The organism is Pseudomonas sp. MWU16-30323 (assembly GCF_020515595.1).
In the GTDB taxonomy this organism is placed as follows: domain Bacteria; phylum Pseudomonadota; class Gammaproteobacteria; order Pseudomonadales; family Pseudomonadaceae; genus Aquipseudomonas; species Aquipseudomonas yamanorum.
Map to the genome: position 1 here is coordinate 112,816 of NZ_JAIWYM010000010.1, position 57,671 is coordinate 170,486.

Sequence of the window (57,671 nt, forward strand, 5' to 3'; positions counted from 1 at the left end):
ATTCCTGGCGGCCATTCTGGTAGGCGGCGCGGGCCTGGATCGCGATCAGGCGTTGCTGTTCAACGCGGGCGCTCTGGAGTTTTTTTTTCTCAGCGTCGAGTCGCTCCAGTTCCGACTCGCTCTTCTTTAGTTCTTTTTGCAGCTCCTGGACCTGCTTCTCCAGCTTGCCCATCTCGGTTTCCGTGCCGCGCAGGTCTTTCTGCACGCCGGACTTCTCTTCCTGGAGCTTGCCGAGCAGCTTCTTCAGTTCGGTAATGTCCTGACGCGTAGCGTCCAACTGTTGTTGGGTTTGTGCGCGCTCATCGGCAAATGCCGGTTGGAGCAGGCAGACAAGAGCAAGGGTAATCAAGGCGCGAAGCATAGAGGCGGGCGACACCAGGGAAAGGGACGGCCTAGTATGCCCGCCAAGCGCTGCAAAAAAAACGCCTCAAAGCCAACTGCTTTGAGGCGTTCGTCATAAAAAGCCGTTTCGGGCGATTTAATCGGGCGGTTTTGCTATTAAACCAATATCGAAGTGCCAGTCATCTCTTTCGGCTTCTCCAGCCCCATCAGCATCAACATGGTCGGTGCCACGTCGGCCAGTACGCCGCCGTCACGCACTTTCAGGTCGCGTTTGCCGACGTAGATGAACGGCACTGGCTCGGTGGTGTGGGCGGTGTGGGCCTGGCCGGTGGATTCGTCGGACATTTGCTCGCAGTTGCCGTGGTCAGCGGTGATCAGTGCTTCACCACCTACCTTGTCCAGGGCGTCGACGATGCGGCCTACGCACAGGTCCAGGCATTCAACGGCTTTTACCGCCGCTTCCAGGTTGCCGCTGTGGCCCACCATGTCGCCGTTGGCGTAGTTGACCACGATCACGTCGTAACGCTGGTGCTCGATGGCGTCGACGATCTTGTCCGTGACTTCCGGGGCACTCATTTCCGGCTGCAGGTCGTAGGTGGCGACTTTCGGCGACGGGATCAGGATGCGTTCTTCACCCGGGAACGGTTCTTCACGACCGCCGGAGAAGAAGAAGGTCACGTGGGCGTATTTCTCGGTTTCGGCAATGCGCAGTTGGGTCTTGCCGTTTTTCGCGAGGTAATCCCCCAGCACGTTTTCCAGGCTGCCCGGGGCGAATGCCGACGGGGCCGGGATGTTGGCGGCGTATTGGGTCAGCATCACGAATTCGACTTTCGGCTGGCGGGCGCGTTCGAAGTCCTTGAATCCGGCATCGACGAACACATGGCTCAGCTCGCGGGCACGGTCGGCGCGGAAGTTCATGAACACCACGGCGTCGCCATCCTCGACTTTTACCGGTTCACCGATGGTGGTGGCCTTGACGAATTCGTCACTCTCGCCACGGGCGTAGGCGGCTTCCAGGCCTTCCTGGGCAGTGGCGGCGTTGAATTCGGCCTGGCCGTCGACGATCAGGTTGTAGGCCTGGGCCACGCGGTCCCAACGGTTGTCACGGTCCATCGCGAAGTAACGGCCGACCAGGCTGGCGATGCGGCCTTTGCCGAGGGTCTTGAAGGTTTCGTCCAGCAGTTCGATGGAGGACTGGGCGCTTTTCGGCGGGGTGTCGCGGCCGTCGAGGAACGCGTGCAGGTAGATCTTCTCGGCGCCGCGCTTGAAGGCCAGTTCGGCCATGGCGATCAGGTGGTCCTGGTGGCTGTGGACGCCGCCGTCCGACAGCAGGCCCATGAAGTGCACGGCCTTTCCGGCCTTGACTGCCTTATCCACTGCCGCGCAGATAGTCGGGTTTTCAAAAAACTCGCCGTCGCGGATCGCTTTGGTCACGCGGGTGAAGTCTTGGTATACCACTCGTCCGGCGCCGAGGTTCATGTGGCCGACTTCCGAGTTGCCCATTTGGCCATCCGGCAGGCCAACATCCATGCCCGACCCGGAGATCAGGCCGTTCGGCACGGTAGCGCTCAGACGGTCCAGTACTGGCTTCCTGGCCGAGTACACAGCGTTGTCGTGGTGGCTTTCACTGTGTCCGAAGCCATCGAGAATTATCAGGACCAAAGGTTTAGGCGTAGTAGTCATAGATCCTCTCGCGGCGGTAATGAATGAAGGCAATTGAAAAGGGAGTGGCAGTTTAAAGCGAAGTTCCGACCACGTCACCGCTTTACGGGGGTTGGCCGACCATGACGGCTGTGTATACTTACCGCCATTTTAACGCCCTGGAACCTCCTTGATGGTTGATCACCTGATTGCATTTGCCACTACCCACTATTTGCTCGCTGGTGCGTTCGTCGTACTGCTGGCGCTGCTGATCGCTCACGAAATGAGCCGCGGTGGCCGCAGCCTCAGCACGTCCGAGCTGACCGCCCTGGTCAACAAGGATGAGGCCGTAGTGGTGGACATTCGTCCCGCCAAGGATTTCGCCGCCGGTCACATTGTCGGCGCGCTGAACATTCCCCAGGACAAGCTGATTTCGCGCCTGGCCGAGCTGGAAAAGCACAAGGCCAAGACCATCATCCTGGTCGACGCCCAGGGCCAGCACTCCGGCACTCACGCCCGCGAGATGCTGAAAACCGGTTTCAACGCCGCCAAACTGTCGGGTGGTATTTCCAGCTGGCGTGGCGATAACCTGCCGCTGGTGAAGTGATATGAGCCAGGTTGTCGTCTATTCCAGCGATTATTGCCCTTATTGCATGCGGGCCAAGGCCCTGCTTGAGAAAAAGGGCATTGCCTTCGAAGAGATCAAGGTTGATGGCAAGCCCCAGGTGCGCGCCGAGATGACCAAGAAAGCGGGACGCACGTCCGTGCCGCAGATCTGGATCGGTGACAAGCATGTCGGTGGATGCGATGACCTGTTCGCACTTGAGCGCGCCGGTAAACTGGATGCGCTGCTTCACGTCTGACTCCTAACCCCTAAAAGACCCCAAGATCACGAAGGATCTGCGATGACTGACCAACAGAACACCGAAGCGGCAGCAGAAGAGGCTCAAGGCCCACAATTTTCCCTGCAGCGTATTTACGTACGTGACTTGTCGTTCGAAGCGCCAAAGAGCCCGGCCATCTTCCGTCAGGAATGGACTCCGAGTGTTGCGCTGGACCTGAACACCCGTCAAAAGGCGCTGGAAGGTGACTTCCACGAAGTCGTGCTGACCCTGTCGGTCACCGTCAAGAACGGCGAAGAAGTGGCCTTCATTGCTGAAGTGCAACAGGCCGGTATCTTCCTGATCCAGGGCCTGGACGAAGCGTCCATGAGCCACACCCTGGGCGCGTTCTGCCCGAACATCCTGTTCCCGTATGCCCGTGAGACCCTGGACAGCCTGGTCACCCGTGGTTCGTTCCCGGCGCTGATGCTGGCTCCGGTGAACTTCGATGCCCTGTATGCGCAAGAGCTGCAGCGCATGCAACAGGAAGGTTCGCCAACGGTTCAGTAAGCTGTTCTGAGCAACGACGCCGATCCAATGTGGGAGCGGGCTTGCTCGCGAATGCGGTACTTCAGTCGATATCTTCGTTGACTGGCACTCCGCTTTCGCGAGCAAGCCCGCTCCCACATTCGTTATGCAGTGTTACTTGAACCCCAGTTGCCGCCAACCTTCGTAGACGGCGACGGCCACGGTGTTGGACAGGTTCAGGCTGCGGCAGCCTTCGCGCATCGGCAAGCGCAGGCGGTGGCCGTCGGGCAGGGCGTCGAGCACGTCTGCCGGCAGGCCCCGGCTTTCCGGGCCGAACAGGAAGGCGTCGCCTTCGGCAAAGCTGGCATCATGGAATGGCCGCGAGCCCTTGGTGGTAAACGCGAACAACCGTGGGTGATTCAGGCTTTCCAGGCAGCTGGCGAGGTCCGCGTGGCGTTGCAGGGTGGCGTACTCGTGGTAGTCCAGCCCGGCGCGGCGCAGGCGCTTGTCGTCCATGTCGAAACCCAAGGGCTCGATCAAATGCAGGTGGCAGCCACTGTTGGCGCACAGCCTGATAACGTTGCCGGTATTCGGCGGAATTTCTGGTTGAAAAAGGATGACGTGAAACATGCACGGCTCCGAAGGCAAAGATGCGCTGCATTCTACCCCTGAAGAAGATCCCAGACCGAAGCTATTGCCACGGGTTTTAGGTTCGTTGGCCATTGTCGGCTTGATGGTGGGCCTGATGATCGGCCGGCTGACCACGCCAGACCCGGTTGAGCTGCAGCAGGTGGAGCCTGCGGCCGATGGCCTGGTGGTGTGGTTCAACAGCGAGCCCAAGCTGCACGGCGAGCATATCGACGGCACGGTGGCGCTGCTGTTCGATGCGCTGGGCAAGGCTCAGGGCGGGCAACTGAAGGTCAATGACAAGGACGTGAACTGGCGTGTACGCAAAACCGATGGCGGCTTGCTGCTGAACCTGGTGGCGGCTCGGCCGTTGCGTGGGGAGTGGTCGGGAGAGAAGGCCGATGGACGCTGGCGGATGGAGATCCATCTCCAGGAGCAATAAAAGAGGGAATCCCCGGCCTGCCTGTACCAAGGTTCCCAAAACGGGCTGGGGCTATGGGCGCGTTGCCTCATAAGCCCCGGGTGTAAAGAAGGGAGTTCCCGGCCTGCCTGTACCAGGGCTCCCAAAACGGGGGTGAAGCCAAAGGCTTCGGTGTTAAAGAGGGAATCCCCGGCCTGCCTGTACCGAGGTTCCCGAAACGGCTGTGGGGCGCGACGCGATCCGCATCAAGCACCCCGGGTGTAAAGAGGGGATTCTCGGCCTGCCTGTACCAAGGTCCCCGAAACTGGGTAGTGACAGGGTTATTGCAGGGCGCGTGCCAGAATTGCGAAGTGGCGCCAAAAAAATTCTTCAGAAAGCGCAAAGCCCCGGAATACGGGGCTTTGGCTTTTTTGGATTTTAATATTTTCTTAACAAGGTGGGTGTTTCAAGCGTTGGATGTGTGCGCGATGCCGGTTCGTGGTGCATTGAAGCGGTGCACGGTCGTTAGTCTGGTACAAAACAAATGTGGGAGCTGGCTTGCCTGCGATGGCGCTGTGTCAGTCGATACATCCAGTGACTGACACAGCGCCATCGCGGGCAAGCCCGGCTCCCACATTAGCTCTTCAGTGGATCAGGGATTAGTGATCAGGCCTCATCACCTTCGTCATCATCCCCACCGTCGACCTTCATCCCCAGCTCCTTGATCTTGCGAGTCAGGGTATTGCGGCCCCAGCCCAGCAGCACGGCGGCGTCGCGACGACGCCCGGCGGTATGCTTGAGGGCGGTTTCGATCATGATCCGCTCGAAAGCCGGCACAGCGCTGTCCAGCAGGTTCGACTGGCCACGTGCCAGGGCCTGGTCGGCCCACTGGCGCAGCGCCTGCTCCCAGTTGGTCACCGGCGCCGAATCCTGCGGCAGGCTCAGCAGCTCAGGCGGCAGGTCGCTGATATGCACTTCACGACCCGAAGCCATCACCGTGATCCAGCGGCAGGTGTTCTCCAGCTGGCGTACGTTGCCCGGCCATGGCAGGTTCTTCAGGTATTCCTCGGTCTCGCTTTTCAGCAGCTTCGGCTCGACGGCCAGCTCCTGGGCGGCGCGGCTGAGGAAGTGACGGGCCAGGGTCGGGATGTCTTCGCGGCGGTCCGACATCCGTGGGATATGGATGCGGATCACGTTCAGGCGGTGGAACAAGTCTTCACGGAATTTCCCGGCATGCACCAGGGTTTCCAGGTTCTGGTGGGTCGCTGCGATGATGCGTACGTCGACCTTGACCGGCGTGTGCCCGCCTACGCGGTAAAACTCGCCGTCGGCCAGGACCCGCAGCAAGCGCGTCTGGGTGTCGGCCGGCATGTCGCCGATTTCATCGAGGAACAGCGTGCCGCCATCGGCCTGCTCAAAACGGCCACGGCGCAGGTTGGCCGCGCCGGTGAACGCGCCTTTTTCGTGGCCGAACAGTTCCGACTCCATCAGGTCCTTCGGAATCGCCGCCATGTTCAATGCGATGAACGGCGACGCCGCTCGTGGGCTGTGACGGTGCAGGGCGTGGGCCACCAGTTCTTTGCCGGTACCCGACTCGCCGTTGATCAGCACGGTGATGTTGGAGTGGCTCAAGCGCCCGATGGCGCGAAACACTTCCTGCATCGCCGGCGCTTCGCCGATGATTTCCGGGGTGCGGGTCAGGGCCGGTGGGGCTTCCTGGTTCTGCTGTTCCTGGGCGTGCTGGTTGGCGCGTTTTACCAGCGCCACCGCTTCGTCCACGTCGAACGGTTTTGGCAGGTATTCAAAGGCACCGCCCTGATAGGACGCGACAGCGCTGTCCAGGTCCGAGTGCGCGGTCATGATGATCACCGGCAAGCGCGGGTGCTGCTCGCGAATCCGCGCCAGCAAGTCCAGGCCACTGGCGCCGGGCATGCGGATGTCAGAGATGATCACGTCGGGCTGCTGGCGAGCCAGGCGGCTCATCACCCCGTCGGCGCTGTCGAAGCTCTGGGTGGTCATGCCTTCCTGTTGCAAGGCTTTCTCCAGGACCCAGCGGATAGAACGGTCGTCATCGACGATCCAGACAGTTTCACTACGGCTCATGTCGATGGGGCTCCTTGTTCCAGTGGCAGAAAGATCGAGAAGGTGGTGTGACCGGGATGGCTCTCACACTCAATCAAGCCCTGGTGCTGGCTGATGATGTTCTGGGTAATGGCCAAACCGAGCCCGGTACCGTCCGGGCGGCCGCTGACCATTGGGAAAAAGATGGTTTCCTGCAGTTCGGCAGGGATGCCCGGACCGTTGTCGATGATCTCGACCTTGGTCACCAGGCGATGGCGCACGTGGCCTATAGTGAACTGGCGCAGCGCGCGGGTGCGCAAGCTGATGCGGCCCAGGCGCAGTTCGTTCTGGCTGCTGATGGCCTGCATCGCGTTGCGCACGATATTGAGCACCGCCTGAATCATCTGCTCGCGGTCGATCAATACGTCGGGAATGCTCGGGTCGTAGTCGCGCACCAAGGTGATGCAGCCCTGGCTTTCGGCTTCCACCAGTTGGCAGACCCGCTCCAATACTTCGTGGACGTTGGTCATCGCCAGCGACGGCAGCTTGTTGGAGCCGAGCATGCGGTCTACCAGGTTACGCAGGCGGTCGGCTTCCTCGATGATGACGTTGGTGTAGTCCTTGAGGTTCTCGTCCGGCAGCTCGCGGGCCAGCAACTGTGCGGCGCCGCGAATCCCGCCCAGGGGGTTCTTGATCTCGTGGGCCAGGCCGCGCACCAGCATCTTGCTGGTTTCCTGCTTGGACAGTTGCGCCTCTTCCTTGGTGATGCGCAGAAGGCGATCCCGGGGATGCACCTCCAGCAGCAGCAACGTGGCACCGTGGCTCAGAATCGGCGTAACTGCGTAGTCGACGGTCAGGGTCTGGCCGGTGAGGGCGGTGAGCATCGCTTCGCGCTTGGTGAACGGGTGCGCCTGCTCCACGGCCTGGCGCAATGAGCTCAAGGCCTCGGCCGACTCAGTGAACAGCTCACTGATGAATTGCCCATGGCTGCGCTGTCCGCTGATGGCCAGCAGCATCTCCGCCGCCGGGTTCATGTACTCAAGGCGCAGTTCGTCATTGAGCAGAATGGTCGCGGTGGTCAGGTTGTCGAGTAGCAGGCGGTGCAGTGCGTCGCTGATGGTCATTAGGACCTCTTTTGGAGCAAGGCGCGGGCTTGAGGCACACGCTGATACAAGGAAAATGCAAAAACCAAACCAAAGCTCCGAAAAGAAGCGTTAAAGCCCTGAAATGGGAGGTTAAGGCGCGAAACTGTGGCGTTCTGCCAGCTTGGGCGGGAAGCTTCGAACCAAAATGGGTTGCGTAAGTGGGAAGGGTGCAGCGTATCGCACCAATATAGTGCGGTTTTGAAAAGTCTGTTCAGGAAGCTGGTGGCAACGACTGATTGGCTGGGGGGGGGGGCGGATCTAAAATGTGGGAGCGGGCTTGCTCGCGAAGGCGGCGTGTCAGTCATGCATATATCAACTGACACACCGCCTTCGCGAGCAAGCCCGCTCCCACATTTTGATGGGGTTCGCAATTTTAGATTTTATAGAGACACAGCTCGGCAGTGGCGCGGATCATTGCCAGTTGGTGCAGCGGGTCTTTGGCAGGCGCGTGATTGGCCTGGGCCAGCCATTGCGGGCATTGCGGGTTGGTGCGCTCCGGGGTGAAGTCCGCCAGCTGTTGCAGCAGGCGTTTTTGCAGCAGGTCCAGTTTTGGACGAATCTGGCCGACCAGATCCGGGCGTGGGTCATTGGGTGCCTTGCCTTGCAGCTGCCAATCGGACAGGTGGGCGTACTGCACCAATTTGTTCGCCTCGATCTGGGCCGAGAAAAACTGCTCGGCCTGGGCCGGTGCCAGTTTGTAGCTCGGTGCCTGGGCGACGACGCTGGCGATCACGTCCTGCTCCCGTGGCCGGTCTTCGACGGGCTTGTGGCTGTCCCATTTGCTCAGGGCCACCTGGTCGGCAATCGCCAGGCGCTCGGCGATGCTGTCGAGCAGAGGGGTGAGGGTGGGCGGCGCGGCGGATGCGCTGGCACTAATGGCCAGCAATATGAAGGCGAGTTTGAATTTCAAGGCAGAACCCTCTTCTGTAGGAGCGAGCTTGCTCGCGAAGGTCGCTAACGATAACGCGTAAATATTGAAGAAATGCGGTGCCTTTGGATTTTTCGCAGGCAAGCCCGCTCCCACAGGGTTTGGCGGGCAAAAAAAAAGACCTCCCGAAGGAGGCCCTTTTTCATCACGCCACGTTAAGCAGCGCTACCGGATCAGCAGCTGTAGTACAGCTCGTATTCCAGTGGGTGTACGAAGGTGCGGACCTTGATTTCTTCTTCGCTTTTCAGGGCGATGTAGGCATCGATAAAGTCGTCGCTGAACACGCCGCCTTTGGTCAGGAACGCACGGCCCTTGTCCAGCTCTTCCAGGGCTTCTTTCAGGCTGCCGCACACTTGTGGGATCTCTTTGGCCTCTTCAGGCGGCAGGTCGTACAAGTTTTTGTCGGCGGCGTCGCCAGGGTGGATCTTGTTCTGGATACCGTCCAGGCCGGCCATGACCAGGGCAGCGAAGGCCAGGTATGGGTTGGCGGCTGGATCCGGGAAACGGGCTTCGATACGGCGAGCGCGAGGGCTGGACACGTAAGGAATACGGATCGAGGCGGAGCGGTTGCGAGCCGAGTAGGCCAGCATCACTGGCGCTTCGAAACCTGGGACCAGACGCTTGTAGGAGTTGGTCGACGGGTTGGTGAAGCCGTTCAGGGCCTTACCGTGCTTGATGATACCGCCGATGAAGTACAGAGCGGTGTCGGACAGGCCGGCATAACCTTCGCCAGCGAAGGTGTTCTTGCCTTCTTTGGCGATGGACAGGTGAACGTGCATACCCGAACCGTTATCGCCGTACAGCGGCTTAGGCATGAAGGTAGCGGTACGGCCGTAGGCATCAGCCACGTTGTGTACGCAGTACTTCAGGGTCTGTACTTCGTCAGCCTTGGCAACCAGGGTGTTGAACTTCACACCGATTTCGTTCTGGCCGGCAGTCGCCACTTCGTGGTGGTGAACTTCGATGACCAGGCCCATTTCTTCCATAGCGTTGCACATGGAGGTACGGATTTCGTGGTCGTGGTCGAACGGAGGAACCGGGAAGTAGCCGCCTTTGATACCTGGACGGTGGCCTTTGTTGCCGCCTTCCACGTCCTGGTCGGACATCCACGAACCTTGTTCGGAGAAGATTTTGAACATGGAGCCAGAGATGTCGGACTTGAACTTGACCGAATCAAAGATGAAGAATTCTGGTTCCGGACCTACGAATACGGTGTCGCCGATACCGGTCGACTTCAGGTATTCCTCGGCACGCTTGGCGATCGCACGTGGGTCACGGTCGTAGCCTTGCATGGTCGAAGGCTCGATCACGTCGCAGACGATGATCAGCGTTGGGTCTTCGGTGAACGGGTCGAGTACGGCGGTGCTGTCGTCCGGCATCAGGATCATGTCGGAAGCTTCGATGCCTTTCCAGCCGGCAATGGAGGAACCGTCGAACATTTTGCCTTCTTCGAAGAAGGCGTCATCCAGCGCGTCGCGAGCCGGCATGGTCACGTGGTGCTGAGTGCCTTTTGTGTCCGTGAAGCGCAGATCAATCCATTTGACGTCATGATCTTTGATGAGTTGAACCGACTTCGACATAGTGTCCTCCGGGTGGCTTCGGGCTGGGGTAGTGGAGTAGCCCTTAGAATGTGGGTGATGCCGGCGCGAATACTCGACCAAGGCAACCTGCCTCACAAGAGAGCAAATTGCATGCCAGTGCCCCGACATGGGTTTTTTGCCACAAAAACGCCCCTATAAAGGTGCAATCCGCTGAAGCGGAAGAAAATGCGCACCGCAATGTAGCGTGAATTTTCATTTATGACCTGTTTTGGTGCGCGAAAGGTTCGATGCATATTAACTGGTTAAACCTTGAGCGATTTCCGCTATAATCCGCGCCCCCCTTTTTCGGCTGGGCCTGCGCGCGCTGTTTTCATGAAATTAATCGTTAAAGTCTTCCCCGAGATCACCATCAAGAGCCGACCGGTACGGATGCGTTTCATCCGTCAATTGGCCAAGAACATCCGTGCCGTGCTCCGCGATCTGGACCCGGCGGTGGTGGTGAGCGGTGTGTGGGACAATCTCGAGCTGGAAACCCGCCTCACAGACCCCAAGGCCTTGAAGGACATGACCGAGCGCCTGAGCTGCGTGCCGGGCATCGCGCATTTCCTGCAGGTCGACGAGTACCCGTTGGGTGACTTCGACGACATCACCGAAAAGTGCAAACAGCACTACGGCGATGTGCTGGCGGGCAAGGTTTTTTCGGTGCGTTGCAAACGCGCCGGCAAGCACCCGTTCAGCTCCATGGATGTCGAAAAATACGTGGGCAGCAAGCTGCGTCGCGAGTGCGGCGCCGCCGGAATTTCCCTGAAAGCGCCGCAAATTGAAGTGCGGATGGAAATTCGCGACCAACGGTTGTTTGTGATCCACAGCCAGCACGACAGCATCGGCGGCTACCCGCTGGGTGCCCTGGAACAGACCCTGGTCTTGATGTCCGGCGGTTTCGATTCCACCGTCGCGGCCTACCAGATCATGCGCCGCGGGCTGATGAGCCACTTCTGCTTCTTTAACCTGGGCGGACGTGCACACGAATTGGGCGTGATGGAAGTCGCGCATTACATCTGGAAGAAGTACGGCAGCTCCCAACGGGTGCTGTTTGTCAGCGTACCGTTCGAGGAAGTCCTGGGAGAAATTCTCGGGAAAGTCGATAACAGTCATATGGGCGTAGTATTGAAGCGTATGATGTTGCGCGCTGCGTCCCGAATCGCGGATCGGCTGGAAATCGACGCACTGGTCACCGGTGAAGCGATTTCCCAGGTGTCCAGCCAGACCCTGCCGAACCTGTCGTTGATCGACTCTGTGACCGAGAAGCTGGTATTGCGCCCGCTGATCGCCAGTCACAAGCAAGACATCATCGACCTGGCGACCCAGATCGGCACGGCGGATTTCGCCAGGCACATGCCGGAATATTGCGGGGTCATCTCGGTGAACCCCAAGACCCACGCCAAACGCAACCGCGTGGAGTACGAAGAACAACAGTTCGACATGGCGGTGCTCGAGCGAGCGCTTGAGAACGCCAAACTGGTGCCGATCGATCGGGTTATCGACGAATTGGGCCAGGATTTGCAGATCGAAGAAGTCAGCGAGGCTCTGGCCGGTCAGATCATCATCGACATCCGTCACCCGGATGCCGCTGAAGACGAGCCGCTGGAAATTGCTGGCATCGACGTACAAACGCTGCCGTTCTATGCACTGAATGCGCGTTTCAAGGAACTGGATGACAGCCGTCAGTACCTGTTGTATTGCGACAAAGGCGTGATGAGTCGCCTGCATGCCCACCATTTGCTCAGTGAGGGGCATGCCAATGTGCGCGTTTATCGACCGAGCTAAGAGCCCGGGGCTGTTTGCCTGTGGCCTGCGTCACCGGCCCCCCGACTCTGCCGTCAAGCTGTAACGGCAAGGCCTGACTCTACTGTTAATCGCTGCCACGACCTGTCAGCACACCGAATCCTCTGATCGAGATACACAAGTGATCGAAAATCTACGCAACATCGCCATCATTGCTCACGTTGACCATGGTAAGACCACCCTGGTAGACAAACTCTTGCGTCAATCCGGCACCCTGGAGCGCAACGAGCTCAACGACGAACGCGTGATGGACTCCAACGACCAGGAGAAAGAGCGCGGTATTACCATTCTGGCGAAAAATACCGCCATCAACTGGAACGGCTACCACATCAACATCGTGGACACCCCGGGCCACGCCGACTTCGGCGGCGAAGTTGAACGCGTAATGTCGATGGTTGACTCCGTTCTGCTGCTGGTTGACGCTCAAGACGGCCCTATGCCGCAAACCCGTTTCGTGACCAAGAAGGCTTTCGAAGCCGGCCTGCGTCCGATCGTGTGCATCAACAAGGTTGACCGTCCAGGCGCGCGTCCGGACTGGGTTCTGGATCAGATCTTCGACCTGTTCGACAACCTGGGTGCTACCGAAGAACAGCTGGATTTCCAGGTGATCTACGCCTCTGCCCTGAACGGTATTGCCGGCCTGGAACACACCGCCATGGCGGAAGACATGACCCCGCTGTACCAGGCAATCGTTGACCACGTTCCACCACCGAAGGTTGACCGTGAAGGCCCGTTCCAGATGCAAATCTCGGCACTGGACTACAACAGCTTCCTGGGTGTTATCGGCGTTGGCCGTATCGCTCGTGGTAGCGTCAAGCCGAACACCCCGGTTGTCGCCATTGGCGCCGACGGCAAGAAACGCAACGGTCGTATCCTGAAGCTGATGGGTCACCACGGCCTGCACCGCATCGACGTTGAAGAAGCGTTTGCCGGTGACATCGTGTGCGTGAGCGGTATGGACTCGCTGTTCATCTCCGACACCCTGTGCCAGCCGGACACCGTCGAGGCGATGAAGCCTCTGACCGTTGACGAGCCAACCGTTTCCATGACCTTCCAGGTAAACGACTCGCCTTTCTGCGGTAAAGAAGGCAAGTTCGTGACTTCCCGTAACATCAAGGAACGTCTGGACAAAGAGCTGCTGTACAACGTTGCTCTGCGCGTTGAAGAAGGCGACTCGGCTGACAAGTTCAAGGTTTCCGGCCGTGGTGAGCTGCACCTCTCGGTACTGATCGAAACCATGCGTCGCGAAGGCTTCGAAATGGGCGTTGGTCGTCCTGAAGTGATCATCCGTCAGGTTGACGGCGTGAAGCAGGAACCGTTTGAAAACGTCACCATCGACACCCCTGAAGAATCCCAGGGCAAGGTCATGGAAGAGATGGGCCTGCGTAAGGGCGACCTGACCAACATGGTGCCGGATGGCAAAGGCCGTGTGCGTCTGGAATACAACATCCCTGCGCGTGGTCTGATCGGTTTCCGTAACCAGTTCCTGACCCTGACCAACGGTGCTGGCATCCTGACCTCGATCTTTGATCGCTACGACACCATGAAGTCCGGCGACATGTCCGGTCGTCAGAACGGTGTTCTGGTATCGGTAGAAACCGGCAAGGCGCTGACCTACTCCCTGGAAACCCTCCAGGCGCGTGGCAAGCTGTTCGTTGAGCACGGTCAAGAGATCTACAACGGTCAGATCGTTGGTCTGAACAGCCGTGACAACGATATGGGCGTCAACCCAACCAAAGGCAAGAAGCTCGACAACATGCGTGCTTCGGGTAAAGACGAAACCATCGCTCTGGTTCCACCTGTTCGCTTCACCCTGGAACAGGCCCTGGAATTCATCCAGGACGACGAGCTGTGCGAAGTCACGCCTAAGTCGATCCGCCTGCGTAAGAAGATCCTGGACGAAGGCGAGCGTACCCGCGCTGCCAAGAAAGCCAAGAACTGAGTTAACTCAGGCTGAATGAAAAACGCCCCCGGTCGAAAGGCCGGGGGCGTTTTTTTATGCCTGCAATATCTGTAGTGACTGCAACGGCCTCATCGCGGGCAAGCCCGGCTCCCACATTTTGATAGGTGAACACATTCAACTGTGGGAGCTGGCTTGCCTGCGATAGGGCCCTCAAGGACCCCACAAAAATCTGGATCAGAACTTGTCGAGGGTCTTGAATTTGGTCTCGCGCACCACTTCCTTCGGCTTGTACGCGCAATACCCCGGCCGCGGTCCGATTTTCGGGTGATTGCGGCAAGTATCCGGGCGCTTGTCATAAATAGTGCAGAAGCGGCTCTTACGATCCAGGTACAGGCAATCGTTGTTGCTCATGCGCTGCAGGGTAAAGATCTCGGATTTGGCGTTGAAGCGCTCGACGATGCCTTCCTTCTGCAAGCGCTTGGCGATGTTCTTCGGTGGGTCGCCACGCTCGAATTCATCGACGATGCCGATGCGGATCAGGTCCTTGATCTTCACCTCAACCGGCAGGGTGCAGCAGCTCGACACACAGCCGCCACACATATGGCTTGAGTATTTCTGCCAGGTCTCGAGACGGTCGAGTTCCGCGGCGGCGATCAGTTGAGGCTTCATCAGGTTTCCAAGAGGGGTGTTATCCGGCGCGGGATCATACCGGAACTGGTGGTTTTTTGAACAATATCTTCCAGGTTTCAGCTCGAAGGCTGTGACGGGCCACAAACGGGCACGGCCCCTGCATCAATTTCCCGCAAAGGTGAATGAGTTAAAAAACTGCCGAACCAGAGCGTCTACCGTCTGTCAGACCGTCTAGGCTCTAGCAACTCCTTCTATCTCGCCCGAGGTCGCATCGATGTCTCAGGAACCGCTTGTACGTGAAGCAGAGGTAGCCGCATTTCGCGATGCCGTCTTGACCAAACTGACCTACGCGGTGGGCAAGGACCCCGATCATGCCTTCGACCACGACTGGTTCGAAGCTATCGCACTGGCCGCCCGCGACCACATGGTCGACCACTGGATGGACCACACGCGACACATCTACCGCAAGGGACAGAAGCGGGTCTATTACCTCTCGCTGGAATTCCTGATCGGCCGTCTGCTCTACGACAGCCTGAGCAACCTCGGCTTGCTGGACGTGGCCCGTGAGGCCATGAGCGAGCTCGGTGTGGACATGGAGCGCATTCGCCTGCTGGAGCCCGACGCGGCCCTGGGCAACGGTGGCCTCGGCCGCCTGGCGGCGTGCTTTATGGAAAGCATGTCGACCCTGGGCATTGCCGGTCACGGCTATGGCATTCGTTATGAGCATGGGCTGTTCCGCCAGGCAATTGTCGACGGCTGGCAGCAGGAACAGACCGAACGCTGGCTGGATTTCGGCAACCCCTGGGAGTTCGAGCGCGCCGAAGTGATCTACCCGATCGGTTTTGGCGGTGGTGTGGAAACCGTGCTGGACGCGTCCGGCAAGTCGATCCAGGTGTGGTCACCGAATGAAACCGTACGTGCGGTAGCGTATGACACCCCGGTGGTCGGCTGGCGCGGCGCAAGCGTCAACACCTTGCGCCTGTGGCGTGCCCGGGCGGTGGAAGACCTGCACCTGGAGCGCTTCAACGCCGGCGACCACTTGGGCGCCGTCGCCGAAGTGGCCCGCGCCGAAAGCATCTCCCGAGTGCTTTACCCGGCCGACAGCACCGAAGCAGGGCAGGAACTGCGCCTGCGCCAGGAGTACTTCTTCGTCTCCGCCTCGCTGCAGGATTTGCTGCGTCGCCACAAGAACATGCATGGCTCGGTGTTGAGCCTGGGTGAACACGCGGCCATCCAGCTCAACGACACGCACCCGTCGATTGCGGTGGCCGAGTTGATGCGCCAGTTGGTGGACCTGCACGACATCCCGTGGGATGCCGCCTGGGACGTCACCGTCGAAACCCTGTCGTACACCAACCACACCTTGCTCCCCGAGGCTTTGGAAACCTGGCCGGTCGGCCTGATGGAGCGCATGCTGCCGCGGCACATGCAGATCATCTACCTGATCAATGCCCGGCACATCGACTCGCTGCGGGCCAAAGGCATTCACGACTTCGACGTCCTGCGCGCCGTTTCGCTGATCGAAGAAGACAACGGCCGCCGCGTACGCATGGGCAACCTGGCGTTCCTCGGCTCCCACAGCGTCAACGGCGTGTCCGGCCTGCACACCCAACTGATGCGCAGCACGGTGTTCTCCGAACTGCACAAGCTCTACCCGGACCGCATCAATAACAAAACCAACGGCATTACGTTTCGCCGCTGGTTGTTCCAGGCGAATCCAAAACTCACCGCGATGCTGGTGGAAGCGCTGGGCCCGGATATTCTCGACAACACCGAAACCCGTCTGGTTGAGCTGGAAACCTTTGCCGAGAAGCAAGCGTTCCGCAAAGCCTTCGCCGAACAGCGTCTGCACAGTAAGCGGGCACTGGCCGACATCATCCACGAGCGCCTGGGGGTTTCGGTCAACCCGGCGGCGATGTTCGATGTGCAGGTCAAGCGGATCCACGAGTACAAGCGCCAGCTGTTGAACCTGCTGCACACCGTCGCGCTGTACCAGGCGATCCGTGCCGAGCCAGGCACCGACTGGGTGCCTCGAGTGAAGATCTTCGCCGGTAAGGCGGCGGCCAGCTATCACCAGGCCAAGCTGATCATCAAGCTGACCAACGATATCGCCCGCACCGTCAACAACGACCCTACCGTGCGCGGTTTGCTCAAGGTGGTGTTCCTGCCCAACTACAACGTCAGCCTGGCAGAAAGCATCATTCCGGCGGCCGACCTGTCGGAGCAGATTTCCACTGCCGGCTTTGAAGCGTCGGGCACCAGCAACATGAAATTCGGCCTCAACGGTGCGCTGACCATCGGCACCATGGACGGTGCCAACGTCGAGATGCACGAGCGCGTGGGCGCCGATCACATGTTCATCTTCGGCCTGAGTGCCGAGCAGGTGGAAGCGCGCAAGCATGCCGGAGAGTTCAATGCCGGGCCAGACGTTGCCGCGTCTCATCGCTTGAATGACGTACTGCAAGCGATTCGCGGCGGGGTGTTCTCGCCGGATGATCCGGGCCGTTATGCCGGGTTGGTGGATTCGCTGATCGACTACGACCGCTTCCTGGTCTGTGCCGACTTTGATTCCTACTGGGATGCCCAGGCGCGGGTCGAAGCCCACTGGCACGACTCCAAGGCATGGTGGCGCTCGGCGGTGCTCAATACCGCGCGCATGGGGTGGTTCTCGTCGGACCGGACCATCCGGGAGTATGCGACGGAGATCTGGAAAGCTCTGGACTGAGTTTTTCTTAATCTGTGCCCCAAGGCCCAACCTGTGTTGGGCCTTGTCGATATACTAAGCGCCGGTTCCGCCCGCTTCGGGCTGCTTAGGGATATCGACTATGCAATGGATTTTCATGCTGATTGGCCTGGTGCTCGGCTGGACGCTCGATGAGTCGTTCAGTGATGCGGGCATTGGTGCGCTGCTCGGTTTGGGCATTGGCCAGGCGATTCGCCTGTCGATGCTCGCCTCGCGTACGGAGGAGCAAGGCCGTCAGCTGGAGTCTGCCCGGAACGCCCTGAAGGTGGTCGAGCAACGCCTGGCCCTGCTGGAAAGGCCTGCCGCCGTTGAAGCCCCTGAACCTGTCTTTGTCGAAGAGCCGCTGCCGGTAGCGGCGCCGCCCGAACTCGTCTGGGAGTTACCCGCTGAACTGGAACCGGCCTACGCAACCGTGGCGGCCGAGCCCAGCCAGCCATTGCCGGCTGACGTGTGGAGGGCTGAGCCGAGCGACAGCATCCCTGAGCAACCCGCCACACCTGCGGTACCTCACGGGCCCAACTTCATCGAACGTGCCATCAGCGGTGCCCGCAACTGGCTGTTCGGTGGCAACACCGTGCTGCGGGTCGGCGTGGTGCTGTTGTTCCTCGGCCTGGCTTTCCTGCTGCGTTATGCCACTGAAGGCATGGTGGTGCCGATCGAGCTGCGTTATGCCGGTGTTGCCGGCTGTGCGTTGGCCTTGCTGGGGCTGGGTTGGTGGCTGCGGCTGCGCAACAGCAATTACGGGTTGATGCTGCAAGGCACCGGTATTGCCGTGCTGTACCTGACGGTGTTCGCCGCGATGCGCCTGCATCCGCTGCTTGATCCCGGTGCAGCCCTTGGCTTGCTGGTGGCTGTCACGGTGTTCTCGGCGATCCTGGCGATTACCCAGGACGCCCTCGGCCTGGCCTGCGCCGCCGCCCTCGGCGGTTTTGCCGCACCTATTCTTACGTCTACCGGCGCTGGCAATCATGTGGCGCTGTTCAGTTACTTCGCCCTGCTCAACGCGGGCATTCTCGCCATCGCCTGGTTCAAGGCCTGGCGCCTGCTCAACCTGATCGGCTTTGTCGGCACCTTCGGTATCGGCTTCGCCTGGGGCATGCGCTCTTATACGCCGGAGTTGCTGTGGAGCACCGAGCCGTTCCTGATTGTGTTTTTCCTGATGTACCTGGGCATCGGCCTGTTGTTCGCCCGGCGCAAGTTGCTGGAGATGCGCGACGCGCCGGACGATGACAGCCGTGGCGCGCTGCTGCGTTGGTCGGCGGCCAAGGGCGACTATGTCGACGGCAGCATGCTGTTCGGTCCGCCGCTGGTGGGTTTCGGGCTGCAGTTTGCGCTGGTGCAGCACCTGGAGTTTGCCGCCGCGTTCAGCGCGCTGGCCCTGGGCATTATCTACATGGGCCTGGCCCGTTTGTTGAGCGGCGGTCGCGCCTTGCTGCTGGCGGAAACCTGCCTGGCGCTGGGTGTGATCTTTGCCAGCCTGGCGATTCCCCTGGGCCTCGATGCACGCTGGACGGCGGCGGCCTGGGCCGTGGAAGGCGCCGGGATATTCTGGCTTGGCCTGCGCCAGCAACGGCCGTTGGCGCGGGCGTTTGGCTTGCTGTTGCAAGTCGGCTCGGCGCTGGCGTTCCTCAGCGAATTGCGGGTGGGCGAGACCAGTCTGTTGGATGGCGCACCGTTGGGTGCGTTGTTGCTGGGTGCGGCGTTGCTGTTCAGTTTCTTCCAGTTGCGCAAGGCGCCGGTGGAGCAAGCGGCGCAGTGGGAGCGTCGTGGCTTGCCAGTGTTGGCCAGCGTCGGCCTGGGTTTCTTGTACCTGCTTGCGCCGCTGCTGCTGTCGACCCAAGGCACCGCCATCAGCTGGGCGCTTGCGGGCCTTGCGACTTTGCTGGTCGGTCTACGCATCGGCTCGCGCACGTTCCTCTTCACCGCATTTGCCGTGCAACTGCTGGGTGGGGCGCTGTTCCTGCTGCGGTTGCGGACGGGCGCCGATTCCGGCGCGGTGTTCAGTGCGGGTTGGAGCGGGCTGCTCACGGCTTCGCTGATTGGCCTGGCGTTGATCGGCGGCATGCTGCTGGCCGCGCGGGACACCCTGGTGCGCAGCGATGTGCGGTTGTTGCGTGGCCTGTCGGTGGTGCTGTTGGCCGGACTGGTGCTGATCAACCTCGCGGTGCTGTTTGTGCTGCCATGGGAGACCGCCAGCGGCGTGTGGGCGGCCAGCGGCTTGTTGATCATCTGGCTGAGCCTGTATCTGCAACAGCGCGTCAGTTTTGTGTTCGGGTTGTTGCTGCAGGTGATCGGTGGCGCTTCGTTCCTGATCGCGGTGCCGGACCTGCTCGGGCCGCTGACCAGCGAGGGTTTGCGTCCTTTGGGCCATAGCGGTTTCTGGACGCCGATGGTGCTCGGGCTGGCAGCACTGGTCGGTGCCTGGCGCTTGCAGCGCCGGCCGCATGCACCGGTGTTCGAAGCGCTGAGTTTGCAGCGGCTGTCCGACGTGCTGCTGGTGTGGGGCGCGGGCTGGTGGACGCTGGCGTTGGTCAGTGAAGTGCTGCGTTTTGCGCCGTCGATGCTGCAAGGCACCTGGCTGTTGGCGGTGGCGGCGGTGAGTGTGGCGATCTGGGCCGTATTGGCCTTGCGGCTGCAATGGGCGTCGCTGGGCTTGCTGTGCACGCTGTTGATGCCGGCGGCGGGCGTGGTGTTGCTGGGTGCGTGGGGCTCGCGTTATCACCCGGCGGCGAACTTCGCCTGGCTGGCGTGGGCGGCGGTGTTTGCGGTGCACTTCGTGTCGCTGCGGCGCCTGGCGTTGGTCATCCCGCAAAAAGCCCTGGGCGCCGCGCACGTGCTCGGTTGCTGGCTGCTGATCGGCGTGCTGGCGCTGGAGTTGCGCTACGGCCTGTTGCTGCTGTCCGAGGAATACAACGCCTGGCGCTGGCTGGGCTGGGCGATTCTGCCGAGCCTGTACCTGGTGCTGGCCGCTGCGCCGCGCCGTTGGCCGTGGCCGGTGTCGGCGTACCCACGCGAGTACCGATTGTATGCCGCGCTGCCGCTGGCGGTGCTGATGCTCGGCTGGTTCTGGCTGGCGAATATCTTCAGTGACGGCACCGCCGAGCCGCTGCCGTATGTACCGCTGCTTAACCCCTTGGATCTGGGATTGTTGTTCGCACTGCTGGGTGTGTACCTGTGGTCTCGCAGTGCCGCACCAGAACGCGGGCCGCGCGCCGAGCTGGTCGCCCAGGCGGTCGCCGGTGTCTCGTTGTTCGCCTTCTTCACCGCGCTGGTGATGCGCACGGCTCACCATTGGGCCGGCGTGCCGTTCCATCCGGATGCGCTGTTGGAGTCGATGCTGGTGCAGGCCGGGTTGTCGATCGTCTGGACCTTGATTGCCTTGAGCCTGATGATCGGCGGCCATCTGCGTCATCGGCGAGAGGTGTGGCTGATCGGTGCGGCGTTGATTGCCCTGGTGGTCGCCAAATTGTTTTTCGTCGAATTGAGCAACCGTGGCGGGCTGGCGCGGATCGTATCGTTTATCGGTGTGGGCGGGCTGTTGCTGGTGGTGGGCTATTTCGCCCCGCTGCCGCCCAAGCGCGCCGAGCCGGTGGTTGAAACTGAAGGAGTGGCCTCTTGATGGGCAAGCTGAGTGTGGCGCTGTTGGGGTTGTGCACAACGTTCTCGGCGTGGGGTCAGGAAACGCCCGCCGATTTCACCACGCGGGTACCGCTGACGGTCAGCGGCGAAGGCCCGTGGTACCGCCTGGAGCTGCCGCTGGCGGTGCAATTGAGTGCCCGTCAGGCCGACCTGAGCGATGTGCGGGTGTTCAACGCAGCCGGCGAACCCCAGGCCTACGCGCTGGCGCGGCAGTCGGCGCAAAGCACCGAAAGCCGTAGCCTGTCCAACGTGAAGTGGTTCCCGTTGTACGCCGCGGCCGACTCCGCTGAAGCCGTGCCCAGCGTGCGTGTGCAATCCACGTCCACCGGCACGTTGGTGCAAGTGCAGCCGCCTAGCCAATTGGAGGCCGGCGAAGAGGTCCTGCGCGGCTGGTTGCTCGACGCCAGTGGGATCAAGGCGCCGTTGCAGCAACTGATCCTCGATTGGACCAGCGAGCGCGACGGCTTCCAGCGCTTCAGCATCGAAGCCAGTGATGACTTGCAGCACTGGCGCGCCTGGGGCGAAGGGCAGGTGGCGAGACTGTCGTTTGCCGATGAGCGGGTCGAGCAGCACGAAGTGAGTTTACCGGGGCAGTCGGCGCGTTACCTGCGTCTGCTCTGGAAAGGCCAGGCCGCACCGGCACTGACGTCGGCGCAGGTGGAGAGTGTCAGCGCCCATAGCCTGCCGTTGCCGCTGGTGTGGTCGCAGCCGTTGTCGGGCAGCCGTCTCAAGGCCGGGGAATACAGCTGGCAGTTGCCCAGCGCACTGAATGTCGAACGCTTGCGCATCGACCTGAGCCAACCCAACAGCCTTGCACCCGTCACTCTGTCGGGCCGCCGAGAGAGCAATCAGGCCTGGCAGCCCCTGAGCAGCGGCTTGCTCTACCGGCTGACGCAAAATGGCCAGGACGTTTTGCAGAATGAATTACAGCTGCCAGGCCAGGCTGTTGCCCAGCTCAAGCTTGATGTGGACGAGCGCGGCGGTGGCCTGGGTGTTGAGGCCCCGACCTTGAGCTTTGCGGTGCGGGCCACCCAGTTGGTGTTCCTGGCGCGGGGCGAACCACCGTTCACCTTGGCATTGGGCAATCCGTCGGTGAAAGGTGCGAATTTGCCGCTGTCAACGTTGATCCCGGATTACAGCGCTGAACGCTTCGCCGCGCTTGGGCAGGCCAACGTGGCGGGCGAAGCGGTGGTGAGTTCGCCTGCGGTTGCGACCCCTGTCGATGCCGGGCCGAACTGGAAAAAGCTCGGTCTTTGGGCCGTGCTGCTGCTCGGTGTGGCGGCACTCGGAGCCATGGCCTACAGTTTGCTGCGCAAGCCGCCGGTGGCACGTTAAATAAAGTCCATGAACTCTATTGGGTTTAAATCCTCTGATAGGAGGAAATACGCCCCGACTCGCGTTAAACTGCGCGGGTTTTTAGCCCCCACTTTCCGGAGCCTTCCATGTCCCGCGTTACCCTGAGTCGCTATTTGATCGAGCAGACCCGCAGCAACAACACGCCTGCCGATCTGCGCTTCCTTATCGAAGTGGTGGCGCGTGCTTGCAAGGAAATCAGCCACGCCGTCTCCAAAGGCGCGTTGGGTGGTGTCCTGGGCAGCATGGGCACTGAAAACGTACAAGGCGAAGTGCAGAAGAAGCTCGACGTGATTTCCAACGAAATCCTGCTGGAAGCCAACGAATGGGGCGGTCACCTGGCCGGCATGGCGTCCGAAGAAATGGACAATGCCTACCAGATCCCGGGCAAATACCCGAAAGGCGCCTACCTGCTGGTATTCGACCCATTGGATGGTTCGTCGAACATCGACATCAACGCGCCGGTTGGCACCATCTTCTCGGTACTGCGTTGCCCGAACGAATACCTGAGCCAGAACGAAGCCCTGAACGAAAAGGCCTTCCTGCAGCCAGGTACCCAGCAGGTCGCTGCCGGTTACGCGATCTACGGCCCACAGACCATGTTGGTACTGACACTGGGCGACGGCGTCAAAGGCTTCACCCTGGACCGTGAAATGGGCAGCTTCGTGCTCACCCACGAAGACATCACCATTCCTGCGTCCACCCAGGAATTTGCGATCAACATGTCCAACCAGCGCCACTGGGAAGAGCCGGTTACCCGCTATGTGGGTGAGTTGATGGCAGGCGAAGAAGGTCCGTTGAAGAAGAACTTCAACATGCGCTGGGTGGCTGCGATGGTCGCCGACGTGCACCGCATCCTGACCCGTGGTGGCTTGTTCATGTACCCACGTGACAGCCGCGAGCCGTCCAAGCCGGGCAAACTGCGCCTGATGTACGAAGCCAACCCGATGTCGTTCCTGGTTGAGCAGGCGGGCGGTGCGTCCACCGACGGCCACCAGCGCATCCTCGACATCCAGCCTGAAGGCCTGCACCAGCGTGTGGCGGTGTTCCTGGGTTCGAAGGAAGAAGTTGAGCGTGTGACCGGCTACCACAAGGCGTAAGCCTGGTTACCTGTAGGAGCGAGCAAGCTCGCTCCTACAGTGATTTCATTCGCTTGACTGAGCCCCGAAACGTTTCAGCGTTTTCGGGGCTTTTTTGTTTTCCCTCGTCGGGAACCAGACACCTCTTTTCCCTTCTAAGCTTCTGGCAGACCCCCAAGCTGCTTCGTCTCTCCAGGAGTTATTCCATGTCGTTACGCCGTCTCGCCCTGTTGTCGTTTTGCGTGCTTCTGGCCGCTTGCAGCAAGGTCACCCAAGAAAATTACGCAAAACTGTCGGCCGGCATGCCCAAGGCCGAAGTGGAGTCGTTGCTGGGTAAGCCGACTGATTGTTCTGGCGCGCTGGGTATGTCCAGTTGCACCTGGGGCGATAAAAACAGCTTTATCAGCGTGCAATACGCCGGTGACAAAGTACTGATTTTTTCCGGGCAAGGCCTGAAGTAAACCGGGGCGCAAGCCTGCGGGAGAAAAACAACATGATGCGTTTCGTTCTATACCTCTGCGCCAGCCTGTTTTTGGCGGGCTGCGCCAGCCATTCTGGCGATGATCTGCAACCCAAGACTGTCGGCAGCGTCAACCTCAAGCGTTACCAGGGCACCTGGTATGAGTTGGCCCGTTTGCCGATGTACTTCCAGCGCAATTGCGCACAGTCCGAAGCCCGCTACACGCTGTTGCCCGACGGCAATATGTCGGTGTTCAACCGCTGCCTGACGCCTGAGTGGAAGTGGCAAGAAGCCAAGGGCACGGCCACGCCGCAGGTTGCCGGCAGGACCGACAAACTGTGGGTTGAATTCAATAACTGGTTCACCTCGCTGTTGCCGGGCGTGGCCAAGGGCGATTACTGGGTGCTGTACGTCAGCGATGACTACAAGACCGCCATTGTCGGCAGCCCGAGCCGGCGCTACATGTGGTTATTGTCGCGCACGCCGACGGTCAGCGCCGACACCCGCGAAGACCTGCTGAGCAGGGCGCGACAACAGGGGTATGACACCACGCGCTTGATCTGGCGTACGTCGGACAAGCAGATGGCGAAGACTTCTCAGTAACGCAAGAGCGCCATCGTTCCAATGTGGGAGCTGGCTTGCCTGCGATAGCGGTGTTGGATTCACCATCGCTATCGCAGGCAAGGCAGCTCCCACATTTTGTTATGTATTGTCTGTTAGCCCAGCAAATCCCGCAGAACCTGGGTAAACGCCCGGCTGCTGTCTTCTTCGGCGGCGTGATGCCCGTCGCGAATCACCCACTGGCCGTTCACCAGCACATCGCGCACCTGGCGATCACCACCGGCAAACAGCCAGCGATTGAGAATCCCGTCTTCGTTTGCCGTCGCCAGGTACGGATCGTTGCCATCCAGCACCAGCCAGTCCGCACGCTTGCCGACTTCCAGGCGCCCAATCGGCTGCCCCAGCGCTTCGGCACCACCGTCCAGCGCGGCATCGAACAGCGTACGGCCGACCATCGGTTGATCGCTGCGATACAGCCGGTTGCGTCGCTGGTCCCGCAGCCGCTGCCCATATTCCAGCCAGCGCAATTCTTCCACTACGCTCAGCGATACATGGCTGTCGGAACCAATCCCCATGCGCCCGCCCTGGGCCAGGAAGTCCACCGCCGGGAAAATCCCGTCCCCCAGGTTGGCTTCAGTGGTCAGGCACAGCCCGGCAATCGCCCGGCTCTTGGCCATTAACGTCACTTCTTCCGGGTTGGCGTGGGTGGCATGCACCAGGCACCAGCGCTGATCCACTTCAACATGGTCATACAGCCATTGCAGCGGACGCTGGCCGCTCCAGGCCAGGCAGTCGTCGACTTCCTTTTGCTGCTCGGCGATATGGATATGCACCGGGCACGTCTTGTCGCTGGCGGCCAGCACGTCGCTGATCTGTTGGGGTGTTACCGCGCGCAGTGAGTGGAAGCACAGGCCCAGTTGTTGCGCCGGTTGCGCAGCCAGAATCGGTTGCAGGCGTGATTGCAGGTTCAGGTAATGTTCGGTGCTGTTGATAAAGCGCCGCTGGCCTTCATTGGGCGCCTGGCCGCCGAAACCGGAGTGGCTGTAGAGCACCGGCAGCAAGGTCAGGCCGATACCGCTGCTGGCGGCGGCCTGGCTGATTTGTCGCGACAACTCCGCAGGGTCGGCATAGGGTTGGCCGCTGACGTCGTGGTGCACGTAGTGAAATTCGGCCACCGAGGTGTAGCCGGCCTTGAGCATTTCGATATACAGCTGGCGCGCGATGATCCGCAGTTGGTCGGGGCTGATCTTGCCAACCATCCGGTACATCAGGTCGCGCCAGGTCCAGAAGCTGTCATTCGGGTTGCCGGCGACTTCCGCCAGCCCGGCCATCGCCCGCTGGAACGCGTGGGAATGCAGGTTCGGCATGCCCGCCAGCACCGGGCCCCTGAGCCGTTCGGCACCGTCTGCACTGGCGTTGGGCTCAACCTGGGTCAGCCGGCCATCGGCGCTGACTTCAAGACGTACATCGTTGGCCCATCCATTAGGCAGCAGCGCGCGTTCGGCAAAGAAAGCGGACATGATTCAGGCACCCCGGTCGTGTGTTTATTTGTATATACATATACAGACGTTTGCCTGCTCGGTAAACTCCGGCAAGCTATGCTTCTTTTTCACCTACAAGGATTTCCCGTGCCGACTCCGCCTGCCAAGTCTCCACTGGCTGCCCACATGGACGAAAGTCCGGCGCCCTTGTACGCCCGCGTCAAACAGATGATCAGCCAGCAGATTCTCAACGGCAATTGGCCGCCGCATTATCGCGTGCCGTCGGAAAGCGAACTGGTCAACCAACTGGGCTTCAGCCGCATGACCATCAACCGCGCGCTGCGCGAGTTGACCGCCGAAGGCCTGCTGGTGCGCATGCAAGGTGTGGGCACATTCGTCGCCGAGCCCAAGAGTCAATCGGCCCTGTTTGAAGTGCACAACATCGCCGATGAGATTGCCTCGCGCGGTCATCGTCATACGTGCAAAGTCATCACCCTCGGTGAAGAAGCCGCCGGTTCCGAGCGCGCCGTCGCCCTGGAAATGCGCGAAGGCGGGCGGGTATTCCATTCGTTGATCGTGCACTACGAAAACGACATCCCGGTGCAAATCGAAGACCGCTTCGTCAACGCCCTGGTCGCGCCGGAATACCTGCAGCAGGATTTCACCCAGCAAACGCCTTATGCCTACCTCAACCAGGTGGCGCCGCTGACCGAAGGCGAGCACGTGGTGGAGGCGATCCTGGCCGACGCCGATGAATGCACGTTGCTGCAAATCGAAACCAGCGAGCCATGCCTGTTGATTCGCCGCCGCACCTGGTCTGGCCGCCAGCCGGTCACGGCTGCGCGTTTGATCCACCCCGGTTCCCGTCATAGCCTGGAAGGACGTTTCAGTAAATGAGTTCGATGAAAGTCTGGCGCGCCGCCGATTACATCCGCATGCCGTGGAAAAACGGCGGCGGCAGCACTGAAGAAATCACCCGTGACGCGGGCGAGGGCCTGGACGGTTTCGGCTGGCGCCTGTCGATTGCCGATATCGCCGAGTCCGGCGGGTTCTCCACCTTTGCCGGGTACCAGCGGATCATCACCGTGCTGCAAGGCTCGGGCATGGTGCTGACAGTGGACGGCGAGGAGCAACTCGGGTTGTTACCGCTGCAGCCATTCCCGTTCAAGGGTGACAGCCAGGTGTCCTGCCGATTGATCGGTGGGCCGATCCGCGATTTCAACCTCATCTATTCGCCGCAACGCTATCAAGCGCGGTTGCAATGGATGGACGGTACGCAGCGTTTCTTCAGCGCCGCCCACAGCGTGCTGGTGTTCAGTGTGGCCGATGAAGTGAAGGCGCTCGGTGAGCGGTTGAACCGTCACGACTGCCTGCAACTGGACGGTAACACCGGCCTGCTGGACGTCAGCGTCACCGGCCGTTGCTGCGTCATCGAACTGACTGCACGGGCTTGAACAGGTGGGGGGTCTTCCCCCACATCGTGTTTCCAATACCCCGCACCAACTTGTTACCGAATGCCCCAGCATGGCGCAAAAGCCGGCCTGAGTAACAAGCCTCCCTCGCTGTAAAAACCGCCTGCAAGAAAATTCATCAAGCCGCGAAGCCTTGTTCTTAAAGGCTTGCGCTCCCGCTCGCAAAAAATCTGCAACGGCCCTCAGCGAAGTTGGCCGCCTGATTGCATATGCTTGTATGTACAAGTAAAGATGTGTGCGTAAGAGTCCATGAACATCCTCTTCGCACCAATCATGTTCGCGCATTGATCGTTGAGGAATTTTTTGTGACCAAGCCTACCAAGTACCGTGACGTTGAAATCCGCGCTGCCCGTGGCAACACGCTCACCGCCAAAAGCTGGCTGACTGAAGCACCGCTGCGCATGCTGATGAACAACCTCGACCCACAGGTGGCCGAGAACCCGAAAGAACTGGTGGTGTACGGCGGCATCGGCCGGGCCGCGCGAAACTGGGAATGCTACGACCAGATCGTCGAAAGCCTGACCAACCTCAACGACGACGAAACCCTGCTGGTGCAATCCGGCAAACCCGTCGGCGTATTCAAGACCCACAGCAATGCCCCGCGCGTACTGATCGCCAACTCCAATCTGGTGCCGCACTGGGCCAGCTGGGAACACTTCAACGAACTCGACGCCAAAGGCCTGGCCATGTACGGCCAGATGACCGCCGGCAGCTGGATCTACATCGGCAGCCAGGGCATCGTGCAGGGCACCTACGAAACCTTCGTCGAAGCCGGCCGCCAACATTACAACGATGACCTCAAGGGCCGTTGGGTCCTGACCGCCGGCCTCGGCGGCATGGGCGGCGCCCAGCCGCTGGCCGCGACGCTCGCCGGCGCGTGCTCGCTGAACATCGAATGCCAGCAGGTCAGCATCGATTTCCGCCTGAGCAGCCGCTACGTCGACGAGCAAGCCACCGACCTCGACGACGCCCTGGCGCGCATCGAGAAATACACCAAGGAAGGCCGCGCGATCTCCATCGCCCTGCTGGGCAACGCGGCGGAAATCCTGCCGGAACTGGTCAAGCGTGGCGTGCGCCCGGACATGGTCACCGACCAGACCAGCGCCCATGACCCGCTCAACGGTTACCTGCCCGCCGGCTGGACCTGGGACGAATACCGCGCCCGCGCCAAGACCGAACCGGCCGAAGTGATCAAGGCCGCCAAGCAATCCATGGCCGTGCACGTCAAAGCCATGCTCGAGTTCCAGAAGCAAGGCATCCCGACCTTCGACTACGGCAACAACATCCGCCAGATGGCCCAGGAAGAAGGCGTGGAAAACGCCTTCGACTTCCCGGGTTTCGTACCGGCCTACATCCGCCCGCTGTTCTGCCGTGGTATCGGTCCGTTCCGCTGGGCTGCGCTGTCCGGCGACCCGCAAGACATCTACAAGACCGACGCCAAAGTCAAAGCGCTGATCCCGGACGACGCCCACCTGCACAACTGGCTGGACATGGCCCGCGAGCGCATCAGCTTCCAGGGCTTGCCGGCACGTATCTGCTGGGTTGGCCTGGGCCAGCGCGCCAAGCTCGGCCTGGCATTCAACGAAATGGTGCGCAGCGGCGAGCTGTCGGCGCCGGTCGTGATTGGCCGCGACCACCTGGACTCCGGCTCGGTGGCCAGCCCCAACCGTGAAACCGAATCGATGCAGGACGGTTCCGACGCCGTGTCCGACTGGCCACTGCTCAACGCCTTGCTCAACACCGCCAGCGGCGCTACCTGGGTTTCGCTGCACCACGGCGGCGGCGTCGGCATGGGCTTCTCCCAGCACTCCGGCATGGTGATCGTCTGCGACGGTACCGACGAAGCGGCCGAGCGCATCGCCCGCGTACTGCACAACGACCCGGCCACCGGCGTGATGCGTCATGCCGATGCGGGTTACCAGATCGCCATCGATTGCGCCAAAGAGCAGGGCCTCAATCTCCCGATGATCAAGTAAAGACTGGCTCGGTCCTGTGGGAGCCGGGCTTGCCCGCGATGCAGACGACTCGGTTTTTCAGTAAGACCGAGGTGATGCCATCGCAGGCAAGCCAGCTCCCACAGAAGAGCAATCCGCATACAGAACAATCCATCAGAGGTTGAACAACAATGGCTGTAACAGACGCTCGTGCAAGCACCACCCCGTTGATCGAAAGGCGTTCGATCGACTACATCCCGGAAGCGGAAAGACACGGCCGTCTATTGAGTCAGTTCACCCTGTGGTTGGGTGCCAACCTGCAAATCACCGCGATTGTCACCGGGGCCCTGGCCGTGGTGTTGGGCGGTGATGTGTTCTGGTCGTTGATCGGTCTGTTGATCGGTCAACTGCTGGGGGGCGGCGTCATGGCGCTGCACGCAGCCCAGGGCCCGCAATTGGGCTTGCCACAAATGATCTCCAGCCGCGTGCAGTTTGGCGTATATGGCGCGGTGATCCCGCTGGTGCTGGTGTGCCTGATGTACATCGGGTTTTCCGCCAGCGGCTCATTGCTGGCGGGGCAGGCGGTGGCGCAGTTGCTCCACGTCGAAGACTGGGTCGGCATCGTGTTGTTCGCCGGGCTGATCATGGTGTTCACGATCTTCGGCTACCGGGTGATCCACGGTATCGGTCGCATCGCCAGCGTGCTGGGTGTGGTTGCCTTCGTGTACCTGTTCTACAAGCTGCTGGTCGGTAACGACATCGGTGCGTTGCTGGGCAACAAGCATTTTTCCCTCAGCAGTTTCCTGCTGGCGATTTCCCTGTCGGCGTCCTGGCAGATTGCGTTCGGCCCTTACGTGGCGGACTACTCGCGCTATTTGCCGCGCAGCACGCAAGCGTCGAAAACCTTCTGGGCCGTGGGCCTGGGTTCAGTGATCGGCGCGCAGGCTTCGATGGTGTTTGGGGTGTTTGCGGCGGCCCTGGCCGGTTCGCAATTCGCTCACCATGAAGTGTCGTTTATCGTCGGCCTGGGCGGCACCGGGATCGTCGCGGCGCTGCTGTATTTCAGCATCGCCTTCGGCAAGGTCACCGTGACCACCCTCAATGCCTACGGCAGCTTCATGTCCATCGCGACGATCATCAGCGGCTTCCGTGGCAGCCGACATATCGGCAGTGGCACGCGGCTGTTGTACATCTTCGTCATGGTGTCGCTTGCCGCCGCGCTGGCGTTGTTGGGCAAGGACTCGTTCCTCAAGGATTTCTCCGCGTTCATCCTGTTCCTGCTGGCGTTTTTCACGCCGTGGAGCGCGATCAACCTGGTGGATTTCTACTGCATCACCAAAGAGCGCTACGACATTCCGGCGCTGTCCAATCCCGACGGCCGCTACGGTCGCTGGAACCTGATGGGCATCAGCATCTACGTGTTTGGCGTACTGATTCAGATGCCCTTCATCTCCACGCACTTCTACACCGGGCCACTGGTCGCCAGCCTCGGTGATACCGATATCTCCTGGATCATCGGCCTGGTGGTGCCGGCTGCGCTGTACTACTGGGCTGCCAGAAAATGGCACAGCCCGACGCCTGAACGTTTGATCCTGCCGGTAGAGCAGGGCGCTGTACCAACGACAAACGGGCTGGCTGCACAGGCCTGATGGGACGTGGACAAGGCAGGACGCCTTTTGACTGCCGTAATCCATTTCATGATTGGGAGCGTCACACAATGAAAATGCATAAGACCCTGCTGACCACGTTGTTCTCTGCTGGCTTGCTGGCCACTGCCGGCGCCCAGGCGGCAGGTTGGTGCGAGTCCGGCAAGCCGGTGAAATTTGCCGGTTTGAACTGGGAAAGCGGCATGTTGCTGACCGACATCCTGCAAACCGTGCTGGAAAAAGGCTATGACTGCAAAACCGACAGCCTGCCGGGTAACTCCATCACCATGGAAAACGCCCTGAGCAGCAATGACATTCAGGTGTTCGCCGAGGAGTGGGTAGGCCGCAGCGAAGTCTGGAACAAGGCCGAGAAGGCCGGCAAAGTCGTGGGTGTCGGTGCTCCGGTGGTGGGCGCTGTCGAAGGTTGGTACGTGCCGCGCTACGTGATCGAAGGCGACGCCAAGCGCAAGCTGGAGCCCAAGGCGCCGGACCTGAAAAACATCGCCGACCTGGCCAAATACGCCTCGGTGTTCAAGGACCAGGAAGAGCCGTCCAAGGGCCGTTTCTACAACTGTCCGGCCGGCTGGACCTGTGAGCTGGACAACAGCGAGATGCTGAAAAGCTATGGCCTGGAAAGCACCTACACCAACTTCCGCCCAGGCACCGGCCCGGCGCTGGATGCGGCGGTGTTGTCGAGCTACAAGCGTGGCGAGCCGATCCTGTTCTACTACTGGTCGCCCACCCCGTTGATGGGCCAGGTCGACCTGGTGAAGCTGGAAGAAAAGCCCGGTGTGGATAAAAGCGTGAGCATCAAGGTCGGTCTGTCCAAGACCTTCCACGAGCAAGCCCCGGAATTGGTGGCCGTGCTGGAAAAGGTCAACCTGCCCATCGACCTGCTGAACCAGAACCTGGGCCGCATGGCCAAAGAACGAATCGAATCACCAAAACTGGCGAAAATTTTCCTCAAGGAACATCCTGAAGTCTGGCACGCATGGGTGAGCGACGACGCAGCCAAGAAAATCGACGCGGCCTTGTAGGTTGAGCGTTTCCGGTTGCCCTCGCAGGCAACCGGACGCCCGGCCACAACCCACTGGATCGAGAGCACACTATGTTTCCTGAGAGTTTTACGTTTTCCATCGCCGATTGGGTCAACAGTTGGGTTGACTCGCTGGTGACCAACTACGGCGATGTGTTCCGGCACATCTCCGATACCCTGTTGTGGGCCATCGTCAATCTTGAAGGTGTGCTGCGCGCAGCCCCCTGGTGGCTGATGCTGGCAATTGTCGGCGGCATCGCCTGGCACGCCACGCGCAAGGTCGTCACTACAGGGGTGATTGTCGGTTTGCTGTTCCTGGTGGGCGCCGTTGGCCTGTGGGACAAGCTGATGCAAACCCTGGCGCTGATGATGGTGGCCACGGTGATCTCGGTGCTGATCGGCATTCCCCTGGGAATATTGTCGGCCCGTAGCAACCGCCTGCGTTCGGTGCTTATGCCGCTGCTGGACATCATGCAAACCATGCCCAGCTTCGTGTACCTGATCCCGGTGCTGATGCTGTTCGGCCTGGGCAAGGTCCCGGCGATTTTCGCCACGGTGATCTATGCCGCTCCTCCACTGATTCGCCTGACCGACCTGGGCATTCGCCAGGTAGACGGCGAAGTCATGGAAGCGATCAACGCCTTCGGTGCCAACCGCTGGCAGCAACTGTTCGGCGTGCAACTGCCGCTGGCGCTGCCGAGCATCATGGCCGGGATCAACCAGACCACCATGATGGCCCTGTCGATGGTGGTCATCGCCTCGATGATCGGTGCCCGTGGCCTGGGTGAAGACGTGTTGGTCGGTATCCAGACGCTTAACGTCGGACGTGGCCTTGAAGCCGGTCTGGCGATCGTGATTCTCGCAGTGGTCATCGACCGCATTACCCAGGCCTATGGTCGTCCACGGCATGAGGCGAGCAAATGACTACCGTCAGCAAGATTGAAGTCAAAAACGTATTCAAGATCTTCGGCAATCGTTCCAAGGAAGCGCTGGCGCTGGTTGGCCAGGGCAAGACCAAGGACCAGGTGCTGGCCGAGACTGGTTGCGTGGTGGGTGTGAACGACCTGTCCCTGAGCATCGGCACCGGCGAGATCTTCGTGATCATGGGCCTGTCGGGTTCCGGCAAGTCGACCCTGGTGCGCCACTTCAACCGCCTGATTGACCCCACCAGCGGCGCGATCCTGGTGGACGGCGAAGACATCCTGCAACTGGACATGGAAGCCCTGCGCCAATTCCGCCGGCACAAGATCAGCATGGTGTTCCAGAGCTTCGGCCTGCTGCCCCACAAGAGCGTGGTGGACAACGTCGCCTACGGCCTGAAAGTGCGCGGCGAAACCAAGCAAGTGTGCACCGAGCGTGCGCTGCACTGGATCGAAACCGTGGGCCTCAAAGGCTACGAAAACAAATACCCGCACCAGCTCTCCGGCGGCATGCGCCAACGGGTGGGCCTGGCTCGCGCCCTGGCGGCCGACACCGACATCATCCTGATGGACGAAGCGTTCAGCGCCCTCGACCCGCTGATCCGCGCCGAGATGCAGGACCAGTTGCTGGAGCTGCAAAAGACCCTGCACAAGACCATCGTCTTTATCACCCACGACCTCGACGAGGCCGTGCGCATCGGCAACCGCATTGCGATCCTCAAGGACGGCAAGCTGATCCAGGTCGGCACGCCCCGGGAAATCCTGCACTCGCCGGCGGATGAATATGTGGACCGGTTTGTTCAGCGGCGGGCTGCGGTGGTCTGATCCGGATCTTGTGGTGAGCCGGCTGGCCTCTTCGCGAGCAAGCCCGCTCCCACGGGGGAATGCATTTCAAATGTGGGAGCGGGCTTGCTCGCGAAGAGGCCGGTAAGGCTGCACAAGAATTGAAGAAGGTACAACGATGTCCCAGGCTGAAAAAATCATCATCGCCGACGCCCCGATGCGTTGGCAGGACGTGGTCGCCGTGGCCCGCCACGGTGCGATCCTCGAACTCTCGGGCCACGCCTGGGCGCGCATCGACAATGCCCAGGCCATCGTCCAGCGCATCGTCAGCAGCGGCGAGCGCGCCTACGGTATCAACACCGGCCTGGGCGCCTTGTGCAATGTGTCCCTCAAGGACGAACAGCTGAGCCGGCTGTCGCGCAACACCTTGCTCAGCCATGCCTGCGGCGTCGGCGCGCCACTGAGTGTGGAGCAAACCCGCGCGATCATTTGCGCGGCGATCATCAACTACAGCCACGGCAAATCCGGCCTGCATCCGCAGGTGGTGCATTCGCTGCTGGGGCTGCTCAACCATGGCATCACGCCGCAGGTGCCGTCCCAGGGCTCGGTGGGTTACCTGACCCACATGGCGCATATTGGCGTCGCCTTGCTCGGCGTCGGCGATGTCAGCTATCGGGGCCGTATCGTTCCGGCGCACCAGGCGCTGACCGAAGAAGGTTTGCAGCCGGTGGTGCTCGGTGCCAAGGACGGGCTGTGCCTGGTCAACGGCACGCCGTGCATGACCGGCCTCAGCTGCCTGGCCCTGGCCGATGCGCACCGCCTGCTGCAATGGGCCGACGTAATCGGTGCCATGAGTTTCGAAGCCCAGCGCGGCCAGATCGACGCCTTCGACGAAGAAATCATTGCCCTCAAGCCGCACCCGGGCATGCAGCAAGTGGGCATCAACCTGCGGGCGTTGCTGGACGGCAGTGAAGTGATCGCCAGCAGCAAAGGCATTCGTACCCAGGACGCCCTGAGCATCCGTTCGATTCCCCAGGTGCACGGCGCCGCCCGTGACCAACTGGAACACGCTACCCGCCAGATCGAAACCGAGCTCAACGGCGCCACTGATAACCCGCTGGTGCTCGGCACCCCGGACAACTACCGCGTGGTGTCCCAGGCCAACCCCCACGGGCAGTCCGTGGCCCTGGCGGCAGACATGTTGGCCATCGCCATGGCGGAAATCGGCTCCATCGCCGAGCGCCGCCTGGACCGCCTGATCAACCCGCACGTGAGTGGCTTGCCGGCGTTCCTGGTGAGCAACCCCGGGGTCAACTCCGGGATGATGATCGTGCAGTACGTCGCGGCCTCGCTGTGCGGGCAAAACCGCCAGTTGGCGCAACCGGCGGTGCTCGACAATTTCGTCACTTCGGGCTTGCAGGAAGACCACCTGAGCATGGGCACCAACGCCGCGCTGAAGCTGTATTCGGTGCTGGAAAACGTCACCCAGATCCTCGCCATCGAGTACCTGCTGGGAGCCCAGGCGTTCGAGTTTCTCCAGGAGCAACGCTTCGGCGCCGGCACCGACGCCGCCTGGCGTTTGCTGCGTGAACACGTCCCAGCCTACGACCAGGACCGCTGGCTGGCGCCGGACATCGCAGCCACCGCCGCGTTGCTCAAGACCTCCGATTTGTTGAACCGTGTTTTACCGAATTTGCACTGAAACCTAATTCAAAAGGAGTATGAATGTGACTGCGCTAAATCTGATTCCAGGCCAACTGAGCCTTGCCCAACTGCGGGCCATCTACCAGCAGCCGGTAACCCTCAGCCTGGATGACAGCGCCTCGGCCCAGATCGAAGCCAGTGTCGCCTGTGTGGAGCAGATTCTCGCCGAGAACCGCACCGCCTACGGCATCAACACCGGTTTCGGCTTGCTGGCCTCGACCCGCATCGCCAGCGAAGACCTGGAAAACCTCCAGCGTTCCCTGGTGCTGTCCCACGCCGCTGGCGTGGGTGAGCCCATCAGCGATGCGCTGGTGCGGCTGGTCATGGTGCTCAAGGTCAACAGCCTGAGCCGTGGTTTCTCCGGGATTCGCCGGCAGGTCATCGACGCGCTGATCGCCCTGATCAACGCCGAGGTGTACCCGCACATTCCGTTGAAAGGTTCGGTGGGTGCCTCCGGTGACCTCGCGCCATTGGCCCACATGTCGCTGGTGCTGCTGGGCGAAGGCAAGGCCCGTTACAAAGGCGAATGGCTGGAAGCCACCGAGGCGCTGAAAGTTGCCGGCCTGACGCCGCTGACCCTGGCCGCCAAAGAAGGCTTGGCCCTGCTCAACGGTACTCAAGTTTCCACCGCTTATGCCCTGCGCGGCCTGTTCGAAGGCGAAGACCTGTTCGCCGGTGCGTTGGCCTGTGGCGCCCTGACGGTGGAAGCCGTACTGGGTTCGCGCTCGCCGTTCGACGCACGCATTCACGCGGCCCGTGGCCAGCGCGGCCAGATCGACGCTGCCGCCGCGTATCGCGCCCTGTTGGGTGAAAGCAGCGAAGTGTCCCAGTCCCACGAGAACTGCGACAAGGTCCAGGACCCGTACTCCCTGCGCTGCCAGCCGCAAGTCATGGGCGCCTGCCTGACCCAGTTCCGCCAGGCGGCCGAAGTGCTGGTGGTGGAAGCCAACGCCGTGTCGGATAACCCGTTGGTGTTTGCGGCTGAAGGTGACGTGATTTCCGGCGGCAACTTCCACGCTGAGCCGGTGGCCATGGCCGCTGACAACATGGCGTTGGCCATCGCGGAAATCGGCTCCCTGAGCGAGCGTCGTATCTCGTTGATGATGGACAAGCACATGTCGCAACTGCCGCCATTCCTGGTGGGCAACGGCGGTGTGAACTCCGGCTTCATGATCGCCCAGGTGACTGCGGCGGCATTGGCCAGCGAGAACAAGGCGCTGGCCCATCCCCATAGCGTCGACAGCCTGCCGACGTCGGCCAACCAGGAAGACCACGTATCCATGGCGCCGGCTGCGGGCAAACGCCTGTGGGAAATGGCCGAGAACACCCGTGGTGTATTGGCGGTGGAATGGTTGGCGGCGTGCCAGGGCCTGGACCTGCGCAATGGCTTGAAAACCTCGCCTGCCCTTGAAAAGGCGCGCGGGATTCTGCGCAGCAAAGTGGCGTTTTATGAGAAGGACCGGTTCTTCGCGCCGGACATCAATGCTGCCAGTGAATTGTTGGCGACGCGTTGCCTGAATGAGCTGGTGCCGGCGAAGTTGTTGCCGAGCCTCTAAGGCCATCGAACCCCTCTTTGTGGCGAGGGAGCTTGCTCCCGCTGGGCTGCGTAGCGGCCCCAAAAACTTGCGGGCGCTGCGCACCCGAGCGGGAGCGAGCTCCCTCGCCACAAAAAGCTTTTCCACACCGCTTCGAATTTTCTCAGGATAAAAATAATTAAGGACGAGAAATGCACCAGCAAGAAAAAACTTTAAAACGTGGGCTCTCCGCCCGACATATTCGCTTCATGGCACTCGGTTCCGCCATCGGCACCGGGCTGTTCTACGGCTCCGCCTCCGCCATCCAGATGGCCGGCCCGGCCGTACTCCTGGCCTACCTGATCGGTGGCGCCGCCGTCTTCATGGTGATGCGCGCCCTCGGTGAAATGGCCGTGCACAACCCGGTGTCCGGCTCCTTCGGCCAGTACGCCAGCACCTACCTGGGCCCAATGGCCGGCTTTATCCTCGGCTGGACCTACGCCTTTGAAATGATCATCGTCTGCCTCGCCGACGTCACGGCGTTCGGCATCTACATGGGCTTCTGGTTTCCCGAAGTCGCGCGCTGGGTCTGGGTGCTCGGCATCGTGTTGCTGATCGGCGGCCTGAACCTGTGCAACGTCAAAGTCTTTGGCGAAATGGAGTTCTGGCTGTCACTGCTCAAGGTCGGCGCCATCGTCGCGATGATCCTCGGCGGCTTCGGCATCATGCTGTTCGGCATTCACTCGGCGGGCGAAGCGCCGGCCACCGGCCTCAGCAACTTGTGGGCCCACGGCGGCTTCATGCCTAACGGCGTGGGCGGCTTGATTGCGTCCTTCGCGGTGGTGATGTTTGCCTTTGGCGGCATCGAAATCATTGGCATCACCGCCGGCGAAGCCAAGGACCCGCAACGGGTGATCCCTAAGGCGATCAACGCGGTGCCACTGCGCATCCTGCTGTTCTATGTACTGACGTTGTTTGTGCTGATGGCGATCTACCCGTGGCCGCAGATCGGCAGCCAGGGCAGCCCGTTCGTGCAGATCTTCAGCAACCTGGGGATAGGCTCGGCGGCGACCATCCTCAACATCGTGGTGATCTCAGCCGCCGTCTCGGCCATCAACAGCGACATCTTCGGTGCTGGCCGCATGATGTACGGCCTGGCCCAGCAAGGGCAGGCGCCCAAAGGCTTTGCCCAGCTGTCGAGCCAGGGCGTGCCATGGATGACCGTGGTGGTGATGGGCGCCGCGTTGCTGGGCGGTGTGGTGCTCAACTACCTGATCCCGGAAAACGTGTTCCTGGTGATCGCCTCGATTGCGACCTTCGCCACGGTGTGGGTGTGGCTGATGATCCTGGTTACCCAGGTCGCCATGCGTCGCTCGATGACCAAGGAACAGATTGCCGCACTGAAATTCCCGGTGCCGTTCTGGCCCTATGCGCCAGCGGCCGCCATCGTGTTCATGCTGTTTATCTTCGGCGTGCTGGGTTACTTCCCGGACACCCAGGCTGCCCTTATGGTCGGTGCCGTATGGATCGTCTTGCTGATCGTTGCCTATCTGCTGTGGGTCAAACCCGCCGCCGGGCAAACAGCCAAGGTTCATTACGACCCGGCTTTGTCTCATCGATAACCCAACGGAGGCGTTGATGAAAACGCTTTGGCAACACTGCCACGTCGCAACCATGGCCCAGGGCAAATACTCGATCATCGAGGATGCCGCCATCGTGACCTCGGGCACGCTCATCGAGTGGATCGGTCCGCGTGCCGAACTGCCGAAGGCGGACTACGCGACCACCCATGACCTGCAAGGGGCGTGGGTCACGCCGGGGCTGATCGACTGCCACACCCACACGGTGTTCGGCGGCAATCGCAGCGGCGAGTTCGAGCAGCGCCTGCAAGGCGTGAGCTACGCCGAAATCGCAGCGGCCGGTGGCGGTATTGCCAGCACCGTGCGCGCCACGCGTGCGGCGACCGAAGATGAACTGTTTGAAAGTAGCCGAAAGCGCCTGCGCAGTTTGCTGCGGGACGGTGTTACTACCGTCGAGATCAAGTCCGGCTACGGCCTGGACCTGGCCAGCGAGCGCAAGATTCTGCGGGTGATCCGTCGCCTCGGCGCCGAGCTGCCGGTGAGCGTACGCAGCACGTGCCTGGCAGCCCACGCATTGCCGCCGGAGTACGTGGACCGTGCCGATGCTTACATCGAGCACATCTGCGCCGAGATGCTGCCGGCGCTGGCAGAGGAAGGCCTGGTGGATGCAGTCGACGCCTTCTGTGAATACCTGGCGTTCTCGCCGGAGCAGGTGGAGCGCGTGTTCATCGCTGCACACAAGCTTGGCTTGCCGGTGAAGCTGCACGCCGAGCAGTTGTCGTCCCTGCACGGCTCCAGTCTGGCGGCGCGGTACCAGGCGCTGTCGGCCGACCACCTGGAATTCATGACCGAGGAAGACGCCATCGCCATGGCCGCCTCCGGCACCGTCGCGGTGTTGCTGCCGGGGGCGTTCTACTTTCTGCGGGAAACCCAGCTGCCGCCGATGGACGCCCTGCGCAAGCACGGTGTGAAGATCGCCATCGCCAGCGACCTCAACCCGGGCACCTCGCCGGCATTGTCGGTGCGCTTGATGCTGAACATGGCCTGCACGCTGTTCCGCATGACCCCGGAAGAAGCCCTGGCCGGCGCCACGCAACATGCGGCTACCGCTTTGGGTCTGGGGGACAGCCACGGCTCGCTGGAGGTGGGCAAGGTCGCGGATTTTGTCGCCTGGCAGATTGATCGCCCCGCCGACCTGGCCTACTGGCTGGGCGGCGAGCTGGATAAACGCGTCGTGCGCCACGGCGTCGATGTCACCGTTTAAGGAGTACTGCTGTGGATAAGGTTCTGAACTTCAAACAAGGCCGTGTGCCGCTGCTGATCAGCATGCCCCACGCGGGCCTGCGGCTGACGCCGGCGGTGCAAGCCGGGCTGATCCCCGAGGCGCAAAGCCTGCCGGACACCGACTGGCACATTCCCACGCTGTATGACTTCGCCGAAGAACTGGGCGCCAGCACCCTGGCGGCGGAGTATTCGCGTTTTGTCATCGACCTGAATCGGCCCTCCGACGACAAACCGCTGTACGCCGGCGCCACCACCGGCTTGTACCCGGCGACGCTGTTCGACGGTGTGCCACTGTTTCGCGAAGGCCTGGAACCTTCCAAGGCCGAGCGCGCCACGTACCTGGAGCAGGTGTGGACGCCGTATCACCGCACCCTGCAGGACGAGCTGGCCCGGCTCAAGGCCGAGTTCGGCTATGCACTGCTGTTTGATGCGCACTCGATTCGTTCGGTGATCCCGCATCTGTTCGAAGGCAAGCTGCCGGACTTCAACCTTGGCACCTTCAACGGAGCGGCCTGCGATCCGCAACTGGCCAGCCAATTGGAAGCCATCTGCGCCGGTCACCCGCAGTACAGCCATGTGCTCAACGGGCGATTCAAGGGCGGCCATATCACTCGACACTATGGCAACCCGGCCGAGAACATCCACGCCGTGCAGTTGGAGTTGGGGCAGTGCACGTACATGGAAGAGTTTGAGCCGTTTCGTTATCGCGCCGACTTGGCCGAGCCGACGCGGGTGGTGTTGAAGGAACTGCTGGAAGGGTTCCTGGCGTGGGGCAAGCGGCATTACTCCTGATTGGCGTCGCTGCTGAGATAGCCTTCGCGAGCAAGCCCGCTCCCACATTCGACCGTGTTTCTTCAGGAGGAACACGGTCGAATGTGGGAGCGGGCTTGCTCGCGAAGAGGCCCTCAACAGCAACACATCCCTCAAGTCGTCTGTGTGCAAATCCCTGTCGCCACAGTTCGCTTTGATCGAGGTCTCGCTGGGTAAGGTGTTGGGCACGGCGCGTCAGACGCCACTCCCACAATAAAAACTGCCGAGTGAGACCGCATCGATGAAAAGACTGTTCAACCGTTGTCTGTTGATTCTCACCGGCGCCGCACTCTTGAGCGCCAACGCGATGGCCGCCGACCCGGCCTCGTGCAAGGTCGTGCGCATGGGCGTGGTCAGCTGGACCGACGTGATCGCCACCAGCGGCATGGCCGATGTGCTGCTCAATGGCCTGGGTTATGACAGCAAGCAAACCAGCGCCGTGCAGCAAATCATCTTTGCCGGCATCCGCGACAAACGCCTGGATATCTTCCTCGGCTACTGGAAACCGGCGATGGACAACAACATCGCGCCATTCCTCGCGGCCAAGCAGGTCAAGGTGTTCGACAAGCCGAGCCTGTCCGACGCCCAGGCGACGCTTGCGGTGCCGCAGTACGTTGCCGACGCCGGCTTGAAAACCTTTGCCGACATTGCCCGCTTCAAGGACAAGCTGGGCGGCAAGATCTATGGCATCGAGCCGGGCAGCGGCGCCAATACCGATATCCAGAAAATGATCGATGACAATCGCTTTGGCCTTGGCGGCTTCAAGCTGGTGGCGTCCGGTGAGGCGGGCATGCTGGCAGCGGTGCAGCGGGCGGTGAACCGCAAGGAGTTCGTGGTGTTTGTCGGCTGGACCCCACACCCGATGAACATCAACATGAAAATGGCTTACCTGACCGGCAGTGAAGATGTGTTCGGCGCCAACGAAGGCATGGCCACGGTCTCCACGGTGACGGCACCGGATTACGCCGAGCGTTGCCCCAACGTGACCCGCCTGCTGGAAAACCTGACCTACACCGCGGCCCAGGAAAGCCAGTTGATGGTGCCAATCATGGACCGCAAGACGCCTCAGGAGGTGGCCAAGCAATGGTTGCGCGACAACCCTGAGGATTTGCAGCGCTGGCTGGCGGGTGTGACGACGCTGGATGGCAAGGACGGTGTAGCGGCGGTGCAGGCCAGCCTCAAACCCTGATGCGAACGCAATAGATCGAACAATAGAGCAACACTGTGGGAGCCGGGCTTGCCCGCGATAGCGGTGTATCAGTCGCCGATGGCGTTGGTTGATACACCGCTATCGCAGGCAAGCCAGCTCCCACATTTGTCTTGTGGTGTGCTTCAAGTTTTCAGCAGCAGGGCAATTTCTGATGTCCCATTACCCGATTTCCGCGCAGATGTGCGCCTTCGTCGAAAAAACCGAATCCTTCACCAGCGACGACACATCGCTGGCCGGATTGCGCCGAGGCTACGACCGCATGTGTCAGGCGTTCACCCCGGCGCGGCCCGAAGGGTTACAGGTGTCAGACGTTTCCCTGGGTGGCGTGGGCGTACGCATTTATCAACCGGCGACGCCAATCCCTGATAGCGGCTGGCCATGCATCCTTTATATGCACGGTGGCGGCTGGGTGGTGGGCGGGCTGGATTCCCACGATTTTATCTGCGGTGAACTGGCCGACGCACTGCAGGTGCTGGTCATCGCCATCGATTACCGCCTGGCACCCGAACACCCGTTTCCGGCGGCCTTCGAGGATTGTCGTGCGGTCTGGCAGGCGATTCAGGCGGGTCAAGCGCCTTGCCCCGTCAACCTGCAACGCCTGGTGGTGGCCGGTGACAGCGCCGGCGGGAACCTGGCGGCCGCCTTGTGCCTGGGCCTGCGGGATGAGCATCAACCACAGCCCTTGGCGCAAATCCTGATCTATCCGGGCCTGGGCGGCCCCGCTGACCTGCCGTCCCGCCGCGACTGCGTCGACGCGCCGCTGCTCAGTACCGCCGACACCGAGTGCTATCTCGCCCTTTACCTGCGTGGGCCGGGCAAGCCATCGCCCTACGCCATGCCATTGCTGGCGGTGGATTTCAGCGGGTTGCCACCGGCGCTGATTGCGGTCGCCCAGTTCGACCCATTGCGGGACGACGGCATGCTCTACGCCGAGCGTCTCCAGGCTGCCGGGGTGGCTGCCACGCTGTATCCCGGCAAAGGCCTGATCCACGGCTGCCTACGGGCCCGGGGCCAGGTGGCGGAGGTCGATCGGCTCTACGTTTATCTGCTGGATTATCTGCGTGGTGTTTTGCTGACACAGCTCTAAGTCCGCAAGGGCATGCTCATTGCACAATTCGGGTTTATGATGCCAGACGGCAAAATAATAGACGTCCCCCCAGGGATGAACTCGACCCCTTACGGAGCGCGCAATGCAGACTTTGTACCCGCAGATCAAACCCTACGCCCGGCACGATCTGGCCGTCGATGAAACCCACGTCCTGTACGTCGACGAAAGCGGTTCCCCGGAAGGCTTGCCCGTTGTGTTCATCCATGGCGGCCCCGGCGCCGGGTGTGACGCCAATAGCCGCTGTTATTTCGATCCCAATCTGTACCGAATTGTTACTTTTGATCAGCGTGGCTGCGGACGCTCCACCCCACGGGCCAGCCTGGAAAACAACACCACCTGGGACCTGGTGGCCGACCTTGAGCGGATTCGCGAGCACTTGGGCATCGAGAAATGGGTGTTGTTTGGCGGTTCCTGGGGTTCGACCCTGGCCCTGGCCTACGCGCAAACCCACCCGGAGCGCGTGCATGGCTTGATCGTGCGGGGCATTTTCCTGGCCCGCCCCCAGGACATCCAATGGTTCTACCAGGCCGGCGCCAGCCGCCTGTTCCCGGATTACTGGCAGGACTACTTGGCGCCCATCCCGGCGGAGGAGCGTCACGACCTGCTCAGCGCCTACCACAAGCGCCTGACTGGCAACGACCAGATCGCCCAGATGCACGCCGCCAAGGCCTGGTCCACGTGGGAAGGCCGCATGTTGGGCCTGTGCCCGAACCCGCAATTGATCGAGCGTTTCTCCGAGCCCCAGCGCGCCCTGTCGATTGCGCGTATCGAATGCCATTACTTCACCAACAACTCGTTCCTCGAGCCCGACCAGCTGATCCGCGACATGCACAAGATCGCCCATCTGCCTGGCGTCATCGTGCATGGCCGCTACGATATGATCTGCCCGCTGGATAACGCCTGGGAGCTGCATCAAGCCTGGCCCAACAGCGAACTGCAGATCATCCGCGAGGCCGGCCATGCGGCGTCCGAACCCGGAATCACCGATGCGTTGGTGCGTGCGGCGAGTGAAATGGCACGGCGCCTGCTTGATCTGCCGCCTGAAGAAGCATGAAGGGGCTTTTACAGCGGGTGCGCGGCGCCCGGGTCGAAGTCGAAGGGCAGGTGGTGGGTGCGATAGACCAGGGTTTGCTGGTGCTGGTGGCCGTCGAGCCTTCAGATACTCAGGCTTGCGCCGACAAGCTGCTGCATAAGCTGCTTAACTATCGGGTGTTCAGCGATGACGAGGGCAAGATGAACTTGTCCTTGAAAGACATTGGCGGCGGTTTGCTGCTGGTGTCGCAGTTCACCCTGGCGGCAGACACCAAGAGCGGCTTGCGTCCCAGCTTCTCCACGGCGGCACCGCCGGCGTTGGGCGAGGCCCTTTTCGACTACTTGTTGTTACAAGCGCAACAATTGCATGGCACGGTAGCGGCAGGGCGTTTTGGCGCAGATATGCAGGTACATTTGGTCAATGACGGGCCGGTCACCTTCCTGTTACAGACGTGAATGTACTGAAAACGACTTGTAATGCCCAAAAAACCGGGTTTTCGCTACAAATACTTCGCTGACCCTGATGCGTTGTCACGCGGGCTACTAGATAATCGCGCGCTACGGGGATCAGCGTTGATTGGTCCATTTTTGACTTAGGTAGAGACTTGTCCGATGGCTGTTGGGGAATCATTTAGCCCCATGGGAGTCGGAACAATGCTCGCCAACCTGGCATATAGATAGCTGGCCGTTGGTTTTTTGATCTGTTTTCGGCGAGGGTTGCTCGTGATTGTTAGTCCCTGTAATGCACCAAAATTGTCTGCCAAACGGTTACGAAACGCACTGGTAACGGGCTCTGCCCTGTTTTGCCTGTTCGGCGCGGGTCAACTGTGGGCATTCAGTCTGGATGATGTGTCGGCCAAGGCAAAAGAGCTGGCCGGGCAGAAATACGAAGCTCCGCGCAGCAATTTGCCGAACGAATTCCGCGAAATGAAATTCGCTGATTACCAGAAAATTCGTTTCCGCAATGAAAAAGCCGAGTGGGCCGATCAGAACACCCCGTTCAAGCTGTCCTTCTATCACCAGGGCATGCACTTCGACACCCCGGTGAAAATCAACGAAGTCACCGCCGACAGCGTCCAGGAAATCAAGTACGACCCGTCTCGTTTCGATTTCGGCGACGTCAAGTTTGATCCCAAGTCTACCGAGCAACTGGGTTATGCCGGTTTCCGTGTGCTGTACCCGATCAACAAGGGCGACAAGCAAGACGAAATCATGACCATGCTCGGCGCGAGCTATTTCCGCGTCGTGGGTAAAGATCAGGTCTACGGCCTGTCTGCCCGTGGCATGGCGATCGACACTGCCTTGCCGTCCGGCGAAGAGTTCCCGCGGTTCACCGAGTTCTGGATCGAACGTCCGAAGCCGGGTGAGAAGCAACTGGTGATCTACGCCTTGCTGGATTCGCCACGGGCTACCGGCGCTTATCGCCTGATCCTGCGCCCTGGCACCGACACCATCGTCGACGTCAAATCCCAGATGTACCTGCGTGACAAGGTCACCAAGCTGGGCATCGCTCCGCTGACCAGCATGTTCCTGTTCGGCGCCAACCAGCCGTCCAAGGTCCTCAACTACCGTCGCGAGCTGCACGATTCCAGCGGCCTGTCGATCCATGCCGGCAACGGCGAGTGGATCTGGCGCCCACTGAACAACCCTAAACACCTGTCGGTCAGCAACTTCACCGTGGAAAACCCGCGCGGTTTCGGCTTGCTGCAACGCGGTCGCAACTTCAGCCACTACGAAGACCTCGACGACAACTACGACAAGCGCCCAAGCGCCTGGATCGAGCCTGAAGGCGACTGGGGCAAGGGCTCCGTCGACCTGGTAGAGATTCCGACCGCCGATGAAACCAACGACAACATCGTTGCGTTCTGGAGCCCGGAAACACTGCCGGAGCCAGGCAAGCCGCTGGACGTTGCCTACCGCCTGCACTGGACATTGAAAGACGCCGAGTTCCATTCGCCAGAAAGCGCCTGGGTCAAGCAGACCCTGCGTTCCACCGGCGACGTCAAGCAATCCAACCTGATCCGTCAGCCAGACGGCAGCGTGGCTTACCTGGTGGACTTCGAGGGCCCGTCCCTGAAGAAACTGCCAGCTGACGCACCGGTTCGCAGCCAGGTCAGCGTGGGCGACAACGCCGAAATCGTTGAAAACAGCGTGCGCTACAACCCGCACACCCAAGGCTGGCGCCTGACCCTGCGCATGAAGATCAAGGACGCAGGCAAGCCGACCGAAATGCGTGCTGCCCTGGTCCAGGACATCGTTGCGCCCGAGCCGGAGAAGGTTTCGACCCAAGTGCTGAAAGCCGATAAAGTGCTGGCCAAACAGCATGAGAAAGCGGCCAAGAAAGACGCCAAGGAAAAGGACGCCAAGCAGCCGGAAGCTGCGGCCCCAGCCACACCGGAGCCGGCCAAGACAGAGCAAGTCCTGACCGAAACCTGGAGCTATCAGTTGCCTGCCGATGAGTAATTCTCAAGTCCAGCCAGAGACTCTTGCCGAGTACCTGGCCCATCTACCGATGACCGATGAGCAGCGCGCCGAACTGGCGGGCTGCGAGTCCTTCAGTGAATTGCACAAGCGCCTGTCATCGTCCACGTTCGACGCACCTGCCGACGCTGCCCAAGCGTCGGTCGGCGCGCGGCTGACCCTCAACACCGCCGAAGAGCTGCAAGACGCCGAAATGCTGGCGCTCGACGCCAGCGGCCGGGTCTGCCTCAAGGCGACGCCACCGATCCGTCGGACCAAGGTCGTGCCTGAGCCGTGGCGTACCAATATCCTGGTGCGTGGCTGGCGCCGCCTGACCGGTCGCACCAATCCGCCGGCACCGCCGAAGGATGAGCGTGTGCTGCCGGCTGCCCGTTGGCGCACCGTCGGTTCGATCCGTCGTTACATCCTGCTGGTGCTGATGCTCGGCCAGACGGTGGTCGCCGGCTGGTACATGAAAGGCATCATGCCGTACCAGGGCTGGTCCTTCGTCGACTTCGACGAGATCCGCAACCAGACCCTGCTGCAAACGGCCACCCAGGTCCTGCCTTACGCCCTGCAAACCAGCATCCTGGTGCTGTTCGGGATTCTGTTCTGCTGGGTCTCGGCCGGTTTCTGGACCGCGCTGATGGGCTTCCTGGAACTGCTGACCGGTCACGATAAATACCGTATCTCCGGTAAAAGTGCCGGTGACGAGCCGATTCCGAAAGACGCCCGCACCGCCTTGGTGATGCCGATCTGCAACGAAGACGTGCCCCGGGTATTTGCCGGCCTGCGCGCGACGTTCGAGTCGGTAGCCGCCACCGGTGACCTGGACCGTTTCGACTTCTTCGTCCTCAGCGACAGTAACGAGGCCGACATCTGCATCGCCGAGCAGCAAGCCTGGCTCGACGTGTGCCGCGAAGCCGGTGGCTTCGGCAAGATCTTCTATCGCCGCCGTCGCCGTCGCGTCAAACGCAAGAGCGGCAACCTCGACGACTTCTGCCGTCGCTGGGGCGGTGAATACAAGTACATGGTGGTCCTCGACGCCGACAGCGTGATGAGCGGCGAATGCCTGACCAGCCTGGTGCGCCTGATGGAGGCCACGCCGGATGCCGGGATTATCCAGACCGCGCCGCGTGCGTCGGGCATGGACACCCTGTATGCGCGCATGCAGCAGTTTGCCACCCGGGTGTACGGCCCGCTGTTTACTGCCGGCCTGCACTTCTGGCAATTGGGTGAATCCCACTATTGGGGCCACAACGCGATCATCCGCATGAAGCCGTTTATCGAGCACTGCGCCCTGGCGCCGTTGCCAGGTAAGGGCGCGTTTGCCGGTGCGATCCTCTCCCACGACTTCGTTGAAGCGGCGCTGATGCGCCGTGCCGGCTGGGGCGTGTGGATTGCCTACGACTTGCCGGGCAGCTATGAAGAACTGCCGCCGAACCTGCTGGACGAACTCAAGCGTGACCGTCGCTGGTGCCACGGTAACCTGATGAACTTCCGCCTGTTCCTGGTAAAAGGCATGCACCCGGTGCACCGTGCGGTGTTCCTGACCGGCGTGATGTCGTACCTGTCGGCACCGTTGTGGTTCTTCTTCCTGGTGCTGTCGACGGCCTTGCTGGCGGTCAACACTCTGATGGAGCCGCAGTACTTCATGGCCCCACGCCAGTTGTACCCGCTGTGGCCTCAATGGCATCCGGACAAGGCGGTGGCGCTGTTCTCCACCACCATCGTGCTGCTGTTCCTGCCTAAGTTGCTGAGCATCATCCTGATCTGGGCCAAGGGCGCGAAAGAGTTCGGCGGCAAGTTCAAGGTGACCTTGTCGATGCTCCTGGAGATGCTGTTCTCCATGTTGCTGGCGCCGGTGCGGATGATCTTCCACACCCGTTTCGTGCTGGCCGCGTTCCTCGGCTGGGCTGCGACCTGGAACTCGCCGCAGCGTGATGACGACTCCACGCCATGGAGCGAGGCGGTCAAGCGCCACGGCCCGCAGACCCTGCTCGGTTTCTTCTGGGCATTGCTGGTGGTGTGGTTGAACCCAAGCTTCCTGTGGTGGCTGGTGCCAATCGTCGGTTCGCTGATGCTGTCGATTCCGGTGTCGGTGATCTCCAGCCGGGTCAAGCTGGGCCTCAAGTCTCGCGACGAGAGCCTGTTCTTGATCCCTGAGGAATACAACCCGCCCCAGGCGCTGTTGTCGACCGACAAGTACACCCACGAAAACCGTTGGCACGCGCTGAATGACGGTTTTGTGCGGGCGGTGGTCGATCCACAGCAGAACGCCCTGGCGTGCGCCTTGGCAACTTCCCGTCACGGGCAGGCGGAGCCGATCGAATGGCTGCGCGTTGACCGTGTGCGCCACGCGTTGAAAGTCGGCCCGGCCGGCCTCAACAACGGCGAGCGCCTGGCTCTGCTCAGCGACCCGGTCGCCCTGGCCCGCTTGCACGAGCAGGTCTGGAACGAAGGCCACGCTGAATGGCTCAACGCCTGGCGCGAATCGGTCAAGGCCGATCCCCATGCGCCGTTGCTGCCATTGAAACCGCTGTCGTCCCAGGCTCAACCGGCCTGATTCCGACGCCCCCGAGGTAACGCCTCGGGGGCGTTTGTTGTCACCGTCCTACGCTGTTTTTCCCTTCTGCTTTATTCTGCTAACTCCTTGTTATTTCGAAACAAAAGTCCCTTCTCCGAGGCGTATTGCCGTGCCTGCGAGTGGGTTAGCATCGCCCCCCAAATCTGACTCGAAGCCCCTGGTTTACGCGAACTTGCGCGTGGCCGGGTGTGGGAGTGTTTAACGGAACAGGGGCTTTTTCATGATCAAAAGGTATTTGTCGGTGCTGCTGCTCGGCATCGTCACGTTTTTCCACAGTTACCTGGCGCATGCCGGCGCCATAGACGAGGCTGTTCGGCGGGGTGTGCTGAAAGTCGGCACCAATCCGGCCTATGTGCCCTTTGAGATGACCGACAAGAAAGGCCGGATCGTCGGGTTTGAAATTGACCTGCTGCGGGAGATGAGCAAGGCGCTGGGGGTCAAGCTGGAGCTGGTTTCAGTGCCGTATACCGACCTGATCCCCGGCCTGCTCGCCAGCCGGTTCGACCTGATAGGCAGTGGCATGACCGTCACGCAGGAGCGCAACCTGACCCTCAACTTCAGCGACTCGTTCATCATCGTGGGCCAGACCGTGCTGCTGAACCCACGGTTGGCCGACAAGGTCCAGAGCATCGAAGACTTGAACGAAGCCGGTTACCGGATCGTGGCCGCTGACGGCACCACGGGCGAGGCGGCGGCGAAAAGGTTTCTCGGCACCGCGCGGCTGCGCAGTTTTCCAACCCCTGAAGAAGGCGTGCGCCAGGTGGTGGAGGGCAAGGCCGACGCGTTTATCCATGATGCGCCGTATAACCTGATCGCCATTACCAAGCCCCAGAACAGTGCGTTGTTGGCATTGGAGCAACCCTTCACCTACGAGCCTTTGGCGTTCGGCGTGAAAAAAGGTGATTACGACAGCCTCAACTGGATCAATCACTTCCTCAATCAGGTGGCCCAGGACGGCACCTACGATCGGCTGCATGACAAGTGGTTCAAGGACTCGGGCTGGATGGCGGAAGTGGACTGGTAGTCATAACTGCTTACACATCAAGCAATTGGCTGACCTGTGGATCGAGGTGTCTAGCCATGCCTTTCTCTGCACGGTTGTGGGGCTTTTCTGTCATACGCTGGCAACAAATCCCGGCGAAACCTTTGTACCCGGCGGTGAGTGAGTTAGGATCGCACCCCGAAATGGTGCAGCCCTTTTGCGCGCCGACCTCACAAGAAAATGAGTTCAGGGGACTTGATGATGAAAAAGTATCTTTCGATGCTGCTGCTAGGCGTCACCGCACTGGTGGCGGTCAACGCGGCCCATGCCGGCGCCATCGATGATGCGGTCAAGCGCGGCACGCTGAAAGTCGGTATGGACCCGACCTACATGCCGTTCCAGATGACCAACAAGCGCGGTGAAATCATCGGCTTTGAAGTCGACATCCTCAAGGCCATGGCCAAGTCGATGGGTGTGAAGTTCGAGCCGATTTCCACCGGCTACGACGGCATCATCCCGGCCCTGTTGACCGACAAGTTCGACATGATCGGCAGCGGCATGACCCTGACCCAGGAACGCAACCTGCGCCTGAACTTCAGCGAACCGTTCATTGTGGTCGGCCAGACCCTGCTGATCCGCAAGGAGCTGGAAGGCACCATCAAGTCCTACAAAGACCTGAACGACGAGAAATACCGCCTGACCTCCAAGCTCGGCACCACCGGCGAGATGGTCGCCAAGAAGCTGATCTCCAAGGCCAAGTACCACGGCTATGACAACGAGCAGGAAGCCGTGCTCGACGTGGTCAACGGCAAGGCTGACGCCTTCGTCTATGACGCCCCGTACAACGTCGTGGCCGTGAACAAGGTCGGCGCCGGCAAGCTGGTGTTCCTCGACCAGCCGTTCACCTTTGAACCCCTGGCGTTCGGCCTGAAGAAGGGCGACTACGACAGCATCAATTTCATCAACAACTTCCTGCACCAGATCCGCAACGACGGCACCTACGATCGCATCCATGACAAGTGGTTCAAGAGCTCCGAGTGGCTCAAGGACATGGAATAACGCGATACCGCGTCGACTTCATCGCAGGCAAGCCAGCTCCCACATTGATCGATGTCAGTCCTGACAATGCGTTCAAATGTGGGAGCCGGGCTTGCCCGCGATGAGGGCCTGCCAGGCGATACACATCCCGGAACCTGAAATGAAACAGAAAAAAGCCCAATGGCCCTGGCACCTGCTGACGGTGCTGGTGCTGGTCGGCCTGGCCGGCGCGCTGTATTACGCCACCTCGCTGATGTCCTACGAATGGCGCTGGAATCGCGTGCCGCAGTACTTCGTGTACCAGGCTGAAGAGTCCCAGCGGGCGTCGGACATTTCCACCGTCAGCGAGCTGGTGCGCAAGGGCGATGTGGCTGAAGTCACCCTGCGCAATGGCGAGGGCAACGAACAGCACCTGACCGTGGCGGAGAACAGCCTGCAAGTGGCCAAGGACGATGACGTGGCCGAAGGCGACGTGATTGGGGTTACCCGGCATTGGGCTGCGGGCCCTCTGCTGTGGGGCTTGTGGACTACGTTGTGGTTATCGGTGGTGTCCGGCGTACTGGGGTTGTTGATCGGCCTGGCGACCGGCTTGTGTCGCCTGTCGAACAACCCGACCTTGCGCGATCTGTCGACGATCTACGTCGAACTGGTGCGCGGCACGCCGCTGTTGGTGCAGATCTTCATTTTCTATTTCTTTATCGGCACGGTGCTCAACCTGTCCCGGGAGTTCGCCGGGATCGCCGCGCTGTCGCTGTTTACCGGCGCCTATGTGGCGGAAATCATTCGTGCCGGCGTGCAGTCGATCGCCCGTGGCCAGAATGAAGCGGCACGTTCGCTGGGGCTCAGTGCTGGCCAATCGATGCGCCATGTGGTGTTGCCGCAAGCCTTCAAGCGCGTGCTGCCACCCCTGGCCGGGCAATTTATCAGCCTGGTGAAGGACACGTCCCTGGTGTCGGTGATTGCGATTACCGAACTGCTCAAAAGCGGCCGCGAGGTCATCACCACCTCGTTCTCGCCGTTTGAAATCCTGTTCTGCGTCGCAGGCCTGTACCTGCTGATCAACCTGCCGCTGTCGAAAATCGCCAGCCGGCTTGAGCGGAGGCTCGCGCAAAGTGATTGAAGTCCGCGATCTGGTAAAAGTCTTCGACACCCGTGGCCACGTCGTGCGCGCGGTGGACAACGTGACCACCCAAGTGGCCAAGGGTGAAGTCCTGGTGGTGATCGGCCCGTCCGGTTCCGGCAAGTCGACGTTCCTGCGTTGCCTTAACGGCCTGGAGGCATTCGATTCCGGCTCGGTAAGCATCGACGGCCTGCAACTGGCAGACCCGAAGACCGATGTAAACGCCTACCGCCGCGAAGTCGGCATGGTGTTCCAGCACTTCAACCTGTTCCCTCACATGACCGTGCTGGAAAACCTCAGCCTGGCGCAAAAAGTCGTGCGCAAGCGCGGCAAAAAGGAGCGCGAGGCCAAGGCTCTGGCCCTGCTGGAAAAAGTCGGCATTGCTCAGAAAGCCAACGAGTTCCCGTCGCGGCTTTCTGGCGGCCAGCAGCAACGCGTGGCGATTGCCCGCGCCCTGGCGATGGAGCCCAAGGTGATGCTGTTTGACGAGCCCACCTCGGCGCTGGACCCGGAAATGGTCGGCGAAGTGCTGGACGTGATGAAGACCCTGGCCCTGGAAGGCATGACCATGGTCTGCGTCACCCATGAAATGGGCTTCGCCCGGGAAGTGGCCGATCGGGTGCTGTTTTTCGATCACGGCAAATTGCTGGAGGACGCCGCCCCGGCGCAATTCTTCGATGCGCCGAAGGACCCACGCGCCCAAGCCTTCCTGCGCCAGGTTCTATAAATGCGTTGAGAATGCTTCTTGTGGCGAGGGAGCTTGCTCCCGCTGGGCTGCGTAGCGGCCCTAAAAGAACGGGAGCGCTACGCACTCCAGCGGGAGCAAGCTCCCTCGCCACAGCAAGCTCCCTCGCCACAGGTTAGCGTTGGTCGTGGGTTTTTTCAGACCTTGAACTTGCCCACCCACACCTGCAAATCCGCCCCCAGGCGCGCCAGTTCGACACTGGCCGCCGCAGTCTCCTGGCTCGCGGCCCAGGTCTGTTCCGATACGTCCTTGACCTTCAACACGCTGCGGTTGATCTCCTCGGCGACCGCCGTTTGTTCCTCGGCGGCAGCGGCAATTTGCGGGTTCATCTCTTGAATCACAGACACGGTACGGGTGATACCCGCCAGCGCGTCTCCTGCGCGGCGGGTCAGTTGCACGCTGTTGTCGGTGAGGCTGCGACTGTTGTCCATGATGTCCGCGACCTGCTGCGTACCCCGGTGCAGGCCGCTGATCAGCTCCTCGATTTCCTCGGCCGACTGTTGGGTGCGTTGCGCCAGGCTGCGCACTTCATCGGCGACCACGGCAAAGCCTCTGCCCGCCTCGCCGGCGCGGGCCGCTTCGATCGCGGCGTTGAGGGCCAGCAAATTGGTTTGCTCCGACACCGATTTGATCACCTCCAGCACGCTGCCGATCTTCCGGCTTTCCTGTTGCAAGCCTTGCATGGCCTGGCTTGAACGCGCCATCTCCTGAGCCAGGTGCTCGATGTGGGTGATCGCCTCAGCCACCACCTGATCGCCCTGGCCCGCCTGCTGATCGGCTTCGGTAGCGGCAAGTGAAGCCTGCTCGGCATGGCGCGCAACTTCCTGGGAGGTGGCGAGCATCTCATTCATGGCGGTGGCCACCTGTTCGGTTTCCTGTTTCTGGCCGTCGACCCCGGCGCGGGTCTGTTCGGTGACGGCAGACAGTTGTTCGGCGGCACTGGCAATCTGTTGGGCGCTGTGGCCGATGCCGCTGATCAAGCCCCGCAGGTTGAGGGTCATTTGCCCGATGCTGCGCTGCAACTGCCCCAGTTCGTCCTGGCGCGAGGTCTGGATCTCGTGGCTCAGGTCACCTTCGGCAATCCGGTTGGCCACATGCAGGGCCTGGCGCAGCGGCGCGACGATCTGGACGGCGATCAACCAGGCGGCCACGACGCCGAGCAACAACGCCGCCGCGGTGACGTTGAGCAGCAGGGTGCGGGCGAGGCTGGCTTCCTTGTCACGCTTGGCGGTCTGGTCCTGGCTCAGCAGGTCGCTTTCCGTGAGCAACTGATCCAGCCACTGCTCAAGCTGGTTCTGGGTGGTTTCGGTGCTGAGTTGGGCATCCTTGAGGCGTGTCAGATGAGTCCGAAAGTCGAGCAGGGCTTTTTTCAGAGCGCTGGCATCAACCGGCAGTGCGCCTACCGCCGCTTGGGCGCCATCCAGGGCCAGTAGCGCTTCACTCACGCCGTTGGTATAGGCGTCCAGTGACGCAGCGGCCCACGCGGGGCTTTGGGCGCGGTCTTCGGCTTGTTCCATGGCCTGGCGCAATTGTTCGACGGCGTCGAGGGCCTTTTCATCGTCTTGATTGGGCAGGTTGCTGGACAGTTCCGAGAGGCTGTCGCTGCTCTGGATTGAACTGCGCTTGAGCTGTTCGCGGGCGTTCTCGCGTTGTTTGATCAGCCCCTCCAGGCCGCTGAGGGCGGTTTTGAAGCTGGTGACAAAGCGACGGCTTTCCTGCAGTTGTTGTTGGTTGACCGGGTCGGTAAATCGTGGGGCGAGGTCCACCAGGAACTGGTCGATCTTGTCCATGTGCACGCCTATCTTCGACAGGCTCGCGGGGTCGTTAAGGGTGCGATAGACGATGCGATCAGCCCGCAACTCTTCGCCGACGACGGCCAATTGCGAGAGGGTGGTGAGTTTTTGTGAGCGCTCGAGGGATGCGCTCAAGGCTTGCCAGCCGGTAGACGCGATGATCAGGCTGAGGCTGAGCACCAGGCCAAAGCCCAGGGCAAGTTTGAGGCTGATGCTGATGTTTCTAAGCAGGCGGGTCAGTGGACGAAACATGGTGAACCTCCAACGAATCAAAAGGAGCGTCTCAAGCGTCCGGCCGACAACGGTCAGGGGAGTTGAAACGCTACTTTTATTCGGCGCCAGGCGTGTGATCCACGACCTGAAAAACGCGTAGGAAATTTCACAAGTTGTCAGGATGGCGGCCCTGATGGCCGCCGCAAGCGGCTCAGACCTTGAAGCGACCTACCAGGCTTTGCAGGTAAACCCCCAGGCGCGCCAGCTCGGCGCTGGACGCCGCGGTCTCCTCGCTGGCCGCCGAGGTTTGTTCGGAAACGTCCCGCACATTGAGTACGCTGCGGTTGATCTCTTCGGCCACGGCGCTTTGTTGCTCGGCAGCGGTGGCAATCTGCTGGTTCATCGCCTGGATCGCCGAGACGGTACGGGTGATGTTCTCCAGGGCATTGCCGGCCCGGCGGGTCAGCTCGACACTGCTGTCGGTCAGGCCGCGACTGTTGTCCATGATGGTCGCCACCTGCTGGGTGCCGCTTTGCAGGCCGACGATCAACTCTTCGATCTCCTCGGTGGACTTCTGCGTCCGTTGGGCCAGGCTGCGCACTTCATCGGCAACCACCGCAAAACCGCGCCCGGCTTCACCGGCGCGCGCCGCTTCAATCGCCGCGTTGAGGGCCAGCAGGTTGGTTTGCTGGGCCACCGACTTGATGACGTCCAGCACACTGCCAATCTTGTCGCTTTCACGCTTGAGATGGCCCATGGCTTCGGTGGAGTTGCCCACCTCGCTGGCCAGGCGCTCGATCTGGGCGATGGCCTCACCGACTACCTTGTCACCCTCACGGGCCTGCTGGTCGGCGGCCACGGCGGCCTCGGAAGCTTCCTCGGCGTTACGTGCGACTTCCTGCACGGTAGCGGCCATTTCGTTCATGGCGGTGGCTACCTGGTCGGTCTCGACCTTCTGGCTGTTGACCCCGGCGCTGGTCTGCTCGGTGACGGCCGACAGTTGCTCGGCGGCGCTGGCAATCTGGGTGACGCCGTCGCTGATACCGCCGATCAGCTCCCGCAGGCCTACGGTCATGCTCTGCATGGAGCGTTGCAGTTGGCCCAGCTCATCGCGGCGTTCGGAGATCAAGTTGTGGCTGAGGTCGCCCGCCGCTACGCGTTCGGCCACTTTGAGGGTCTGGCTCAGCGGAATGACGATCTGGCGGGTGATGGCCCAGGCGGCGAGGACGCCGAAGGCCAGCGCGAGGGCGGTGGCCAACAGCAGCAGGTTCTTGGCGTGGGCGGTGTCGGTGTCGCGCACCACGGTTTGCGAGGTGGTGAGTTTGTCGCTGTGGTCAAGCAGGATGTCGCCTTGCTCGGCCATGATTTTTGTCGCGGCAGCGGTGGCGACCTGGGAGTCTCGGTACTGACTGACGGCGGCGCGGTAGGCCTGCAGCGAGACGCTGGCCTCTTGCAGGTTGGCCCGATATTGCTCAGGCAATTGGTCGTTGAGGTCGGTGATTTTTTTCAGGGCGTTGTCGATGGCATCCAGGGCCGGCTGTTCGGCTTCGACCTTGCCGCTGTAGGTGTAGCCGCGCACCTGGAAGCGCGCTTGCTGGATCAGCTTGCTCAGGTCGACCACGCTGTTGAACAGGGTGACGCTGTCGCCTTGCAGCAGGGATTTTTCCACTTCGTTGATTTTTGCCACGGCGTTGTCGGCGGTATCCCCCAGTTTGCTGCGGGCGCCTTCACGCTTCAGGCCGGCCTGCACCATGGCGCCGAAGGCTTTTTTGTATTGGCCCAAGGCGTCCTGTTGTTGTTCCACGACGAGCTTGTCGGCGGGTTGTTCGATCAGCTCTGCGGCGGTTTTCAGGCCGCTGTCCAGCTGTGTGATCAAGTCGGTGACCGCGCCCGTGCCTTGTTCGCCACGACGCATTTCGAAGTCCAGGCGCGCCAGGCGCAGGTCTTTGGACAGCCCGTTGAGGCTGGAAATATAGCCCAGCTTGTCGCCACGGCTGATCACGCCGCTGAGGCCGGTCCAGCCGGTGAAGGTGATCAAGAGGGTCAGGACCAATACCAGGCCGAAGCCTATGCTCAGCTTGCGGTTGACGCTGACATTCCCCAGTTTCTCGGCTAACCAACGATACATGCTGCGAACTCCCCTGGAACAAGGCTTGGACTTATTCAGAAGCTATCGGCAGGTTCGGATGTTTCTGTAGGACGGGTGTTTTTGTGGCGAGGGAGCTTGCTGTGGTGAGGGAGCTTGCTGTGGCGAGGGAGCTTGCTCCCGCTGGAGTGCGCAGCGCTCCCATTTTTTGGGGCCGCTACGCAGCCCAGCGGGAGCAAGCTCCCTCGCCACAGCAAGCTCCCTCACCACAGCAAGCTCCCGCTCCACATTGGGATTTAGAAGAGTCTTGAGAGCAGCGCGGTAACAGCGGTTTCGACTCTCAGGATCCGAGCCCCCAGTTGCACCGGCTGCAACCCGGCCTTGGCCAGCAGATCCACTTCGTAGGGAATCCAGCCACCTTCCGGCCCGATGGCCAGGGTAACCGGCTCATCCAGCCCGCGAGGGCAGGGCGGATAGTCGCCCGGGTGGCCAATCAGGCCGAGGGTGCCTTGCGCCAGGGCGGGCAGGCGGTCTTCGACGAACGGCTTGAAGCGCTTTTCGATAATGATCTCGGGCAGCACCGTGTCCCGGGACTGTTCCAGGCCGAGGATCAATTGCTCGCGAATCGCCTCCGGCTCCAGGAACGGCGTTTGCCAGAAGCTCTTTTCCACCCGGTAGCTATTGACCAGTACCACCCGCGGCACACCCATGGACGCCACGGTTTGCAGCACCCGGCGCAGCATTTTCGGGCGCGGCAGGGCCAGCAGCAGGGTCAGGGGCAGTTTGGCCGGGGGCGGCTGGTCGAAGGTGACTTCCAGTTCGGCTTCCCGGGCTTCCAGGCGCAGCAATTGCGCGTTGCCCATCAACCCGCCAATGCGTCCGACCC

45 protein-coding genes and 1 pseudogene (2 of these 46 only partly in view) are annotated in these 57,671 nt (G+C 61.2%); 34 read left to right on the forward strand and 12 right to left on the reverse strand.

Annotated elements, in window-relative coordinates:
* Positions 1-361: the beginning of a murein hydrolase activator EnvC gene (locus LIY45_RS14460; protein ID WP_017478173.1), read on the reverse strand. The gene continues 941 nt to the left of window position 1, outside the view; the window shows 361 of its 1,302 coding nt (coding positions 1-361); it begins with the start codon at positions 359-361; its stop codon lies off the left edge, out of view.
* Between the two features lie 137 nt (positions 362-498).
* Entirely contained in the window at positions 499-2,025 is a 1,527-nt protein-coding gene (gpmI, locus tag LIY45_RS14465; RefSeq protein WP_226476730.1) for a 2,3-bisphosphoglycerate-independent phosphoglycerate mutase, read from the reverse strand.
* Between the two features lie 151 nt (positions 2,026-2,176).
* On the opposite strand from gpmI, the gene LIY45_RS14470 reads away from it, so the two are divergent.
* The 3 genes from LIY45_RS14470 to secB are packed head-to-tail and all read left to right on the forward strand — an operon-like array spanning position 2,177 to position 3,374.
* Positions 2,177-2,590, forward strand: coding sequence for a rhodanese-like domain-containing protein (locus tag LIY45_RS14470; protein ID WP_063033506.1), 414 nt, complete (start codon positions 2,177-2,179; stop codon positions 2,588-2,590).
* Position 2,591: 1 nt separating this feature from the next.
* The gene (grxC, locus tag LIY45_RS14475) at positions 2,592-2,846 is read left to right on the forward strand and encodes a glutaredoxin 3 (protein ID WP_010169095.1); all 255 of its coding nucleotides are present in this window, start codon (positions 2,592-2,594) and stop codon (positions 2,844-2,846) included.
* A gap of 42 nt (positions 2,847-2,888) precedes the next feature.
* Positions 2,889-3,374 (forward strand): protein-export chaperone SecB, encoded by a 486-nt coding sequence (gene secB, locus LIY45_RS14480; RefSeq protein WP_003218009.1) that lies wholly within the window; start codon positions 2,889-2,891, stop codon positions 3,372-3,374.
* Between the two features lie 132 nt (positions 3,375-3,506).
* Here the strand turns inward: secB and LIY45_RS14485 are convergent, their stop codons facing one another.
* Entirely contained in the window at positions 3,507-3,962 is a 456-nt protein-coding gene (locus tag LIY45_RS14485; protein ID WP_003218007.1) for a tRNA (cytidine(34)-2'-O)-methyltransferase, read from the reverse strand.
* Between LIY45_RS14485 and LIY45_RS14490 the strand changes: the two genes are divergently transcribed.
* Entirely contained in the window at positions 3,961-4,401 is a 441-nt protein-coding gene (locus tag LIY45_RS14490) for a hypothetical protein (RefSeq protein ID WP_226476731.1), read from the forward strand. The two genes, LIY45_RS14485 and LIY45_RS14490, sit on opposite strands and share 2 nt — an antisense overlap.
* A gap of 624 nt (positions 4,402-5,025) precedes the next feature.
* Here the strand turns inward: LIY45_RS14490 and ntrC are convergent.
* The 4 genes from ntrC to glnA all read right to left on the reverse strand — a co-directional run bounded on the left by ntrC (position 5,026) and on the right by glnA (position 10,073).
* Positions 5,026-6,462: a nitrogen regulation protein NR(I) gene (gene ntrC, locus LIY45_RS14495; protein ID WP_008435682.1), complete on the reverse strand. Its 1,437-nt coding sequence runs from the start codon at positions 6,460-6,462 to the stop codon at positions 5,026-5,028.
* Positions 6,459-7,544 (reverse strand): nitrogen regulation protein NR(II), encoded by a 1,086-nt coding sequence (glnL, locus tag LIY45_RS14500; protein ID WP_003218001.1) that lies wholly within the window; start codon positions 7,542-7,544, stop codon positions 6,459-6,461. The genes ntrC and glnL overlap by 4 nt, the downstream gene beginning before the upstream one ends.
* Positions 7,545-7,938: 394 nt before the next feature.
* Entirely contained in the window at positions 7,939-8,475 is a 537-nt protein-coding gene (locus tag LIY45_RS14505; protein WP_226476732.1) for a chorismate mutase, read from the reverse strand.
* 191 nt (positions 8,476-8,666) lie between these two features.
* The gene (glnA, locus tag LIY45_RS14510; protein WP_003217999.1) at positions 8,667-10,073 is read right to left on the reverse strand and encodes a glutamate--ammonia ligase; all 1,407 of its coding nucleotides are present in this window, start codon (positions 10,071-10,073) and stop codon (positions 8,667-8,669) included.
* Positions 10,074-10,406: 333 nt separating this feature from the next.
* Between glnA and thiI the strand changes: the two genes are divergently transcribed.
* A complete protein-coding gene (gene thiI, locus LIY45_RS14515; protein ID WP_026078056.1) occupies positions 10,407-11,861 on the forward strand; it encodes a tRNA uracil 4-sulfurtransferase ThiI in 1,455 nt (484 codons plus the stop codon).
* A gap of 139 nt (positions 11,862-12,000) precedes the next feature.
* Entirely contained in the window at positions 12,001-13,821 is a 1,821-nt protein-coding gene (gene typA / locus LIY45_RS14520; protein WP_017478180.1) for a translational GTPase TypA, read from the forward strand.
* A 195-nt stretch (positions 13,822-14,016) separates the two neighbouring features.
* Here the strand turns inward: typA and LIY45_RS14525 are convergent, their stop codons facing one another.
* Positions 14,017-14,451, reverse strand: a complete 435-nt coding sequence (locus tag LIY45_RS14525; protein WP_017478181.1) for a YkgJ family cysteine cluster protein — start codon at positions 14,449-14,451, stop codon at positions 14,017-14,019.
* Positions 14,452-14,686: 235 nt separating this feature from the next.
* Here LIY45_RS14525 and LIY45_RS14530 point away from each other — a divergent pair, with 235 nt between their 5' ends.
* From LIY45_RS14530 to LIY45_RS14555, 6 genes are all read left to right on the forward strand, one after another.
* A complete protein-coding gene (locus LIY45_RS14530; RefSeq protein WP_226476733.1) occupies positions 14,687-17,137 on the forward strand; it encodes a glycogen/starch/alpha-glucan phosphorylase in 2,451 nt (816 codons plus the stop codon).
* Between the two features lie 100 nt (positions 17,138-17,237).
* On the forward strand, positions 17,238-20,774 hold the full coding sequence (locus LIY45_RS14535; protein ID WP_226476734.1) for a DUF2339 domain-containing protein: 3,537 nt from the start codon (positions 17,238-17,240) through the stop codon (positions 20,772-20,774).
* Entirely contained in the window at positions 20,774-22,129 is a 1,356-nt protein-coding gene (locus tag LIY45_RS14540; RefSeq protein WP_017478184.1) for a DUF3999 domain-containing protein, read from the forward strand. The genes LIY45_RS14535 and LIY45_RS14540 overlap by 1 nt, the downstream gene beginning before the upstream one ends.
* Positions 22,130-22,236: 107 nt before the next feature.
* A complete protein-coding gene (locus LIY45_RS14545) occupies positions 22,237-23,247 on the forward strand; it encodes a class 1 fructose-bisphosphatase (protein ID WP_017478185.1) in 1,011 nt (336 codons plus the stop codon).
* Between the two features lie 185 nt (positions 23,248-23,432).
* Entirely contained in the window at positions 23,433-23,687 is a 255-nt protein-coding gene (locus LIY45_RS14550) for a hypothetical protein (protein WP_003217986.1), read from the forward strand.
* A gap of 32 nt (positions 23,688-23,719) precedes the next feature.
* Entirely contained in the window at positions 23,720-24,289 is a 570-nt protein-coding gene (locus LIY45_RS14555) for a lipocalin family protein (RefSeq protein ID WP_017478186.1), read from the forward strand.
* A 113-nt stretch (positions 24,290-24,402) separates the two neighbouring features.
* On the opposite strand, the gene LIY45_RS14560 is transcribed toward LIY45_RS14555, so the two are convergent.
* Complete coding sequence (locus LIY45_RS14560; protein ID WP_226476735.1) at positions 24,403-25,767, reverse strand: formimidoylglutamate deiminase; 1,365 nt, start codon at positions 25,765-25,767, stop codon at positions 24,403-24,405.
* 78 nt (positions 25,768-25,845) lie between these two features.
* On the opposite strand from LIY45_RS14560, the gene hutC reads away from it, so the two are divergent.
* The 22 genes and pseudogenes from hutC (at position 25,846) to LIY45_RS14670 (ending at position 52,675) form a co-directional block, all read left to right on the forward strand.
* Positions 25,846-26,625 (forward strand): histidine utilization repressor, encoded by a 780-nt coding sequence (hutC, locus tag LIY45_RS14565; protein WP_177025851.1) that lies wholly within the window; start codon positions 25,846-25,848, stop codon positions 26,623-26,625.
* Positions 26,622-27,182, forward strand: a complete 561-nt coding sequence (locus tag LIY45_RS14570; protein ID WP_226476736.1) for a HutD family protein — start codon at positions 26,622-26,624, stop codon at positions 27,180-27,182. The genes hutC and LIY45_RS14570 overlap by 4 nt, the downstream gene beginning before the upstream one ends.
* 323 nt (positions 27,183-27,505) lie before the next feature.
* A complete protein-coding gene (hutU, locus tag LIY45_RS14575) occupies positions 27,506-29,176 on the forward strand; it encodes a urocanate hydratase (protein WP_226476737.1) in 1,671 nt (556 codons plus the stop codon).
* Between the two features lie 149 nt (positions 29,177-29,325).
* Positions 29,326-30,783, forward strand: coding sequence for a cytosine permease (locus LIY45_RS14580; RefSeq protein ID WP_226476738.1), 1,458 nt, complete (start codon positions 29,326-29,328; stop codon positions 30,781-30,783).
* A 68-nt stretch (positions 30,784-30,851) separates the two neighbouring features.
* Entirely contained in the window at positions 30,852-31,817 is a 966-nt protein-coding gene (locus tag LIY45_RS14585; protein WP_226476739.1) for an ABC transporter substrate-binding protein, read from the forward strand.
* A gap of 71 nt (positions 31,818-31,888) precedes the next feature.
* Positions 31,889-32,740 carry a proline/glycine betaine ABC transporter permease gene (locus LIY45_RS14590; protein WP_226476740.1) on the forward strand — a complete coding sequence of 284 codons (852 nt, stop codon included), beginning with the start codon at positions 31,889-31,891 and terminating at the stop codon, positions 32,738-32,740.
* The gene (locus LIY45_RS14595; RefSeq protein WP_017478194.1) at positions 32,737-33,561 is read left to right on the forward strand and encodes a glycine betaine/L-proline ABC transporter ATP-binding protein; all 825 of its coding nucleotides are present in this window, start codon (positions 32,737-32,739) and stop codon (positions 33,559-33,561) included. The genes LIY45_RS14590 and LIY45_RS14595 overlap by 4 nt, the downstream gene beginning before the upstream one ends.
* A gap of 136 nt (positions 33,562-33,697) precedes the next feature.
* The gene (hutH, locus tag LIY45_RS14600; RefSeq protein ID WP_226476741.1) at positions 33,698-35,221 is read left to right on the forward strand and encodes a histidine ammonia-lyase; all 1,524 of its coding nucleotides are present in this window, start codon (positions 33,698-33,700) and stop codon (positions 35,219-35,221) included.
* Between the two features lie 19 nt (positions 35,222-35,240).
* Positions 35,241-36,779 (forward strand): histidine ammonia-lyase, encoded by a 1,539-nt coding sequence (gene hutH, locus LIY45_RS14605; protein ID WP_017478196.1) that lies wholly within the window; start codon positions 35,241-35,243, stop codon positions 36,777-36,779.
* Between the two features lie 170 nt (positions 36,780-36,949).
* Entirely contained in the window at positions 36,950-38,359 is a 1,410-nt protein-coding gene (locus LIY45_RS14610) for an amino acid permease (RefSeq protein ID WP_226476742.1), read from the forward strand.
* Between the two features lie 16 nt (positions 38,360-38,375).
* Positions 38,376-39,581, forward strand: a complete 1,206-nt coding sequence (gene hutI / locus LIY45_RS14615) for an imidazolonepropionase (RefSeq protein WP_226476743.1) — start codon at positions 38,376-38,378, stop codon at positions 39,579-39,581.
* An 11-nt stretch (positions 39,582-39,592) separates the two neighbouring features.
* On the forward strand, positions 39,593-40,393 hold the full coding sequence (gene hutG / locus LIY45_RS14620) for an N-formylglutamate deformylase (RefSeq protein WP_017478199.1): 801 nt from the start codon (positions 39,593-39,595) through the stop codon (positions 40,391-40,393).
* 259 nt (positions 40,394-40,652) lie between these two features.
* On the forward strand, positions 40,653-41,600 hold the full coding sequence (locus tag LIY45_RS14625; RefSeq protein ID WP_226476744.1) for a choline ABC transporter substrate-binding protein: 948 nt from the start codon (positions 40,653-40,655) through the stop codon (positions 41,598-41,600).
* Positions 41,601-41,772: 172 nt separating this feature from the next.
* Positions 41,773-42,708 (forward strand): alpha/beta hydrolase, encoded by a 936-nt coding sequence (locus LIY45_RS14630; protein ID WP_226476745.1) that lies wholly within the window; start codon positions 41,773-41,775, stop codon positions 42,706-42,708.
* A 103-nt stretch (positions 42,709-42,811) separates the two neighbouring features.
* Positions 42,812-43,783, forward strand: coding sequence for a prolyl aminopeptidase (pip, locus tag LIY45_RS14635; protein ID WP_008439282.1), 972 nt, complete (start codon positions 42,812-42,814; stop codon positions 43,781-43,783).
* Positions 43,780-44,217, forward strand: coding sequence for a D-aminoacyl-tRNA deacylase (gene dtd, locus LIY45_RS14640; RefSeq protein WP_017478202.1), 438 nt, complete (start codon positions 43,780-43,782; stop codon positions 44,215-44,217). Before pip ends, dtd begins: the two co-directional genes overlap by 4 nt.
* Positions 44,218-44,484: 267 nt before the next feature.
* Positions 44,485-46,224: a glucan biosynthesis protein G gene (locus LIY45_RS14645; protein WP_346269016.1), complete on the forward strand. Its 1,740-nt coding sequence runs from the start codon at positions 44,485-44,487 to the stop codon at positions 46,222-46,224.
* Positions 46,217-48,807 (forward strand): annotated as a pseudogene (gene mdoH / locus LIY45_RS14650) (glucans biosynthesis glucosyltransferase MdoH). Before LIY45_RS14645 ends, mdoH begins: the two are co-directional and overlap by 8 nt.
* 221 nt (positions 48,808-49,028) lie before the next feature.
* Complete coding sequence (locus LIY45_RS14655; protein WP_226476746.1) at positions 49,029-49,832, forward strand: transporter substrate-binding domain-containing protein; 804 nt, start codon at positions 49,029-49,031, stop codon at positions 49,830-49,832.
* Between the two features lie 219 nt (positions 49,833-50,051).
* Positions 50,052-50,849 (forward strand): transporter substrate-binding domain-containing protein, encoded by a 798-nt coding sequence (locus LIY45_RS14660; RefSeq protein ID WP_003209284.1) that lies wholly within the window; start codon positions 50,052-50,054, stop codon positions 50,847-50,849.
* Positions 50,850-50,988: 139 nt separating this feature from the next.
* The gene (locus LIY45_RS14665; RefSeq protein ID WP_093202652.1) at positions 50,989-51,948 is read left to right on the forward strand and encodes an amino acid ABC transporter permease; all 960 of its coding nucleotides are present in this window, start codon (positions 50,989-50,991) and stop codon (positions 51,946-51,948) included.
* Positions 51,941-52,675, forward strand: coding sequence for an amino acid ABC transporter ATP-binding protein (locus LIY45_RS14670; protein WP_226476747.1), 735 nt, complete (start codon positions 51,941-51,943; stop codon positions 52,673-52,675). The genes LIY45_RS14665 and LIY45_RS14670 overlap by 8 nt, the downstream gene beginning before the upstream one ends.
* 155 nt (positions 52,676-52,830) lie before the next feature.
* Here the strand turns inward: LIY45_RS14670 and LIY45_RS14675 are convergent, their stop codons facing one another.
* From LIY45_RS14675 to LIY45_RS14685, 3 genes are all read right to left on the reverse strand, one after another.
* Positions 52,831-54,738 (reverse strand): methyl-accepting chemotaxis protein, encoded by a 1,908-nt coding sequence (locus LIY45_RS14675; protein WP_226476748.1) that lies wholly within the window; start codon positions 54,736-54,738, stop codon positions 52,831-52,833.
* Positions 54,739-54,910: 172 nt separating this feature from the next.
* Positions 54,911-56,827 (reverse strand): methyl-accepting chemotaxis protein, encoded by a 1,917-nt coding sequence (locus LIY45_RS14680; protein ID WP_226476749.1) that lies wholly within the window; start codon positions 56,825-56,827, stop codon positions 54,911-54,913.
* A 254-nt stretch (positions 56,828-57,081) separates the two neighbouring features.
* A protein-coding gene (locus LIY45_RS14685; protein ID WP_226476750.1) for a 16S rRNA (uracil(1498)-N(3))-methyltransferase crosses the window boundary here: on the reverse strand, positions 57,082-57,671 show its 3' portion. 118 nt of this gene lie beyond the right edge of the window; only the last 590 of its 708 coding nucleotides appear in the window; its start codon lies beyond the right edge, outside the window; its stop codon occupies positions 57,082-57,084.

Bases quoted from the DNA above. Each gene is read 5' to 3' on its own strand.
- gpmI (WP_226476730.1), bottom strand. From the start codon at position 2,025: ATGACTACTACGCCTAAACCTTTGGTCCTGATAATTCTCGATGGCTTC.
- LIY45_RS14470 (WP_063033506.1), top strand. From the start codon at position 2,177: ATGGTTGATCACCTGATTGCATTTGCCACTACCCACTATTTGCTCGCT.
- grxC (WP_010169095.1), top strand. From the start codon at position 2,592: ATGAGCCAGGTTGTCGTCTATTCCAGCGATTATTGCCCTTATTGCATG.
- secB (WP_003218009.1), top strand. From the start codon at position 2,889: ATGACTGACCAACAGAACACCGAAGCGGCAGCAGAAGAGGCTCAAGGC.
- LIY45_RS14490 (WP_226476731.1), top strand. From the start codon at position 3,961: ATGCACGGCTCCGAAGGCAAAGATGCGCTGCATTCTACCCCTGAAGAA.
- LIY45_RS14485 (WP_003218007.1), bottom strand. From the start codon at position 3,962: ATGTTTCACGTCATCCTTTTTCAACCAGAAATTCCGCCGAATACCGGC.
- ntrC (WP_008435682.1), bottom strand. From the start codon at position 6,462: ATGAGCCGTAGTGAAACTGTCTGGATCGTCGATGACGACCGTTCTATC.
- glnL (WP_003218001.1), bottom strand. From the start codon at position 7,544: ATGACCATCAGCGACGCACTGCACCGCCTGCTACTCGACAACCTGACC.
- glnA (WP_003217999.1), bottom strand. From the start codon at position 10,073: ATGTCGAAGTCGGTTCAACTCATCAAAGATCATGACGTCAAATGGATT.
- thiI (WP_026078056.1), top strand. From the start codon at position 10,407: ATGAAATTAATCGTTAAAGTCTTCCCCGAGATCACCATCAAGAGCCGA.
- LIY45_RS14525 (WP_017478181.1), bottom strand. From the start codon at position 14,451: ATGAAGCCTCAACTGATCGCCGCCGCGGAACTCGACCGTCTCGAGACC.
- LIY45_RS14530 (WP_226476733.1), top strand. From the start codon at position 14,687: ATGTCTCAGGAACCGCTTGTACGTGAAGCAGAGGTAGCCGCATTTCGC.
- LIY45_RS14535 (WP_226476734.1), top strand. From the start codon at position 17,238: ATGCAATGGATTTTCATGCTGATTGGCCTGGTGCTCGGCTGGACGCTC.
- LIY45_RS14540 (WP_017478184.1), top strand. From the start codon at position 20,774: ATGGGCAAGCTGAGTGTGGCGCTGTTGGGGTTGTGCACAACGTTCTCG.
- LIY45_RS14545 (WP_017478185.1), top strand. From the start codon at position 22,237: ATGTCCCGCGTTACCCTGAGTCGCTATTTGATCGAGCAGACCCGCAGC.
- LIY45_RS14550 (WP_003217986.1), top strand. From the start codon at position 23,433: ATGTCGTTACGCCGTCTCGCCCTGTTGTCGTTTTGCGTGCTTCTGGCC.
- LIY45_RS14555 (WP_017478186.1), top strand. From the start codon at position 23,720: ATGATGCGTTTCGTTCTATACCTCTGCGCCAGCCTGTTTTTGGCGGGC.
- LIY45_RS14560 (WP_226476735.1), bottom strand. From the start codon at position 25,767: ATGTCCGCTTTCTTTGCCGAACGCGCGCTGCTGCCTAATGGATGGGCC.
- hutC (WP_177025851.1), top strand. From the start codon at position 25,846: ATGCTTCTTTTTCACCTACAAGGATTTCCCGTGCCGACTCCGCCTGCC.
- LIY45_RS14570 (WP_226476736.1), top strand. From the start codon at position 26,622: ATGAGTTCGATGAAAGTCTGGCGCGCCGCCGATTACATCCGCATGCCG.
- LIY45_RS14580 (WP_226476738.1), top strand. From the start codon at position 29,326: ATGGCTGTAACAGACGCTCGTGCAAGCACCACCCCGTTGATCGAAAGG.
- LIY45_RS14585 (WP_226476739.1), top strand. From the start codon at position 30,852: ATGAAAATGCATAAGACCCTGCTGACCACGTTGTTCTCTGCTGGCTTG.
- LIY45_RS14590 (WP_226476740.1), top strand. From the start codon at position 31,889: ATGTTTCCTGAGAGTTTTACGTTTTCCATCGCCGATTGGGTCAACAGT.
- LIY45_RS14595 (WP_017478194.1), top strand. From the start codon at position 32,737: ATGACTACCGTCAGCAAGATTGAAGTCAAAAACGTATTCAAGATCTTC.
- hutH (WP_226476741.1), top strand. From the start codon at position 33,698: ATGTCCCAGGCTGAAAAAATCATCATCGCCGACGCCCCGATGCGTTGG.
- hutH (WP_017478196.1), top strand. From the start codon at position 35,241: ATGAATGTGACTGCGCTAAATCTGATTCCAGGCCAACTGAGCCTTGCC.
- LIY45_RS14610 (WP_226476742.1), top strand. From the start codon at position 36,950: ATGCACCAGCAAGAAAAAACTTTAAAACGTGGGCTCTCCGCCCGACAT.
- hutI (WP_226476743.1), top strand. From the start codon at position 38,376: ATGAAAACGCTTTGGCAACACTGCCACGTCGCAACCATGGCCCAGGGC.
- LIY45_RS14625 (WP_226476744.1), top strand. From the start codon at position 40,653: ATGAAAAGACTGTTCAACCGTTGTCTGTTGATTCTCACCGGCGCCGCA.
- LIY45_RS14630 (WP_226476745.1), top strand. From the start codon at position 41,773: ATGTCCCATTACCCGATTTCCGCGCAGATGTGCGCCTTCGTCGAAAAA.
- pip (WP_008439282.1), top strand. From the start codon at position 42,812: ATGCAGACTTTGTACCCGCAGATCAAACCCTACGCCCGGCACGATCTG.
- dtd (WP_017478202.1), top strand. From the start codon at position 43,780: ATGAAGGGGCTTTTACAGCGGGTGCGCGGCGCCCGGGTCGAAGTCGAA.
- LIY45_RS14655 (WP_226476746.1), top strand. From the start codon at position 49,029: ATGATCAAAAGGTATTTGTCGGTGCTGCTGCTCGGCATCGTCACGTTT.
- LIY45_RS14660 (WP_003209284.1), top strand. From the start codon at position 50,052: ATGAAAAAGTATCTTTCGATGCTGCTGCTAGGCGTCACCGCACTGGTG.
- LIY45_RS14665 (WP_093202652.1), top strand. From the start codon at position 50,989: ATGAAACAGAAAAAAGCCCAATGGCCCTGGCACCTGCTGACGGTGCTG.
- LIY45_RS14675 (WP_226476748.1), bottom strand. From the start codon at position 54,738: ATGTTTCGTCCACTGACCCGCCTGCTTAGAAACATCAGCATCAGCCTC.
- LIY45_RS14680 (WP_226476749.1), bottom strand. From the start codon at position 56,827: ATGTATCGTTGGTTAGCCGAGAAACTGGGGAATGTCAGCGTCAACCGC.